The 53,913-nt window shown below is 71.6% G+C and carries 49 protein-coding genes; 24 read left to right on the top strand and 25 right to left on the bottom strand.

Annotated features, from left to right (window positions below):
* Positions 1-1,817, top strand: a 1,817-nt coding sequence (locus EYW49_RS23625) for an OmpA family protein (protein WP_265937405.1), incomplete at its 5' end; no start/stop codon positions are given.
* Between the two features lie 1,077 nt (positions 1,818-2,894).
* On the opposite strand, the gene EYW49_RS18005 is transcribed toward EYW49_RS23625, so the two are convergent.
* From EYW49_RS18005 to EYW49_RS17985, 5 genes are all read right to left on the bottom strand, one after another.
* Positions 2,895-3,797, bottom strand: coding sequence for a DMT family transporter (locus tag EYW49_RS18005; protein WP_131311017.1), 903 nt, complete (start codon positions 3,795-3,797; stop codon positions 2,895-2,897).
* Between the two features lie 129 nt (positions 3,798-3,926).
* A complete protein-coding gene (locus EYW49_RS18000; RefSeq protein WP_131311016.1) occupies positions 3,927-4,223 on the bottom strand; it encodes a DUF2218 domain-containing protein in 297 nt (98 codons plus the stop codon).
* A gap of 2 nt (positions 4,224-4,225) precedes the next feature.
* Positions 4,226-4,852: a PadR family transcriptional regulator gene (locus EYW49_RS17995; RefSeq protein WP_131311015.1), complete on the bottom strand. Its 627-nt coding sequence runs from the start codon at positions 4,850-4,852 to the stop codon at positions 4,226-4,228.
* 160 nt (positions 4,853-5,012) lie between these two features.
* A complete protein-coding gene (locus EYW49_RS17990; protein ID WP_131311014.1) occupies positions 5,013-5,867 on the bottom strand; it encodes a protein-methionine-sulfoxide reductase heme-binding subunit MsrQ in 855 nt (284 codons plus the stop codon).
* 103 nt (positions 5,868-5,970) lie between these two features.
* Positions 5,971-8,151, bottom strand: coding sequence for a dihydroxy-acid dehydratase domain-containing protein (locus EYW49_RS17985; RefSeq protein WP_131311013.1), 2,181 nt, complete (start codon positions 8,149-8,151; stop codon positions 5,971-5,973).
* Positions 8,152-8,839: 688 nt separating this feature from the next.
* Between EYW49_RS17985 and EYW49_RS17980 the strand changes: the two genes are divergently transcribed.
* Positions 8,840-9,460, top strand: coding sequence for a LysE family translocator (locus tag EYW49_RS17980; RefSeq protein WP_131311012.1), 621 nt, complete (start codon positions 8,840-8,842; stop codon positions 9,458-9,460).
* 77 nt (positions 9,461-9,537) lie between these two features.
* On the opposite strand, the gene EYW49_RS17975 is transcribed toward EYW49_RS17980, so the two are convergent.
* Together EYW49_RS17975 and EYW49_RS17970 are read right to left on the bottom strand one after the other, a co-directional pair.
* The gene (locus tag EYW49_RS17975) at positions 9,538-11,097 is read right to left on the bottom strand and encodes an undecaprenyl-phosphate glucose phosphotransferase (protein WP_131311011.1); all 1,560 of its coding nucleotides are present in this window, start codon (positions 11,095-11,097) and stop codon (positions 9,538-9,540) included.
* A 225-nt stretch (positions 11,098-11,322) separates the two neighbouring features.
* The gene (locus EYW49_RS17970; protein WP_131311010.1) at positions 11,323-11,880 is read right to left on the bottom strand and encodes a polysaccharide biosynthesis/export family protein; all 558 of its coding nucleotides are present in this window, start codon (positions 11,878-11,880) and stop codon (positions 11,323-11,325) included.
* Positions 11,881-12,040: 160 nt separating this feature from the next.
* On the opposite strand from EYW49_RS17970, the gene EYW49_RS17965 reads away from it, so the two are divergent.
* Complete coding sequence (locus EYW49_RS17965; RefSeq protein WP_131311009.1) at positions 12,041-14,206, top strand: GumC domain-containing protein; 2,166 nt, start codon at positions 12,041-12,043, stop codon at positions 14,204-14,206.
* Between the two features lie 30 nt (positions 14,207-14,236).
* Here the strand turns inward: EYW49_RS17965 and EYW49_RS17960 are convergent, their stop codons facing one another.
* On the bottom strand, positions 14,237-14,455 hold the full coding sequence (locus tag EYW49_RS17960; RefSeq protein WP_131311008.1) for a DUF2842 domain-containing protein: 219 nt from the start codon (positions 14,453-14,455) through the stop codon (positions 14,237-14,239).
* Positions 14,456-14,666: 211 nt separating this feature from the next.
* Here EYW49_RS17960 and EYW49_RS17955 point away from each other — a divergent pair, with 211 nt between their 5' ends.
* On the top strand, positions 14,667-15,707 hold the full coding sequence (locus tag EYW49_RS17955) for a COX15/CtaA family protein (RefSeq protein ID WP_228259668.1): 1,041 nt from the start codon (positions 14,667-14,669) through the stop codon (positions 15,705-15,707).
* A 24-nt stretch (positions 15,708-15,731) separates the two neighbouring features.
* Here the strand turns inward: EYW49_RS17955 and EYW49_RS17950 are convergent, their stop codons facing one another.
* Positions 15,732-17,012, bottom strand: a complete 1,281-nt coding sequence (locus EYW49_RS17950) for an O-acetylhomoserine aminocarboxypropyltransferase (RefSeq protein ID WP_131311006.1) — start codon at positions 17,010-17,012, stop codon at positions 15,732-15,734.
* Positions 17,013-17,459: 447 nt separating this feature from the next.
* On the opposite strand from EYW49_RS17950, the gene EYW49_RS17945 reads away from it, so the two are divergent.
* Positions 17,460-17,960 carry a DUF3828 domain-containing protein gene (locus EYW49_RS17945; protein ID WP_131311005.1) on the top strand — a complete coding sequence of 167 codons (501 nt, stop codon included), beginning with the start codon at positions 17,460-17,462 and terminating at the stop codon, positions 17,958-17,960.
* Positions 17,961-17,985: 25 nt separating this feature from the next.
* On the opposite strand, the gene EYW49_RS17940 is transcribed toward EYW49_RS17945, so the two are convergent.
* Together EYW49_RS17940 and EYW49_RS17935 are read right to left on the bottom strand one after the other, a co-directional pair.
* A complete protein-coding gene (locus tag EYW49_RS17940; RefSeq protein ID WP_131311004.1) occupies positions 17,986-18,411 on the bottom strand; it encodes a CoA-binding protein in 426 nt (141 codons plus the stop codon).
* Complete coding sequence (locus tag EYW49_RS17935) at positions 18,408-18,698, bottom strand: hypothetical protein (protein WP_131311003.1); 291 nt, start codon at positions 18,696-18,698, stop codon at positions 18,408-18,410. The genes EYW49_RS17940 and EYW49_RS17935 overlap by 4 nt, the downstream gene beginning before the upstream one ends.
* 139 nt (positions 18,699-18,837) lie before the next feature.
* Here EYW49_RS17935 and pncA point away from each other — a divergent pair, with 139 nt between their 5' ends.
* Positions 18,838-19,458 carry a bifunctional nicotinamidase/pyrazinamidase gene (gene pncA / locus EYW49_RS17930; protein ID WP_131311002.1) on the top strand — a complete coding sequence of 207 codons (621 nt, stop codon included), beginning with the start codon at positions 18,838-18,840 and terminating at the stop codon, positions 19,456-19,458.
* Between the two features lie 15 nt (positions 19,459-19,473).
* Here pncA and EYW49_RS17925 read toward each other — a convergent pair whose 3' ends face one another.
* Positions 19,474-20,514, bottom strand: coding sequence for a hypothetical protein (locus EYW49_RS17925; protein ID WP_131311001.1), 1,041 nt, complete (start codon positions 20,512-20,514; stop codon positions 19,474-19,476).
* A gap of 391 nt (positions 20,515-20,905) precedes the next feature.
* Between EYW49_RS17925 and EYW49_RS17920 the strand changes: the two genes are divergently transcribed.
* Both EYW49_RS17920 and EYW49_RS17915 read left to right on the top strand, forming a co-directional pair.
* Positions 20,906-21,475, top strand: a complete 570-nt coding sequence (locus EYW49_RS17920) for a nitroreductase family protein (protein ID WP_131311000.1) — start codon at positions 20,906-20,908, stop codon at positions 21,473-21,475.
* Positions 21,476-21,480: 5 nt separating this feature from the next.
* A complete protein-coding gene (locus EYW49_RS17915) occupies positions 21,481-22,092 on the top strand; it encodes a flavin reductase family protein (RefSeq protein WP_131310999.1) in 612 nt (203 codons plus the stop codon).
* A 13-nt stretch (positions 22,093-22,105) separates the two neighbouring features.
* On the opposite strand, the gene EYW49_RS17910 is transcribed toward EYW49_RS17915, so the two are convergent.
* Positions 22,106-22,972, bottom strand: a complete 867-nt coding sequence (locus tag EYW49_RS17910; protein WP_131310998.1) for an HpcH/HpaI aldolase/citrate lyase family protein — start codon at positions 22,970-22,972, stop codon at positions 22,106-22,108.
* A gap of 428 nt (positions 22,973-23,400) precedes the next feature.
* Here EYW49_RS17910 and EYW49_RS17905 point away from each other — a divergent pair, with 428 nt between their 5' ends.
* Both EYW49_RS17905 and EYW49_RS17900 read left to right on the top strand, forming a co-directional pair.
* Positions 23,401-24,849 carry a hypothetical protein gene (locus EYW49_RS17905; RefSeq protein ID WP_131310997.1) on the top strand — a complete coding sequence of 483 codons (1,449 nt, stop codon included), beginning with the start codon at positions 23,401-23,403 and terminating at the stop codon, positions 24,847-24,849.
* A gap of 218 nt (positions 24,850-25,067) precedes the next feature.
* Positions 25,068-26,555 carry a DUF2336 domain-containing protein gene (locus EYW49_RS17900; RefSeq protein WP_165498321.1) on the top strand — a complete coding sequence of 496 codons (1,488 nt, stop codon included), beginning with the start codon at positions 25,068-25,070 and terminating at the stop codon, positions 26,553-26,555.
* Positions 26,556-26,608: 53 nt separating this feature from the next.
* On the opposite strand, the gene EYW49_RS17895 is transcribed toward EYW49_RS17900, so the two are convergent.
* Entirely contained in the window at positions 26,609-27,169 is a 561-nt protein-coding gene (locus EYW49_RS17895) for an Hpt domain-containing protein (RefSeq protein WP_131310995.1), read from the bottom strand.
* Positions 27,170-27,325: 156 nt separating this feature from the next.
* Entirely contained in the window at positions 27,326-28,120 is a 795-nt protein-coding gene (locus tag EYW49_RS17890; protein ID WP_131310994.1) for an NAD kinase, read from the bottom strand.
* A gap of 139 nt (positions 28,121-28,259) precedes the next feature.
* Between EYW49_RS17890 and cutA the strand changes: the two genes are divergently transcribed.
* Complete coding sequence (gene cutA, locus EYW49_RS17885; protein WP_131310993.1) at positions 28,260-28,637, top strand: divalent-cation tolerance protein CutA; 378 nt, start codon at positions 28,260-28,262, stop codon at positions 28,635-28,637.
* Here the strand turns inward: cutA and EYW49_RS17880 are convergent.
* Positions 28,624-29,565 (bottom strand): cytochrome c, encoded by a 942-nt coding sequence (locus tag EYW49_RS17880; RefSeq protein ID WP_131310992.1) that lies wholly within the window; start codon positions 29,563-29,565, stop codon positions 28,624-28,626. The two genes, cutA and EYW49_RS17880, sit on opposite strands and share 14 nt — an antisense overlap.
* 83 nt (positions 29,566-29,648) lie before the next feature.
* On the bottom strand, positions 29,649-30,104 hold the full coding sequence (locus EYW49_RS17875; protein WP_131310991.1) for a c-type cytochrome: 456 nt from the start codon (positions 30,102-30,104) through the stop codon (positions 29,649-29,651).
* Between the two features lie 342 nt (positions 30,105-30,446).
* Between EYW49_RS17875 and EYW49_RS17870 the strand changes: the two genes are divergently transcribed.
* The 5 genes from EYW49_RS17870 to EYW49_RS17850 all read left to right on the top strand — a co-directional run bounded on the left by EYW49_RS17870 (position 30,447) and on the right by EYW49_RS17850 (position 36,200).
* Entirely contained in the window at positions 30,447-31,700 is a 1,254-nt protein-coding gene (locus EYW49_RS17870) for a sarcosine oxidase subunit beta family protein (RefSeq protein ID WP_131310990.1), read from the top strand.
* Positions 31,701-31,714: 14 nt separating this feature from the next.
* On the top strand, positions 31,715-32,023 hold the full coding sequence (locus EYW49_RS17865; protein ID WP_131310989.1) for a sarcosine oxidase subunit delta: 309 nt from the start codon (positions 31,715-31,717) through the stop codon (positions 32,021-32,023).
* On the top strand, positions 32,020-35,022 hold the full coding sequence (locus tag EYW49_RS17860) for a sarcosine oxidase subunit alpha family protein (protein ID WP_131310988.1): 3,003 nt from the start codon (positions 32,020-32,022) through the stop codon (positions 35,020-35,022). The genes EYW49_RS17865 and EYW49_RS17860 overlap by 4 nt, the downstream gene beginning before the upstream one ends.
* Entirely contained in the window at positions 35,015-35,605 is a 591-nt protein-coding gene (locus EYW49_RS17855; protein WP_131310987.1) for a sarcosine oxidase subunit gamma, read from the top strand. Before EYW49_RS17860 ends, EYW49_RS17855 begins: the two co-directional genes overlap by 8 nt.
* A 148-nt stretch (positions 35,606-35,753) precedes the next feature.
* On the top strand, positions 35,754-36,200 hold the full coding sequence (locus tag EYW49_RS17850; RefSeq protein ID WP_131310986.1) for a hypothetical protein: 447 nt from the start codon (positions 35,754-35,756) through the stop codon (positions 36,198-36,200).
* A gap of 18 nt (positions 36,201-36,218) precedes the next feature.
* Here EYW49_RS17850 and EYW49_RS17845 read toward each other — a convergent pair whose 3' ends face one another.
* From EYW49_RS17845 to EYW49_RS17835, 3 genes are all read right to left on the bottom strand, one after another.
* On the bottom strand, positions 36,219-38,654 hold the full coding sequence (locus tag EYW49_RS17845) for a putative bifunctional diguanylate cyclase/phosphodiesterase (protein ID WP_165498320.1): 2,436 nt from the start codon (positions 38,652-38,654) through the stop codon (positions 36,219-36,221).
* A gap of 161 nt (positions 38,655-38,815) precedes the next feature.
* A complete protein-coding gene (locus EYW49_RS17840) occupies positions 38,816-39,493 on the bottom strand; it encodes a response regulator transcription factor (protein WP_131310984.1) in 678 nt (225 codons plus the stop codon).
* Complete coding sequence (locus EYW49_RS17835; protein ID WP_206365504.1) at positions 39,490-41,481, bottom strand: two-component system sensor histidine kinase NtrB; 1,992 nt, start codon at positions 41,479-41,481, stop codon at positions 39,490-39,492. Before EYW49_RS17835 ends, EYW49_RS17840 begins: the two co-directional genes overlap by 4 nt.
* 105 nt (positions 41,482-41,586) lie before the next feature.
* On the opposite strand from EYW49_RS17835, the gene EYW49_RS17830 reads away from it, so the two are divergent.
* Entirely contained in the window at positions 41,587-42,615 is a 1,029-nt protein-coding gene (locus EYW49_RS17830; RefSeq protein WP_131310983.1) for a DctP family TRAP transporter solute-binding subunit, read from the top strand.
* Positions 42,616-42,628: 13 nt separating this feature from the next.
* Here the strand turns inward: EYW49_RS17830 and EYW49_RS17825 are convergent, their stop codons facing one another.
* A complete protein-coding gene (locus EYW49_RS17825; protein ID WP_131310982.1) occupies positions 42,629-45,256 on the bottom strand; it encodes a beta-glucosidase in 2,628 nt (875 codons plus the stop codon).
* 851 nt (positions 45,257-46,107) lie between these two features.
* Entirely contained in the window at positions 46,108-46,599 is a 492-nt protein-coding gene (locus tag EYW49_RS17820) for an Lrp/AsnC family transcriptional regulator (protein ID WP_228259667.1), read from the bottom strand.
* A gap of 135 nt (positions 46,600-46,734) precedes the next feature.
* Here EYW49_RS17820 and EYW49_RS17815 point away from each other — a divergent pair, with 135 nt between their 5' ends.
* Together EYW49_RS17815 and EYW49_RS17810 are read left to right on the top strand one after the other, a co-directional pair.
* Positions 46,735-47,454: an aspartate/glutamate racemase family protein gene (locus EYW49_RS17815; RefSeq protein ID WP_131310981.1), complete on the top strand. Its 720-nt coding sequence runs from the start codon at positions 46,735-46,737 to the stop codon at positions 47,452-47,454.
* A gap of 160 nt (positions 47,455-47,614) precedes the next feature.
* The gene (locus tag EYW49_RS17810) at positions 47,615-47,920 is read left to right on the top strand and encodes a hypothetical protein (RefSeq protein ID WP_131310980.1); all 306 of its coding nucleotides are present in this window, start codon (positions 47,615-47,617) and stop codon (positions 47,918-47,920) included.
* Positions 47,921-48,015: 95 nt separating this feature from the next.
* Here the strand turns inward: EYW49_RS17810 and EYW49_RS17805 are convergent, their stop codons facing one another.
* Together EYW49_RS17805 and EYW49_RS17800 are read right to left on the bottom strand one after the other, a co-directional pair.
* The gene (locus EYW49_RS17805) at positions 48,016-48,417 is read right to left on the bottom strand and encodes a pentapeptide repeat-containing protein (RefSeq protein WP_131311018.1); all 402 of its coding nucleotides are present in this window, start codon (positions 48,415-48,417) and stop codon (positions 48,016-48,018) included.
* A gap of 105 nt (positions 48,418-48,522) precedes the next feature.
* Entirely contained in the window at positions 48,523-49,335 is an 813-nt protein-coding gene (locus EYW49_RS17800) for a tetratricopeptide repeat protein (protein ID WP_131310979.1), read from the bottom strand.
* Between the two features lie 243 nt (positions 49,336-49,578).
* Between EYW49_RS17800 and EYW49_RS17795 the strand changes: the two genes are divergently transcribed.
* From EYW49_RS17795 to EYW49_RS17775, 5 genes are all read left to right on the top strand, one after another.
* Positions 49,579-50,658, top strand: a complete 1,080-nt coding sequence (locus tag EYW49_RS17795) for an OpgC family protein (protein WP_165498319.1) — start codon at positions 49,579-49,581, stop codon at positions 50,656-50,658.
* A complete protein-coding gene (locus tag EYW49_RS17790) occupies positions 50,655-51,470 on the top strand; it encodes an SGNH/GDSL hydrolase family protein (RefSeq protein WP_165498318.1) in 816 nt (271 codons plus the stop codon). The genes EYW49_RS17795 and EYW49_RS17790 overlap by 4 nt, the downstream gene beginning before the upstream one ends.
* 34 nt (positions 51,471-51,504) lie before the next feature.
* Positions 51,505-52,368, top strand: coding sequence for an SGNH/GDSL hydrolase family protein (locus EYW49_RS17785; RefSeq protein WP_131310976.1), 864 nt, complete (start codon positions 51,505-51,507; stop codon positions 52,366-52,368).
* A gap of 141 nt (positions 52,369-52,509) precedes the next feature.
* A complete protein-coding gene (locus tag EYW49_RS17780) occupies positions 52,510-52,830 on the top strand; it encodes a PAAR domain-containing protein (RefSeq protein WP_131310975.1) in 321 nt (106 codons plus the stop codon).
* Positions 52,831-52,836: 6 nt separating this feature from the next.
* A complete protein-coding gene (locus tag EYW49_RS17775; protein WP_131310974.1) occupies positions 52,837-53,709 on the top strand; it encodes a class I SAM-dependent methyltransferase in 873 nt (290 codons plus the stop codon).
* A gap of 31 nt (positions 53,710-53,740) precedes the next feature.
* Here EYW49_RS17775 and EYW49_RS17770 read toward each other — a convergent pair.
* On the bottom strand, positions 53,741-53,913 hold a 173-nt coding region (locus EYW49_RS17770; RefSeq protein ID WP_165498317.1), incomplete at its 5' end, for an ATP-binding protein.

Genomic DNA, 53,913 nt, shown 5'->3' with positions numbered 1-53,913 from the left:
CGCCCCCGCCGCCGGTCCGCGTCCAGCCCGTCGCTCCGCCGCCGGTCCGGGTCGCCCCGCCGGCGCCCGCCCAGCCGCACCCGGTGCTCCAGGCGCCGGTGCGGATCCAGCCGGCCCCCGCCGCGCCGGCTCAGGTGCGTCCCGCCACGCYGGTGCCCCCGGCGCCGGCCCGTCCGGTGGTACCGATCGCTCCGGCACCGGCCCATGTCGCCCCGCCGGTGGTCGCGCCGGTGACGCCCGCCCCGATTCGCCCGTCGGTCCCCGCCGCGGGTCCCGGTCAGGCCCACCCGCCCGCCGGCCTGTTCCCGCCGCGTCCGCCGGCCGGTCAGGTGCCGGGCCAGCCGCCCGTCGGCCAAGCGCCGGGCCAGCCGCGCCCCGGCGTGCCGGTGACCGCTCCGGCCACGCCGCCCGCGCCCGCCGTCGCCGCCCCTGTCGGGACTGCCCCGGTCGTGCCGTCCGCCCCCGGCGTCGCCGTGCCGGTCACGCCGCCCGCGCCGGCGGTGGCCACGCCGCAGCCCGCCCCCGGAACGCCGCCCGTCGGTGCCGGCGGCATTCGCCCCGGCGTTCCGGTCGCCCCCGGCGTCGGCCTGCCGGGCAGTCCCCAGCCGGTCATCGGTCAGCCCGGAACTCCCGGGCCGGTCCGCCCCGGTACGCCGCAGCCCGGCGGTCCCGGCACTCCGGTTCCGGGCGGCCCCGGCGCCACGGCCCCCGGCACCCCCGGCGGCCCGGTCGTCGGTCAGCCCGGCGTCGGCGGACCGGGTGGTCCCGGCATCGCCCGGCCGATCCCGCCCCAGCCCGGCGGCCCGACGCCGCCCGCGCCGGGACGTCCCGGCATCACGCCGCTCGGCGGGGCGGCGATCGGCGTCGGTGTCGGTCTGGTCGGCGGCTACCTGCTGTCGGGGGCCGGCGGCGGTCCCAAGCGCCTCGACGACGTCCACCAGCAGCGGCAGCGCATCGATGACGGCGGCGTCACCTACTACCGCGAACCCGGCCGCACCATCGTCCAGGACGAGGGCCGCAGCTTCGTGCGCCACGACGAGACCGAACGCTTCCGCGAGCTCGGCTACCCGGTACACACCGAGACCCGCGGCGATCAGATCGTCTCGACCTGGGTGCGTCCGGACGGGACCCGCATCATCACCATCACCGATCCCGACGGACGCCTGGTGCAGCGCATCCGCGAATATCCCGACGGCCGCCAGGTGGTGCTGATCGACAACGGCTTCCGGCCGCGTCCCCGCCATCCCCGCGAGGAGATCGTGATCCTGCCGCCGCCGGTGCTGGTCATGCCCCAGGACCGCTATGTGGTCGACGCCGATCGCGCCGACGAGACGCTGATCTACGACACCCTGATCGCACCGCCGGTGACCCGCGTCGAACGGCGTTACAGCCTCGACGAGGTGCGGGCGAGCCCCGACCTGCGCGCCCGCATGCGCAGCGTCGACCTCGACACCATCACCTTCGACACCGGCTCCTGGGAGGTCACCCCAGATCAGGCCCGTCGTCTGGCGGTGATCGCCGAAGCCATCCGCAAGGCGGTCGAGGCCAACCCCAGTGAGGTCTTCCTGATCGAAGGCCACACCGACACGGTCGGCTCCGACCTCGACAATCTGTCGCTGTCGGATCGCCGCGCCCAGGCGGTGGCCGAGGTCCTGACCCGCGACTATCAGGTCCCCTCCGAGAACCTGACCACCCAGGGCTACGGCGAGCAGTACCTCAAGGTGAAGGTCGACGGCCCGTCGCGGGAGAACCGCCGCGTCACCGTCCGCCGGATCACGCCGCTGATCAACGAGCCGACCCCGACCGCCCAGCCGTGATCGCCCGCTGTCCGACCCCGCGAGGGGGCCGGGCGGCGGCCTTCACCGGGGGCGCACGCCGCCGCAGTCTCTGCATGACCCGAGCCGCCCGTGGACCTCCGCGGGCGGCTTCGTCGTATCGGCGGGATCCGGTGGTGACGGGTTCGGCAGTGGTCGCCGGGCCGCGTTCGGGACACGGTATCTTCGTGTGGAATCGTTTCGTGAAGGACCGGAATCGGGATCTGAAGAAGCCGAATCGATACTTTAAGAGCGGATCGAAAAATGTTTCGGAACAGTAGCTTGAGCGAGGGGGCGGAATCGCTTTCCGCACGGCTGCGGACTCGGCTTCTCGCCGCGGCGGACTCGGATTCTCAACATGAAGTCCGCCCCTCGGCCGGGACGGCGACACGCCTTTCCGACCTGCGCGCCGGACGCGCACGCCGTGCGGCCGCTCGGCTTTCGGGGGCCGGGCCCAGCGGCGATCGTCTCCGTCCGCGCTATTCCGTCGCCTCGACGTGGGTCCTTTCGAACGCGTGCGAGGATTTCCGATGCGTCGAAGCGGGTGGCCGGACGCGTCCCACTCGAGCCGTCGTCCCCGGCGGCGCGGCACGCGCCGGGAAGGGGACCCAAGGACTTTTCGATGCGTCCAGAGGCCGATGGGCTCCCTTCCCTCGCTTCGCTCGCCGGGAGCGACGGTGGAGAGCGAGGGTCGGCGAAAGACGGGAGGGTTCTTCGAGGGGAGAGGACGCCGGGCGGCGGCCTGCGGAGCGAGCCGAACCGAAGCCGCGCCGATCTCGGCGATCGTTCGCCGCTGCGATCGCTGCTCGTCGCCGAGGACGACGGCCCGCGGTCGCCTGCATCCTGAATCGGAACATGAGGACGCCGCGCCGGCAGTCCCGCCTCGGACGTCCGGAATCGGAATCGGAATCTGAGGATGAGGCGCTTCGTCCGGACTCTCGATGTGAAGACGCGTCGCCGGGCGATCCCCGGGCGACTCTGCGGCACCCGCGGAGCGATCCGCCTGCCATCCGCGGCCCCGGCCTTTCGCGGGCGACGCTGCGGCACCCGTGGCGCGTTCCGCTCGCGTCCCGCGACCGCTCAGGCGGCGGGCGGCGCTTCGGCCGGGGCCGCCTCGGGCCGACTCGGCCACAGCTGCACCAGCACGACCGCCGCGAAGATCGCCACCATGCCGGCCCATTGGCCCGAGCCGAGGCTGTCGCCGAGCAGCAGCGCCCCGAAGGCCGCGGCGAAGGGCGCCTCGGCCGCGAAGATGATCGCCGCGTCGGAGGCCTGGGTATGGCGTTGGGCGATCGCCTGGATCGAGTAGCCGACGCAGCCCGAGAGCAGCCCGGCATAGGCGACCTCGGGCGCCGCGGTCACGATCGCGTCGAGGCTGATCGGATCCATCACCATGGCCCAGGCGCCGCAGGCGAGGACGATCGCCGCCGCCTGCACCGCGACCAGCATCAAGGGCCGCGGCACCGCGCGCATGGTCCGGCCGATCAGCACGATCTGGATCGACCAGGCGACCGCGCCGAGGGTCACCAAGAGGTCGCCGATGGTCCCGCCGCCGCCCAGCCCGCCCGACAGCAGCCAGGCGCCGAGGAGCCCCAGCGCCGCCGCCGGCCACACCGCCGCCCCCGGCTTCTCGTGGGTGAGCGCCAACGCCGCGAAGGGCGTGAACAGGATGTAGAGCGAGGTCAGGAAACCGGCGTTGGCGACCGAGGTGGTCAGCAGCGACACCTGCTGCAGGATGTTGCCGACCAGGAAGGCCAGCGCCACCAGGATCATCGCCCCCCAGCCGCGCCGCGAGATCGGCCGGCTCGCCCGCTGCGTCTCGCGCAGCACGAAGGGGGCCATCACCACCAGGGTGACGGCGAAGCGCAGCACCAGGAACCACATCGGCGACAGAACGCGCATCGCCGTCTGCTGCGGCACGAAGGCGCCGCCCCATACGGCGGCGGTGAGGAGCAGCAGGAGATTGGCGGTGAGGCGGGACATGACGGCTCCGGAGGCGACCACGAGCGGCGACCGTCGGGTCGCCGTGCGGCGTTCATAGGGCCTGGCGTCGCGCCTCGCCACCCTTTCGTCGGGCGGTCGTCCAACAGGCCGACCGTCGGCCGCGGGCGCTCACGTGGCGGCCCAGGCCACGGCGAGCGTCTCGCGGAAGGCGAAGCGCACGAGATGGCGCTCCACCACGTCCTGGAGGTCGGCGAGCCGGGCGGCGTCGTCGCTCGCCACCGCGAGGTCGAGCCGCTCGGCGGTCGCCGCGAGGGTCACGGGGCCGAGGGGAAAGTCGATCCGGCCGGCGGTCGGATCGAAGGTCGTCGGCAGCTTGTGGGCGAAGTGCTTGCACAGCTGCTGCAGGTAGCGCGAGGCGTCGGCGGTGGCGATCTGCGCCACCGCCCGGAACGAATTTTCGGTCATGGTCAGAGCGTCTCGATCCGGCGGGCGGTGTCGTCGAGCAGGGCGGCGAGTGCTGCGACCTCACCGTCGGCGAGCCGCCGCGACGACAGTTTCAGGCGCAGGGCGAGACGGAGATTTTCCACCGCCCGCACCAGCCGCGGATCGCGGTCGCCGGAGCGTTCCTCCTGGACGGCGCTCATCCGCGCCAGATTGTCGTCGGCCTCGGCGCGATTGGCGGCGAGCGCCGCCCGTCCCGCTTCGGTGATGGCATAGAGCTTCTTGTTGCCCTCGGCCGCCGCGACCTCGACGAGGCCGGTCTCCTCGAGCAGGGTCAGGGTCGGATAGACCACTCCGGCGCTCGGCGAATAGGCGCCGCCGACCTTCTCCTCGATGTCCTTGATGATCTCGTAGCCGTGGCGAGGCTTCTCGGCGAGCATCGCCAGAATGACCCAGCGCAGGCCGCCGTGGGTGAACATGCGCCCACCGCGACCGCCGCCGCGTCCGCCCCGCCCACCACCGAAGGGGCCGCCGCCGAAGGGCCCATGGCCGCCGAACGGTCCGTGCCGTCCGCCGAAGCCGAAGAACGCCCCGATGTCGTCGCCGTCCCGGGAGAAGCGCTCGCGGCAGGCATTTCTGATGTGTCCGAACATGTGTTTCGATCCTTTTTTGATATGTCGATATAACAGCTATATCGAAATCGCATCGAAACGCAAGCGTGATTTCGCGACCGGCGGAGGCCGGTGCGAAGTCGGGGGCAGCGCGAGGGGAAGGGGGCGGCGAAGCGCGAGGGGAGGGCGCGGCGCGCGCGGCCTATCGGACCCGCCGAGCGGGCATCTTGCGGCGGACCAGATGCGCGACGACCAGCGCCGTGGCGGCGATCGCCCCGGCGATCCACGACGGCGGGATGCGATAGGCGGCGTCGAAGTTCGAGGCCAAGAGCCCCGTCGGCGAACGTCCGGTCTTGAGCGTGAACCACACCGCTTCCATCGCGCCGCCGCCGATCGACGCGACCGCGGCCGCGACGATCGCCGCGACGATCGAGGTCGCGCTGCCGCGCTCCGCCGCCAGCCGGATCGCCAGCCCGGCGCAGGCGACGCCGGTGAGGATCGCCCCTTGGGCGAGATCGAGCTTGGACTGCAGGAACACATGGACCAGCGCCAGCAGCACGATCGGATGCACCAGCCCGTGCAGCCGCTTCCACGCCGCCCCGCCGAGACGTCGAATCGCTCCGTCGGTCGAGGTCACGCCGAGGGCGACCAGCCCGGCCAGCGCGACGAAGCCGATCGCCAGATAGGGCCGTATCAGGATTTCGGTGGCGATCCGCCCGGCATCCCAGCCGAGATCGGCCATGTACAGCGTGACGTGGAGAAGCGCCGCCACCAGGGTCGCCACGCCGATCATCCGCCGCACGCCGATCAGCTCGGATCGTCCCGAGACCTGGCGCAGCGGCGTCACCACGATGGTCAGGATCAGCAGCCGTACCGTCCAGTCGCCCGAGTCGTGGATCGCCTCGGTGATCGGCCGCGGCCCGAGATCGCCGGCGAGCGTGCGGGCGGCGAGCAGGGCCAGCGGCACCCACAGCAGGGCGAACACCGCGGCGCGCAGCCGCGAGACCCGTCCGGCGCGATCGAGCCACGGCAACCAGTCGTTCGAGATCCACCCCATGCCCGCCCCGTCTCCTCGCTGCCGCGTCACCCGCGTCCGACAGTTACGGTCCGGCGCGCCGCAGGGTTACCTCCGGGGCGATCACGACCTCGCGATCCGGCGGTCAGCCCTGCCAGGGCAGGATCGCCCGCCGATCGACGGCGAGGGGGACGACGCCTTTTTCGGCCGAGGTGGTGTCGTCGATCCACGAGCAGGCGGCGACCTGCCACTTGCGCCGCTCCATCCGCGCCTGCCGCTCGGCGACCAGGGTCGCACGCTCGGGCGTCGGCGCCGCGGCGAGCGGCTCCAACCGGCCGGCGAGGAAGGCCGCCGGGTCGAGGAGATCGATGCGGCGCTCGCTGAGTCGCACCCACAGGAGATCGCCGGTGACCAGCGCGCCGATGCCGCCGCCCTCAAAGGCCTCCGGCGTGACGTGGCCGACGCAGGCGCCCTTGGTGACGCCGGAATAGCGGCCGTCGGTCATCAGGATCGAGGTCCGCTCGAGGATGCCCTGGTGGCGCAGATAGGCCGAGGGGGCGAACATCTCCGGCATGCCGAAGGCCTTCGGACCCTGACCGGCGATGACGAAGGCGAAAGCCAGCGTCCCCTTGACCACCATCTCTTCGACGCTGTCGCCGACGTCGCCGCCGTTGACCGCGCGCAACCGGTCGGTCAAGGCCGCCGGCAGGATCATCGTCTCGGCGAGGGTCTTGACCAGATCGGTCGACTGCAGTTCGCGGTTGCAGTCGGTCTCGTTCTCGAAGTGGCGCACCAGGAACACCCGGCCGTCGAAGCGGCGGACCTGCTCGGTCGCCATGCCGGCGACCTTCAGCGTGCAGGACGAGAAGAAGTTGCCGCGCATCACGTCGGTGCCGGAGAGCGCCCGGATCGGCGTGGTGCGGATCACCGAGCGCTCCTGCGGCAGGTCCGGCGACACCGCGAAGGGCAGGGCGGCGATGCGCTCTCCCCAGGTCTTGCCGGTCACCGTCGGCGCGTCGAGGTTCATCGGCACGCCGAGATCGGCGAGCACCTTGACGATGCTCTCGAGGCCGGCGTTCTGCCCGGCCTTGGCCTGACAGGCGAGGGTATAGGTGTCGCGGCCCTCGGTCAGCGAGTGGGCGAAGATGTCGGGCACGGGATGGGCGTCGCGCACCTTCTCGTAATCGAACAGCGTCACGTCGAAGCCGGCATGGCGCATCACCGCCGGCATGTGCAGCATCAGGTTCGACGACGAGCCGGTGGCGTTGTGGACGCGGATGGCGTTGGCGTAATTGGCCTTGAGGATCTCGCAGACCGCGAATTCCGGCTTGTTGATCATCCGGAACAGCGTATCGACGCTGGCCTCGACGATCGACAGCTCCGGCTCGGCGATCAGCAGCTCGGCGCCGCGCGGCACGAAGCCGAGCGCCGAGACCAGGGTGCGCGAGGAATTGCCCGTGCCGTTGAAGGCGCAGATGCCGCCCTTCTCGTCGCAGGTCGCCGCGGCGAGTTCGTCGAGCAGACGATCGGCCTCGGGGCGATCGACGATGCCGCGACCGACCGCGCGGTTGAGTTGCCCGAGGAAGGCCTCGCCGGACGAGCACTGCAGGATGTAGCGGCTGTTCTCCTCGATGTCGGCGGCGAGCTGGGCGTCGCCGGCGGCGATCGCCTTGGCCTGGAGGTCGGCGAGCTTCGACCGCGTCGCCTTGGGGATGGTGCCACCCTTCAGCACATGCGCCGGCACGAACACCGCCCACACCGGCGCGGTGCCGCGCTCCGGCTCGCGCCGCGCCCGGTCGGCGGCCGCCAGCCCGGAGAGGATGCCGGTCGGGGTCTTGTCGCAGCCCGACATGACGTAAGCCGCGTGGTAGCTGTGGCCCTCGAAGTTGATGTTCACCGCCATCGCGGTGTGATTGCGCGAGGCGAGCGAATAGCTCTGGCCGATGTTCGACTGCGCCGTGCCGTCGCAGATCACCGGAATGCCGAAGGTGAAGGGCACGCCGCCGTTCTGCCAGACCCGGGCGGCGGCGCGTAGCGCATGCTCGTGGTCGGCGAGATGGGCGGGATGGTCGGGCGAGCCCTGGATGATCGCGATGCGCGGCCGATTGGTCGCCAGTCGCTCGACGATCGCCGCCAGCGAGAAGTCGCCGAGCCCGCCGAAGTCGGGATCGTCCACGAGCAACGCCTCGGCGCGGGCGAGCAGGGCTCGCACGGTGATCGGCTCGTTCGACAGCCCCTGAATGCAGCTGCGATAGGGATTGTACGCCTCCTCGACGAAGAGGTCGGCGAATTCCGGATTGATCGGGGCGTTGGTCGAGGCGGTCATGAGGGCGACTTTCGATCTCTGGATGTCCGAGCTCGGGCCAGCGCGGTCGGCGACGAGTCTCGGATCTTCGTTCATACGCCGGACATCGGGCCGCCGTCGACTTGGGGATCTGACCGGTACCGACGTCGGACGCGCCCGAGGTCGGGAACACCGCGGCGCCGACGAAGTCTCCGGGCGCCCCGCCGGCGCCCCGCCGGCGTCCGGTTGCGCAGTCCCGGCGCGAATGCTTCGTCGTCGCGTGCCGCAGTCGTCGCGGTCTCCAGAGACCCGGGCGTGGGGCCGTGGATGTGCAGACCGTGTTTCGCCCGGTCGGTGCACGGCGCCCGCGCGAACATCACCGCCCCGCCTCGGGTCTCGGCCTGGGGCGCGACGCGCCGGACGGCTCTGGACCGAACGGATGTCGATGATCTTGCCACGGCCACGCGGCATCATGGGACGTGCCACGGCTCGGGAGACGCAGAAGACACGGATCGAGGCGACGTCGATGATCGCATCCCCGTTCTTCGGCGTAAAGTCCTCGAGGCGCGCGCGCCCCGGATGCCGGCAGTGTCGACGAGGGCGTCGATCGTCCCGAGGGTCGCCGCGATCGCGGTGACCGCCCCCCTCGTCGCTCGCGTCGGTTCTGCGCGCGGCGCTCCTGGGTTAAGCTCTGCCGCGGCCGCACCTCGCCGCCGTTCGGAGACCCGTCATGACCTTCGCGCTCGTCCTCCTGTTCCTCCAGGCCGCCGGCATCGGCCTCGCCGTCGCCGCCCCGGTCGGGCCGATGAGCCTCTTGTGCATGCGCCGCACGCTGACCCAGGGCTGGCGCTGGGGTCTCGCCACCGGCATCGGCATCGCGTTGGGTGACGCGATCTATGCCGCGGTCGCCGCCCTCGGGCTCGCCGGCGTCTCGGCCTTCGTGCTGGCCTGGGAGCGCCCGCTCCATCTCGCCGCCGGCCTGTTCCTGATCTGGCTGGGTCTGAAGACTTTCTTCACCAAGGACGACGGCCGGGTCGCCGAAGTCGGCGCGGCACGCTCGCTCGGTGGCGTACTGATCGGCTCGGTCGCCCTGACCCTGACCAACCCGCCGACCATCGTGATGTTCGCCGCGGTGTTCACCGCGCTCGCGCCGACCGGCGGCTTCGATCCGTGGGTCGCGCTCGCCACCGTCGCCGGGGTGCTGAGCGGCTCGCTCCTGTGGTGGATCGGCGTCGTCGCCACCGTCTCCGGCCTGCGCCATGCGCTCGGCCGCCGCGTCCGCCTATGGATCGACCGCATCGCCGGCGTCGTCCTCGCTGTCCTCGGCGCCGATCAGATCCGCCGCGCCTGACCCGCCCGACGCGAAGCGGCGCCGCCCTCGTCATGAGGGGCGGCGCCGAGGGGGCGATCAGGCGACCGTGCGGTCGCTCAATAGGCGTTCTCGGTGTTGAGCAGGCGGAACGGGGTGAGCGCCAGGATCTTCAGATCGAACAGCACCGACCAGTTCTCGATGTAATAGATGTCGTACTCGACCCGCCGGCGGATCTTCTCCGGCGTGTCGACCTCGCCGCGCCAGCCGTTGATCTGCGCCCACCCGGTGACTCCCGGCTTGACCTTGTGGCGGGCGAAATAGCCGTCGACCACCACGTCCCACATCCGGTCTTCGGTCTGGGCGTTGACCGCATGCGGCCGCGGCCCGACCAGCGACAACTCGCCGACCAACACGTTGAACAACTGCGGCAGCTCGTCGATCGAGGTCTTGCGGATGAACCGGCCGACCTTGGTCACCCGCGGGTCGCCCTTGGTCACCAGCGTCTTGGCGTCGAAGTCGGTGCGATCGGTGTACATCGAGCGGAACTTCCACACCGAGATCACCTCGTTGTTGAAGCCGAACCGCTTCTGACGGAAGAACACCGGGCCGCGGCTGTCGAGCTTGACGGCGATCGCCGCGCAGATCATCAGCGGCGTCAGCGCGATCAGCGCCAAGCTGCCGATCACCAGATCGAAGGCGCGCTTGGACACCGCATCCCAGTCGGCGAGCGGCTTGTCGACCACGTCGAGGAACGGCAGCGCTCCCTCGTAGGAATAGTTGCGCGGCCGGAACCGCAGCTTGTCGGTATGCGCCGACAGGCGGATGTCGACCGGCAGCACCCACAATTGCCGCAACAGCTGCTGCACCCGCGCCATCGCCGACAGGGGCAGCGCCACGATCAACATGTCGAGCCGGGTGCGGCGGCCGAATTCGACCAGTTCGGAGATCGTCCCGAGCTTCGGATAGCCTTCGACCATCGACGGCGAGCGGTCGTCGGTGCGGTCGTCGAAGATGCCGCAGATGCGGATGTCGTTGCCCGGCTGGGCTTCGAGCGAGCGGATCAGGTCCTCGGCGAGCTTGCCGCCGCCGACGATCACCGCCCGGCGCTCCAGCCGGCCGTCGCGCGTCCACGAGGTCACCTGCCGGGTCAGCAGCGCCCGGCCGGCCGCGAACAGGCCGAGGCCGATCGCGAACCATCGCACCAGGGCGGTGCCGTCGCGCTGCAGGCCGACCTCCTGGCCGGACACCCAGGTCAGCGCCACCAGCGCCGCGAAGACCATCGCCCAGGCCGCGGCGATGCGCCCGAGCTGGTACGAATAGGATCGGAAGGCGGCGATCTGGTAGCCGTCGAAGGCCTGGACGAACAGCATCGTCGCGGCGGCGGCGAGCGGCGGCAGCACCGTGTGCGCCGTGGCCGAGAGCCCGTCGCCGCCGGCCAGCGTCGCCCAGCCGACCGCGGTCAACGCGCAGAATTCCAGCGTCCGCACCGAGCCGGTCAGGAGCCGGCGCGAGATCGGTCGGTCGGAGAACAGCGCCGCCACTTCGATCGCCTGTTGCGACAGCCTCGTATCGGCGCGCGGCGTCTGCGGCAGATCGCCGAAGCTCTCGTCGGTCTCGGTGAGATCGCCGAGGTCGACGCTCTGGCGGAAGAGGGTCTTGGGGTCGATCTGCTTCATCTTCGGCTCCCGATCTCGGATCCGCACGCGCGGCGTTCGCACGCCCGCACCGTCGCCACCGTCCGGGAAGGTCGGCGAGGTCCGGTCGATCGTCTGACGGGCCGAAGGATGACCGAGGAAGGTGAAGGTCGCGTTGAAAGAGAAAGCAGCTGAAATGCGAAATCGTGGTCGACGTCCGTCAAGGTTAACGGAGTCGAGACGACGCGCGTCGCGTCGCCTTCCGGATCAGAAGAAGCGCTCGCGCACGTAGATCGTGTCGCCCGGGCGGATCGGGTCGGTGCCCGGCACGCGCCCGACCATCAGCTCGCCGTTGATCTGGCGGGTGATGTCGACCGCGCTCTGATCGGCGCGGGCGGTGAAGCCGCCGGAGATCGCCACCGCGGTCTGGGCGGTCATGCCGGCGACATAGGGGTATTGGCCGGCGTTCTTGACCTCGCCCATGATGAAGAACGGCCGATACTGGTCGACGTCGACCGACACGTCGGGCTGGCGCAGGAAGCCGTTCTTGAGCTTGGCGGCGATCGCCGCGGCCAGTTCCGTGGCGGTCTTGCCCTTGGCCGGCACGCCGCCGATCAGCGGCATCGAGATGTTGCCGGAGGTGTCGACGAGATAGCTGTTGGTCAGGTTGGCCTGCTCGAACACGGTGACCCGCAGACGGTCGCCGGCGTCGTACCGATAGGGCTCGGTCAGGATCTCGTGGAAGGCCGGGGCGGGCGGCACATAATGCGTGCAGCCGGCCATCGCCGCCGCCAGCATCAGCACGCCCCACAGTCGCAACGACATGACCGAACCTCTCGCACTCACCTCGCAGCACATTGCGGCGATATGGTTAAGGGATGGTTGAACCGGGCCCGCGACGGCGGCGCGACGCGCGGGAAAGGCGCGGAATTAACCTCGCGCTTACCATGACGGCCCGATCATGCCGGCTCGGAGGAGCATCGGCATGGATACGGAACGGGACGGCGGCGTGACCATCGATCTCGGGGCGATGCTCCGGGCGCTGCGTCGTGCCGCCCGTCCGCTCGCCGCCGCCGCCGGCCTCGCGGCGCTCGCCGCCGTCGCGGCACTGTCGCCGGATGCCACCGGTCATGTCGCCGCCGCCCGCGTCAAGGTGGCCCTCGATACCGCCGCTTCGTCGCCGGCGCTGATCGGCGCCACCGTCGCCGAAGAGGCGAGCCGTCTCGCCTCGCCCGAACTCGCCCGCCGGGTCGTCGCCCGCCCGGGTCTCGCCCTCGACCGCGTCCTGGCGCCGGTCGGCCTCGATCCGCTCGGCCGTCTCGAGCGCCTGTGGCGTGGTGCGCCCGTCGCCGACGATCGCGCCGCCGCCCGTCTGGCGTCGAGGCTCACCGTCGTCGCCCACGCACCTTCGCCGATTCTCGACGTCGCCTGGACCGGCGCCGATGCCGAGATCGCCACGGCGGTGGTCGATGCGGTGGTCGACGAATACGTCAAGGACGCGAGCGCCCGCGCCGCCCGTCCCACGGTCGATCCGACCGCGGCGATCACCGAGACCCGCCGCCGCCTCGACGACGTCGAATCGCGCCGCGCCGTCGTCGTCGACGGCTCCGCGGACGCGCGCCGCGGCGTCGTCGACCTCGCCCAGCGGATCGAATCGCTGCGCGCCGAGCGCAACCGCATCGCCGCCCGCCTGCCGGTGCTGCAGCGCCTCGCGACCTCCGGCGCCGGCCTGTCGGTGGCCGTCGATCTCACCGGCTCGCCGCTGCTCGAGCGTCTGCGCGACCGCCGCGCCGCGGCCAAGGCGCGCGTCGCCGAACTCGGCGCGGTCTATCTCGGCGAACATCCGGTGCTGCGCGCCGCCAACGCCGAAGCCGCCGACGTCGAACGCCAGATCCGCAGCGATGCCGCCCGCCTGCGCGCCGCGGACGCCGCCGACCTCGCCACCGCCGACGCCCGCCTCCACGCCATGGAGGCCCATGCCGACGCCGCCGACGTCGATCCGATCGTCACCGGCTCGATCGGCGGCGATGCCGATCCCGGTCGCCTCGCCCGCGAGGCCGCCGATCTGCGCCGCCGGCTCGGCGATCTCATCGACCACGCCGCGTCGATCGACGTCGAATCGGTGCGCGCCCGGGCGCTCGGCGCCGCCGCGCCCCAGGCCGTCGCCGGGCCGCTCGACCGCGTCGGCTGGGCCCTGCGCGCCGCCGCCCTGGTCGCCTTCCTCGGCATCTTCTTCGTGGTCCTGCGGGCGGTGGTGGTCGGCGGCGTGCTGCGCGCCACCCCGCCTGCCGCCACCCCCGAGGTCGAAGCCGACCGCTTCGACCGCGTCGCCGCCGAACTCGCCCGGGTGTTCGAGCCGGCCCCCACGGTCGCCGCAACCCCCGTCGAGGCCGCCGCCCCGGCGGTTATCGCCGCCGAGATGCCGTCCGTCGGTGCCGGTGCCGACGCCGCCGCGTCCTTCGCCGCGGCCCTGGCCGGTACCACCGAGGATGGCGCCGCCGCCGCCGAAGAGTCGGTGTTGCCCTTTCTGCGCGGCGCCAGCGGGCCCGACGAGGAGCCGGTCGCCGAGCCGGTCCATCGTGTCTGGGCGCGCCTCGCCGAGCAGGTTCCCGCCCCGCGCCGCATCGTCGTGGTCTCCGCCGATGCCGCCGCCACCGCCCATCGCGCCGCGCTCGCGCTGCTGCGCGCCGGGGCGATCGCCGGCGAAACCGTCTGCGCCGTCGACCTCGCCGCCGCGGAAGTCGCCGCCACCCCGTTCGGCCGCGGCGCCGGTCTCGCCGATCTGCTCGACGGATCGGCGAGTTACGGTGACGTGATCGTCCGCGACCGGGTGTCGCGCGGCCATCTGATCGGCGCCGGCTCGCACCGCCTCGCCGCCGCCGCCCGCCGCGGCGCCGATCTCGCCCGCACCCTCGAGGCGCTGGAGCGGGTCTACGACCGTTTGATCCTCGATCTCGGCGTCGCCGACACCACGGACGCCGCCGCCGCGCTGATCGCCGGGGCCGACGTGGTGATTCTCGCCGACGGCGCCGCCTTGCCGCCCGCCGAACTGCGCCGCCTCGCCGCGGCGCTCACCGCCGGCGGTGCGCCGGAGGTGCTGGCCGTCACGGCGGTCGGCGTCGAGCGCCGCCCGGCCGGCCGCGCCGCCTGATCCGATCCTCCGGACGTCGCGTAGAACGGGTCAGCCGTGTGACGGCGGCGCCGATCGGTACATCCAGCGCACCAACAGGCCCGCCGGCGGCACCCAGGCGAGGCCGGCGATCAGGAAATACAGGAGCTGCACCCACGCCGGCTTGCTCGCCGCGACCACGTCGCCGATCGCCAGCGCGAAGAACACGTAGACGCTGAGGCCGATCACCAGGACGACCGAGCCGAGGAACCGGCGCAACGCGGAGGGCATGGTCGTGAAGTCCTCGGGTGGGGGCGGGGCGGCGACATGTCGCTCGCCCGACCTGACGGAACAAGGGGATCGCGCGGCCGGCGGCCATGGTCGGCCCCGACCGGGCGAGCTATATCTCGGAACCGGCTCTGGAGTGAAGACGGCGATGGCTACCCGATTGTCCGCTGACCCGACCGTCTCGGCGCCACCTCGGCCGAAATCGCGGGCGAAGGTGCGTCTCTGGCTGTTCGCGGTCGCCGGGCTGGTTTGGCTGATGGTGCTGGTCGGCGGCGTCACCCGCCTGACCGGCTCGGGCCTGTCGATCACCGAATGGGCGCCGATCCTCGGCGCGCTGCCGCCGCTCAACGACGCCGACTGGGCCGCCGCCTTCGCCAAATACCGCGAGATACCGCAGTATCGGCTGATGAACGCCGGCATGACGCTCGCCGACTTCCGCTTCATCTATGGCTGGGAATGGACCCACCGCCTGCTCGGGCGGCTGATCGGCGTGGCCTATGCCGTGCCGATGGTGGTGTTCCTCGCCACCGGGGCGATCCGCCGGGCGGAATTGCCGCGCTTCCTCGCGCTGCTGGTGCTCGGCGGTCTGCAAGGGGTGATCGGCTGGTGGATGGTCGCCTCGGGCCTCGTCGACCGGGTGTCGGTGGCGCCCCTCCGGCTCGCCGTGCACCTGACGCTCGCCGCGATGATCTTCGCGGCGCTGCTGTGGACCGCCCTGACACTCGCCGAGGCGGGGCGGCCGAGCCGCCCGATGTCGCGCCGCCGCCGGCTCGCCGCGGCGGTGGTGCTCGCCTGGGTGTTCGTCCAGATCTTCCTCGGCGCCCTGGTCGCCGGCAACGACGCCGGGCTCGTCTACAACACCTGGCCGATGATGGGCGAGCACTTCGTGCCGCCGGAGCTGATGGCTTACGATCCATGGTGGGTGAATCTCTTCGAGAACCACGCCACCGTCCAGTTCCTGCACCGGATGGGCGCCTATCTCTTGTTCGCGCTGGCGCTCGCCCAGTTCGTGTCGATCGTGGTCAGCGGCCGCACCGCCACCGCCCGGGTCAGCGCCTTCGCGCTCGGGTTCATGGCCGCCTTCCAGATCCTGGTCGGCATCGCCACCCTGCTGTTGCAGGTGCCGCTGTCGCTGGCCATCGTTCACCAGGGCGTGGCGATGCTGGTGCTGGTGGCGGCGGTGACCCATGCGGTCAGCGTCTTTTCCCCCGGCCGGGTGGTCGCCGGCCTGAGCCACGCCGCCGACCGGTTGTGACCGGCGACGGCGCGGGCTCTGGCGTCAGGGCGTCAGCGCCTGTTCCAGATCGGCGATCAGATCGGCGGCGTCCTCGATGCCGATCGACAGCCGCACCACGTCCGGCCCGGCGCCGGCGGCGATCTTCTGCGCGTCCGACAATTGGCGATGGGTGGTCGAGGCCGGGTGGATCACCAGGCTGCGGGTGTCGCCGATGTTGGCGAGGTGGGAGAACAGTGCCACCTTCGACACCAGCCGCACGCCCGCCTCGTAGCCGCCGGCGAGCCCGAAGGTGAACACCGCCCCGGCGCCCTTCGGCAGGTATTTCGCGGCCAGCGCATGGTGCGGATCGCCGGGGAGCCCCGCATAGTTGACCCACGCCACCTCCGGCCGGGCGGCGAGCCAGGTCGCGACCTCGAGGGCATTGGCGCAGTGCTTGGCCATGCGCAGCGGCAGGGTCTCGATGCCGGTCAGGATCTGGAAGGCGTTGAACGGCGAGATCGCCGGCCCGATGTCGCGAAGCCCCAGCACCCGCACGGCGATGGCGAAGGCGAAATTGCCGAAGGTCTGGCCGAGCACCATGTTCTGGTACTCCGGCCGCGGCGCCGACAGCATCGGATAGCGGTCGTCCTTCAGCCAGTCGAAGGTGCCGCCGTCGACGATCACCCCGCCCATCGAATTGCCGTGGCCGCCGAGGAACTTGGTCGCCGAGTGCACGACGATGTCGGCGCCATACTCGAAGGGCCGCCACAGGTAGGGCGTGGCCATGGTGTTGTCGACGATCAGCGGAATGCCGGCGCGGTGGGCGATCTCGGCGAGGGCGGCGATGTCGGTGACGAAGCCGCCGGGATTGGCCAGGCTCTCGACGAAGATCGCCTTGGTGGTCGCATCGATCGCCGCTTCCACCGCCGCGAGATCTTCCGTATCGGCCCAATGGACCTCCCAGCCGTAGTTCTTGAAGGCATGGTTGAACTGGTTGATCGAGCCGCCGTAGAGCCGCCGCGACGCCACGAAGGAATCGCCCGGGCGCAGCAGGGTGTGGAACACCAGATGCTGGGCGGCGTGGCCCGAGGCCACCGCCACCGCCGCGGTGCCGCCCTCCAGCGCCGCCACCCGTTCCTCGAGCACCGCCGTGGTCGGGTTGGTGATGCGCGTGTAGATGTTGCCGAAGGCCTGCAGCCCGAACAGCGCGGCGGCGTGATCGACGTCCTCGAACACGAAGGCGGTGGTCTGGTAGATCGGCGTCACCCGCGCGCCGGTGGTCGGATCGGGCTGGGCGCCCGCGTGGACCGCGAGGGTGGAGAATCCGGGCTTCGAATCGGTCATGGGGCACACTCCGTACCGCGGCCGCGGCCGCCGATGAAACACGATCGTTGTCGCGCGATCCGCGTGCGAGCGCAAACGCCGAAGCAGGAGCGAGCGATCGTCCAGCGCGACTCGGCGCCGAGCGACGGCAGCGATTCGCCGCGCCTCCCTTCTCCCCTCGCGGGAGAAGGTGCCCCGAAGGGGCGGATGAGGGGGGCGGCGGTTCGAGTTCGGCACTCCGCCGATGGAGAGGCTCAGCCCCTCATCCGGCCTTCGGCCACCTTCTCCCGCGAGGGGAGAAGGAAGAGGGCGCCGCAGCGGAACCCCGCGGCGGCGTCGTCGCGATCCCACGCCGCGTGTTCGCAGTCCTGCACCCGCCCGACCGACGCTGCACGGCCGCGAAAAATCCGCTAATGATCGTCACCATCGTCGAGACGTCGCCATCCGGACGTCGGAGGACTCGGACCCATGATCTCGCGCCGTCCCTTCCTCGCCGGCCTCGCCGTCGCACTTCTCGCACCCGTTGCGGCCCGCGCCGAGACCGGCGATCCCGCCGCCTTCGTGGCCGGCCTCTACGACCGGCTCGCGGCGTCGCGCCGGCGCAAGGAGCCCGACTTCTGGCGAGAGCCCGCCGGCCGCACCGGCGTCTTCGCCAAGGATCTGGTCGATCTGTGGAAGGCCGCCGAGGCCAAGGTCGAGGACGGCGACGTCGGACCGATCGATTTCGACCTGTTCTTCAACGCCCAGGACGGCCGGCCGGGCAAGCCGACCCTGGTGGTGGTCGATGTCGACTCAACCAAGGCCCATGTCCGCGCGACCTTGCCGGTGGCCAAGGGCAAGACCGCCGGCGCCGACGACACGCTGGTGTTCTCGCTCGTCCGCGAAGGCGGCGGCTGGCGCATCGACAATCTGCACGGTGCCGCCGGCGGCGATCCCTGGGACCTCCGCGGCCTCCTGTCCCTGCAGTGAGGGGCGGGCGGCGCCGCACCGCCCGTCAGGCGATCCCGAGCCGCGCCAACTCGATCTTCGGGCAGCGGTTCATCACCACCTTCAGCCCGGCGGCTTCCGCGCGGGCCGCCGCGGCGTCGTCGCGCACCCCGAGCTGCAGCCACACCACCTTGGCGCCGATGGCGATCGCCTCGTCGACCACCCCGCCGGCGGCGGCCGAATTGCGGAACACGTCGACCATGTCGACCGGATGGGGCAGATCGGCGAGACGCGCCACCACCGTCCGGCCGGCGATCTCGTCGCCGCCGAGCCCCGGGTTGATCGGCGTGACGTCGTAGCCGACCGCGAGCAGGCGGTTCAGCACGATGAAGGAATCGCGCTCGGGATTGGCGCTGGCCCCGACCAGGGCGATGGTCTTCACCGAGGTCAGGATGTCGCGGATATAGGCGTCGTCGTAATGGTCGTGATTCATCGGCGTGTCTCCTCGCGTCTCATGGAACGCTCGTCGCGGGCCGCCCGTTCCGCACGGCCCTGATCCCACAGATGGCGCAGCAGGCTCACCACCCCGATCATCGCGATCACCACCCCGCCGGCGAACAGCCAGGCCGGGCGCGCGGTCGTATCGACCACCCCGGTCAGGATCGCCGCGGCGATCAGGGCGATCGCCCCCGGCAGGAAGAACCGCCACAGCCGGCCGAACAGCGACCGCGGCACCAGCGGGCGGGGCGGAGGACGGCGCGGGTCGGGGAAGACGGGCATGGCGAGGGTCTCGGTCAGGGGCGACAGCGGGGCGTCATCGTCCGTTGTACACCGGATTCGGGTCTGCTACCCCAGGCGAGCGACCCATCACGGCCGCCGACCCGCGCGCCGGGCGGCCCGCCTCACTCGGGAGACGCCGATGCCCTCCACCACCGATTGTCTGATCGTCGTCGACGTCCAGAACGACTTCCTGCCCGGCGGCGCTCTGGCGGTGCCGGCCGGCGACGAGGTCGTCCCGGTCGTCAACGCGCTCGCGGCGCGCTTTTCCTCGGTCGTGCTGACCCAGGACTGGCACCCCGCCGATCATCGCTCCTTCGCCGCCGCCCATCCCGGCCGGGCGCCCTTCGACACCGTCGAACTGCCTTACGGTCCGCAGGTGCTGTGGCCCGTCCACTGCGTCCAGGCGAGCCCCGGCGCGGCGCTCGCCGCCGATCTCGCCGTGCCTCACGCCTTCGTGATCCTGCGCAAGGGCGCCAACCGCTTCGTCGACAGCTATTCGGCCTTCCGCGAGGCCGACGGCACCGACACCGGGCTCGCCGCGCTGCTCTCCGCCCGCGGCATCACCCGGGTCCATGTGTGTGGTCTCGCCACCGACTTCTGCGTCGCCTGGACGGCGCTCGACGCGCGCGCCGCGGGGTTCGAGACGGTGCTGGTCGACGACGCCTCGCGGGCGATCGATCTCGACGGGTCGCTGGCCGCCGCGCGCGCTCGGCTGGAGGCCGCCGGGGTGGTCACCCTCGACGCCGAGGAGATCGCCTGACCGTCGTCGCGGGGGTCAGTTCTTGCGGCCGTCGTCGGCGACCACTTCGATCTCGCGATCGAACCCGGCCTGGACGGTGAAGTTGCGGGTGAAGATGCGGTCCTGATTCTTGGCGACCAGGGCGTAATCGCCCTCCGCCAGGACGATCGTCGGGAAGGCGCCGACGCTCTCGGTGATGGTGTCGCCGGCCGGGGTCAGCACCAGCCAACTGGTGTTGGGCAGCGCCTCGCCGCCGACCTCGTTGACCAGCTTGAGGGTCAGCTGCGCCGCCTTGTGATAGACCGTCGCCTCGGTCAGCTTACCGGGATTGACGTGAATCTCGGCGCGCACCACCGCGTTGAGGTCGCCGTAGCGGCCGACCACCCGATAGGTGTCGGCATTGAGCCGGACGATCCGCCCGGGCTTGACCCCGAGCACCAGGGCCTGGCGCTCGCCGCGCTGGTCGGCGTCCTTGGCGTAGATGTCGAAGGTCAGTTTTTCCGCCGGCAGCGGCAGATCGCCGGCACCGAGCGCCCCCAGCTTGAGGCCGCCGGCGTTGAGGATCAGCGTCTCGCGCCGCGTCTTGTCGGCCGCCACCGTGACCCGGGTGGTCGCGCCGGCGCGGCCATAGGCGGCGTGCACCAGATAGGACCCGGGATCGAGGCGGAACTCGGCGTCGCCGCCCGAGGCGGTGACGATCAGCTGCATCTTGTCGTCGTTGGCGGTCGGGGTCTTCTCCTGGAAGATCCGCCACACCAGTCCCGACCGGATCGGCGCCCCGTCTTCGGTGACCAGCGCCGAGAGCTTCAGCGAGGCCTTGGCCACCACTTCGGCCGGGGCCGGCGGGGGCGGCTGCACCGCGGCGGCGGGCGCCGGCGGGGTGGGCGGCGGATTGGGCGCATAGGGGATCGGTCCGGCCGGATCGACGGGGGGGCGCAGCTGCAGCGGCTGGCCGGCGGCCTGCGCCCAGGCGCCGGTCGGCGGACAGGTCGCGGCGAACGCCCACAGGAGCGCCGTGGCGATGGCGGCCGGCCGGCGGGACCGGAAGAACGGAGCGGCGCTGGGAGCGGTGGTCACGTCGATGAAGCCTCGTGGCAAGGGCGGTCGCGGTCTCGCGCTGTCGACTCTCGCCCGACTTCGTTACGAACCCCATAGCCATGGCGAATTCAAGTCCGAAGCGCGGGCGGAGCGCTCGCGCCGGTCGCGCTCGGGCCTCCCCCGCGGGTCCCACCTTCTCCCTCCGCGGGAGAAGGTGCCGCGAAGCGGCGGATGAGGGGGCGCCGCGTAGCGGCGACACGCCGAAATCAGGCCTTCGGACGAAGAGGAGAGGTCCAGCCCCCTCGTCCGGCCTTCGGCCACCTTCTCCCGCCGGCGTTGACAAGCCCGCGGTTCGGCGGTTCCCTGACCGCCCCCCAAGGCGACCGCCGCACACCCTCCGGCTCGCCGATCGACCGAGGCCCCTTTGCCGATGCCCGATGCGCTCGCCCTGCTCGAGACCCGCCGTACCGTGTCCCACGTCCAGCTCGCCGAACCCGGCCCGAGCGACGCGGAGATCCGGCGGATCGTCACCGTCGCCGCCCGCGTGCCCGATCACGGCAAGCTCGCTCCCTGGCGCTTCGTGCTCTACCGCGGCGAGGCCCGGGCGGCCCTCGACGCCCGCCTCGCGCCGCTCTATGCCGCCCGCTTCCCCGACACCCCGGCGGCCAAGGCGGCGATCGAGACCACCCGCTTCTCGGCGGTGCCGCTGACCGTCGGGGTGATCTCCAAGCCGACGGCGCACTTCAAGGTGCCCGAATGGGAGCAGGTGCTGTCGGCCGGCGCCGCGACGCTCAATCTGATGCTCGCCGCCCATGCGCTCGGCTATTCGGCGCAGTGGCTGACCGGCTGGTGCTGCTACGACGACGAGGCCGCGGCGATCCTCGGCGCGCGACCTGGCGAGCGCTTCGCCGGTCTGGTGGCGATCGGCACGCCGACCGTCCCGCCGGTCGACCGTCCCCGCCCGTCGCTCGACGACATCCTCTCCGACTGGAGCGCGTGAGCCCGATGTTCTACGTCCCCGCCCAGGGCCACGGCCTGCCGCACGACCCGTTCAAGGCGATCTGCGCGCCCCGGCCGATCGGCTGGATCTCGACCCGCAGCGCCTCCGGCGCGGTCAATCTCGCGCCCTACAGCTTCTTCACCGCCGTCGCCGACACCCCGCCGATGGTGCTGTTCTCGTCGAACGGCTGGAAGGATTCGATCGCCGCCGCGACCGAGACCGGCGAGTTCGTGGTCAATCTCGCCACCTGGGATCTGCGCGAGGCGATGAACCGCTCCTCGGCGCCGCTGCCGCGCGGGGTCAGCGAATTCGCATTCGCCGGGCTGACCGAGGTCGCCTCGCAGGTGGTCGCCGCGCCGCGCGTCGCCGAAGCCGCCGCCGCGCTCGAGTGCCGGGTGGTCGAGCGGCTCAACCCGCGCACCCTCGCAGGGACGCCCTCCGACAACCACATGGTGATCGGTCAGGTGGTCGGCGTCCACCTCGCCGACTCCTGCATGGTCGACGGCCTGTTCGACATGACCCGCGCCCGCACCCTGGCGCGCTGCGGCTACCGCGACTACGTGGTGGTCGATCAGTTGTTCCAGATGAGCCGGCCGCCGGGCGCCGGCGGGCTCTGACGGCCCTCGGGCCTCAGCTGCGCCCGGCCCGCGCCAGGGTCGCCAGCGCCCGCATCAGCTGTGGCCGTTCCAGGCTGCGGCCGCGGAACGCCACCGCACCGGTGCCGCCGCTCGCCCGGAACGCCTCGACCACCGCCGCCGCTTCCGCCACCGCCGCCGGCGACGGCGTGAAGGCGGCGTTGATCGCCGCCACCTGACCGGGATGGACCGCCAGTTTGGCGGTGAAGCCGTCGCGCGCCGCCGCCGTGCAGTCGGCGACGAGGCCGTCGGCGGCGCCCGTCCAGGCGGCGTCGATCGCCACCACCTCGGCGGCGACCGCGCCGAGCAGCGTCGCGGTGCGGGCCTGACGGAAGGCGTCGTGGAGCGTGCCGTCGGGCGCCCGCGTCGCCGCGGCGCCGAGGTCGCGCGCCAAGGCCTCCGGATCCCACACCAGACCGGCCAAGCGATGGGAGGCGCCGCGATGGCTGCCGACCTGGAACACCCCGTGGGCGGTCTCGGCGACGCTGGCGACGATCCGCGTGCGCCCGTCGGGAATGCCGTGGATCGCCTCGGCGACGGCGATCTTGGCGTCGAGCCGGGTCACGTCGGGGCCACCGCCGGCCCGCGGCAGGACGATGCCCTCGGCCCCTGCGGCCACCGCCGCGTCGAGGTCGAGATCGGCGAAGCCGCTGGAAAAGCCGTTGATCCGCACGTAGAGCCGCGGCCGCGCCGGGTTCGAGGCCTGGGCGGCGAGGCAGGCGACCATCGCGCCCCGCGCCTCGGCCTTGGCCTCCGGCGCCACCAGATCGGCGAGATCGAGGATCGCCACGTCGGCGGCGGAGGCGAGGGCGGCGTCGAGCCCGGGCCGATCCGTGGCGGCGACGAGGAGGAGAGAGCGCATCGTCGGGTCCGTCCGTCACAGCGAGGGGAGGGGAGGGAGCGGCGGCCGCCGCCGAATCCCTCGGGCGACAGCAAGCCGAAACTTCATGTAGTCTTGACGACGGTCGGCCGTCATGCGGTTTTGCGCCGCTGCCGGCTCTGTCGGCCGCGAAACGGCGACCGAGCCGAAACAATTTACGACGACGGCTTGGTTTCGGCGCGAATCGTGGCACCCTCGGCAGACGGTGGGTCGCAGGTCGCGTCCGCCGGGTATCCGATCCCCGCGCGGAGGTCGGGTGGCGGCTCGGGGCGAGAATTTCGAGCGCCGCCGCGCCGTTCGACCGACGGTGAGGACGCGCCGGCGACGTCCGCGGACGGCGCCGCCGGGGGCTCGGTGGCCCAGCCGGGCCGCACGACGGCGACGGTGGACGGCGAGGAACGAGTCCGACGATGCAGATCGACGACAAGGGCACTGTCAATCGGCGGATCGCCGGCGCCTTCAAGGCCGCCGCCGACGCCACCGGCACGTCCTTCGGCTATCTGCTCGAGACCTCGGGCCGCGAATCCGATCACCGCACCGAGCTCGGCGCCTCGACCTCGACCGCCAAGGGCCTGTTCCAGTTCGTCGACCAGACTTGGCTCGACCTCGTCAAGCGTCAGGGCCCGTCGGTCGGCCTCGACCGGCTCGCCGACAAGATCACCGCCGACGGCAAGGGCGGCTGGACCGTCGCCGATCCCGCCGAGCGGTCGCGCATCCTGGCGCTCAAGACCGATCCCCTGGTCGCCTCGGTGATGGCCGGCAAGTTCACCCAGGAGAACGCCGCCAAGCTCGGCGACGCGCTCGGCCGCCCCCCCGCCGAGGGCGAGCTCTACGCCGCCCATGTGCTCGGCGCCGCCGGTGCGGTGAAGCTGATCCGCATGGCCTCCGCCGAGCCGACCACCACCGCGGCGATCGCCTTCCCCAAGGCCGCCGCCGCCAATCCGGCGCTGTTCTACGGCAAGGACGGGCGCCCGCGCACCGCCGCCGAACTGCTCGCCGGCCTGACCGGGCCGACCACCGCCGCCACCTCGGATACCGCCCGCCGCATCACCGAGGCCCATGCCGCACTCGCCGGCGGCCGCGCCGATCCCGGCACCGTCGCCCTGATGGTCAAGGCCCAGGCCGCGGCCACCGTCGCCGCCGAACCGCTCGGGGCCGCCGAGACCGCCACCGATCCCGCCATGGCGCTGCGCCACCTCAAGGCGACCATCGCCGACGGCACCTTGCCCGGCGCCCGCACCGGCTCGTCGCCGCTGCTCGGACCGCGGCTCGACGGCTGGCGCGCCAAGTCCTCCGCCGATGCCTTCACGCTGCTGCTGCGCTCCGATCCGGTCGAACGCGGTGACGATGCCGCCGCCGCGGTGGCGCTCGCCGAGACGCTGCCGACCGCGTCGCGGCCCGCCACGGCGACCCTGACCGCCGTCGCCCGCGCCTCGGCCGCGGCCCCGGCCGGCGGCATCCCCTATGTCGATCCCAACGCACCGCTGCACCTCGCCGCGCCGCCGCCGCTCGCCGTCGCCGATCCCGCACCGATCGCCCGGCCGAGCCGATTGATGACCCGGGTCGCCACCGGTGCGCCCGATCAGCCCTTGCCGATGGTCGATGCCGCCCGCGGCGCCACCGTCCCGACGCCGCGCCTGTTCACCGAGGCGACCGCCGCCGACGCCACTGCCACTGCCGCCGCCGCCGGTGCGGTCCGCGTCCGCACCACCACGATCAGCGCCGCCACCGCCCCGGCCGCGGCGATCGCCGCGCGCGGCGACCTCGCGACGGCGATCCCGGACGCCCCGGTCCGCCGCGCCCCGCGCCCGCTCGACCTCACCATCGGCAGCCGCCTGCGCGCCGATATCGGCCGCTGAGCTCGTCGCACGCCTCGCCCCCGCTCCCGAATCGCGCCTCTCCACCAACCCGCGCGGGCGAGTGATTAGCCACGCGCCGCCCGTCGTGCCGAACTGGGGCGCCGCGCGGTTTCATGGTGAACCGATCATTAATGTCTGCCTGTCAGCATCGTCGGACGAGGGAAAGCGCGGCCGATCGACCTCCGGCGCCGCGTCCCGCTCGATCGTCAGGGCGTCGCATGGTGTTGGACAGGTTCTTCCTCTGGATCGGCGAGGCCTCGGTGGAGGGGCGGATCGCCGCCGTCGCGCCGCTGGTGCGCGCCCACCGCGCCGGTGAGCTCGACGAGGCGACGCGCGAGACCGCCGAAGCCGCGTTGACCCTGGTCGCCCACGACGAGGAGGTCGTGGTCCGCCGCCGCCTCGCCGAGGTCCTGTGCGAGGCCCCGGGCGCGCCGCGTCATCTCCTGCAGAGCCTGCTCGACGATCACCCCGACGTCGCCGAGGTGGTCGCCGGCCGTTCGCCCGACCTGATCGACCCCGAATTGGTGGCGCTGGTCGCGACCTGCGACGAGCGCGTCCGCGCCGCCGTCGCCGATCGCCCCCGCGTCGGCCCGACGGTCGCCGTGGCGCTCGCCGCGGTGGTCGAGCGTCCGTCGGCGCTGCGCCTCCTCGCCAATCCCGGCGCCGACCTGCCGCCGCCCGCCCTGGAGAGCCTGGTCGAACGGTTCGGCGACTTCGCCGATCTGCGCGAGGCGCTGATGAGTCGCCCCGACGTGCCGATCGTTCTGCGTCACCGGGTGCTGGAAAAGCTCGCCGAAGCGATCGGCCGTCACGTCGTCGACCGGGCGCTCGGCGATTCGGCCCGCGTCGCCGAGGTCACCCGCGACGCCAAGGACCGCGCCACCGTGGCGCTCGCCGGCCGCGCCGACGGCGACGAGACCGCGGCGCTGGTCGAACACCTGCGGGCGAGCGGCCAACTGACCACCCGCCTGCTGCTGCGCGCCGCCTGCGTCGGCGATCTGCGCTTCGTGGAAGAGTCGTTCGCCGTGCTCGCCGGCCTGCCCGCCGCACGGGTCGCCGCGTTGCTCGCCGACGGCCGCCGCACCGGCCTGCGCGCCCTCCACACCCGCGCCGGCCTGCCCGAGCGCGCCTATCCGGTACTGGTCGCGGCGCTCGAGGTCCATCGCGACCTCGCCCGCGAGACCGGTGGCCTCGACGGTCGGCCCGGCGACGGCGCCCGCTTCGCCCGCCGCCTGGTCGAACGGGTGCTGACCCGCTACACCGCCTTCGAGCGGCGCGACGCCGACGATCTCCTGGTGCTGTTGCGCCGCTTCGCCGCCGATGCCGGCCGCGATCACATGCGCGCGGTGATGACCGCCCATCGCGACGCCGCCGAAGCCCGTCGCCTCGCCCCGCCGGCCGAGCCCGCGGTCGCGGCCCTGGCCCCGGCGACGGCGCAGCCGCAGCCCGAATCGCCGCCGGCCGCCGACCCGGTCGCGCCGATCGTCGCCGTGGCGGCGCCCGCGCCGGCTTTCGAAGAGGAAGCGATCGACGAGCCCTGGGGCCTGTTCAGCCACGTCCGCCCGGAAGACCTGCCGGCGCACTGGCTCGCCGCCGACGAAGACGTCGGCGAATCGGATCGGGTTCTGGCGTCGATGGAAGGGGATCTGCAGGCCGCCCTGCGCGCCGAACTCGGCGCCCGCCCGTCCGAGCGACGGGCGGCGTGAGGACACGAAAGGCCGATCGGGCGGCGTGAGCCGCCGCGGGGTCGGAATCGGCTTCAGGCCGCCGTGGCGATCTGTTCGAGATAGTCGTCGGTGACTTCGTCGAGCCGGTCGGCGAGCAGCCGCGCGGTGTCGCTCGAATCCTCGCGGGCGTTCTCGGAGATGATCGCCCGGACCGACTGGACGTGCTGGCGCACCAGTTCGCGCGGCATCCGCTCCGGCGCGGTGCCGTCGAGCAGGCGGCACAGGCTGGCCGCGATACGCCCGGCGATCGGATAGCCGAGCGTCGCCGCCTGACCCTTGATGTCGTGGGCGGCGCGATAGAAGTCGGAGCGCAATTCCGGATCGAATCCCGAGGCGTCGGCCTGGGTCCACAGGGCGGCGAGCCGCTGGGTCTCTTCGGTCATCCAGCCGTCGAAGCTCTCGGCCATGCGCTGCAGCGCGGCTTCCGCCGCGGCCACCGGATCGGGGTCGCCGGCCTTGCGGGCGGACGGCCGCGTCTTCTTGCGCAGGTCGTTGGGCGGTTGGATGAAGACCGTGGTCTCGTCGATCCCGAGTCCCGCGTCGGTCATGTCGGCTTCGGTGTCGTCGACGACGGGAGTGACGCGCTTGGCCATGAAACCCTCCGGATCCGGTTCGCCCCGGCCTCTCCTCGGCCCACGATCGTGGGCGGACCACGCTCGCGGATCCACTTGAACGCGATGGCATGATCGGGCGGTTTCTTTAAATTTCCGTTCCCGAGATCGCTCCGATTGGTCCGAACGGCCGGCGCCTCAGTACTGGAACTGCTCGGCGAGGATCCGTTCTTCCCAATTGTGCTCGGGATCGAACATCAGCAGGCTCTCCGCTTGGCGGTCCTGCGACACCGTGACTTCGAGCACGTCGCGGATCTCGGTGTGATCGGCGGCGACACCAACCGGCCGCTTGACGAAGTCGAGCACCTCGACGCGGATCTCGGCGCGGTCGGGCACCAGCGCCCCGCGCCAGCGCCGCGGCCGGAACGGGCTGATCGGGGTCAGCGCCAGGAGCGGCGCGTCGAGCGGGATGATCGGCCCGTGGGCGGAGAAGTTGTAGGCGGTCGATCCGGCCGGCGTGGCGACGATCAGTCCGTCGCAGACCATTTCCTCGAGACGTTCGACCCCGTCGATGACGATCTTCAGCTTGGCCGCCTGATAGGTCTGGCGCCACAGCGCCACTTCGTTGAAGGCGCGCGCCTCGTGGACCGTACCGTCGGCGCTGATCGCCGTCATCGACAGCGGTCGGATGCGGGTGACCTCCGCCTTGGCCAGCCGCTCCATCAGGCCTTCGACCCGATATTCGTTCATCAGGAAACCGACGGTGCCACGATGCATGCCGTAGACCGGCTTGCCGGAATCGAGGAAGCGCCGCAGCGCCGCCAGCATGAAGCCGTCGCCGCCCAGCGCGACGATCACGTCGGCCATGTCCGGCGGCGACGAGCCGTAGAGATGCGACAGGCGCCGCTTGGCCGCCTCGGCTTCTTCGCTCGCCGAGGCGATGAAGGCGACGTTCTCGATCTTGCGACGGGCGTGGCCCCGCGGTCCGGACATCGGCGATTTCCTCGTACGGGACATCTCTTCCCCGGCTCGTGGCCTGGGGTCTACGCTACGCGTCCCTGCTCCCCCTGATCCCATGCCGGGGCAGGGGCGGTCAACGCGGGGCGACCACGAAGGTGAGGGGAGAACGGACATGGCAGACCCCAACCCGCCGGAGGGCGACGGCCCGGTGATCGTCTGGTCGACCTTCCCCGATCTCGCCGCGGCGCGCGCCTGCGGTCGCGCGCTGGTCGAGCGCCGCCTCGCCGCCTGCGTGGTGATGTTGCCGGCGGTGCAGTCGATCTACCGCTGGCAGGGGGCGATCGAGGAGGCCGGCGAGGTCGCGCTGCTCGCCAAGACCCGCCGGACGCTCGCCGAAGCGGCGATGGCGGCGATCGCCGCCGATCACCCCTACGACCTGCCGGCGCTGTTGGTTCTGGAAGTGGCGGCGGCGAGCCGCGCCTACGGCGCCTGGATCTTCGCCGAGACCGCCCAGCCGGGGCCGGGCGTGGACCCGCTCACTTCACCGTGACCGGCCGCGGCTCGGGCGCGATCGCCGGCACCGCCTTGAGATAGAGGGCGATCGCCCGCCGGTCCTCGGGGGTCAGCCGGGCGGTGTTGTCGATCACCTCGACCATCGGTCCGCCGGCGGTGTCGCCGTCCGGCTTGAAGCCGGTCTCGAGATAGCCGGTGATGTCGGCGACCGACCAGGGCCCGAGCGCCTTGGGATGGGGCGTCAGGTCCGGCACGCGACCCGGGCCTTCCATCGCCGGGGCGCCGGCGAGCCAGCGGCTGCGCAAGGTGCCGCCGCCGGCGTCGCGCGGCGTGTGGCACTCGCCGCAATGGCCCGGCCCTTCGACCAGATAGCGGCCACGCAGCACCTCCGGCGTCGCGGCGGGAAGCGCCACCACCGGCCCCGGATTGAAATTGACCAGTTTCCACAGACCGATCCCCAGGCGGATCCCGAACGGGAAGCCGAGCTCGTGCGGCGGCACTTCGTTCTCCACCGCCGGCAGGGTCTTGAGGAAGGCCGCCAGATCATGGGCGTCGGCCAGCGACATCCGCCCGTAGGAGGCGTAGGGCATCGCCGGATACTGGTGGCTGCCGTCGCGCCCGACCCCGGCGGCGATCGCATCGACGATCTCGGCGACCGTCCAGGTGCCGATGCCGGTGCGCCGGTCCGGCGAGATGTTGGGGACGTGGAAGGTGCCGAACGGCGTCGCCAGACGACGGCCGCCGCCGAGCTTGAAGCGCTCCGGCCCTTCCGCCTTGGGCGCGGCATGGCACGAGGCGCAGCCGGCAGCGTCGAACAGATAGGCGCCGTTGGCGAGATCGGCCGAAAAGCCGGCGAGGCGCGACGGCTCGATCCGTTGGGGTCGGGTGATGACCAGACCACCGGCGGCCACGACCAGGCCCGCCCCGGCCAGTATCGTCAGGCGGATGAGCCAGGCGCTTCCCATGGTCGAATCTCCTGCCCCGCCGATAGCACGATTCCCCGCGGGTCGGGACGGCCTCCCGTCCGCCCCGACCCGCGGTCGACCGCTCAGTTCTTGGAGATGCGGTAGCTGTCGTGGCACCCCTTGCAGGTCTTGCCGATCTCGCCGACCGCCACCTTGAGCCCGGCGAGGTCGGTGGTGGCGGCCGGAGTCTGGGCCTTGGCGGTCTCCTGGAGCTTGGCGAGCGCCGCCTTGAAGCCGGCCGGATCCTCCCAGATCTTCGGCGCCGCCGCGGTGTCGCCGCCGGTCTCGGTGCCCTTCGGGAACAGATCGGTGAAGCCGGCGGTCTTGGTCACCAGAGCGTCGAGGGCCGCCCTGACCGCCGCGGCGTCGTAGGGGGTCTCGCCCTTGGCGGTCTTGACCAGGACGCCGCCGAAGGCCGCACCGTTGCCCTTCATCACCGCGCGGCGGGTCTCGATCGGATCCGCGGCGGACACGGCGCTCACCGCGACGGCGGCCAGGACGATGGACGTGGCGATGGTCTTGAGCAGCGTCGTCGACATGATGGAACTCCCTCTCCCGATGGACGGCACCCGAAGCGTGCGGCTCGTCGAGTCGCGCACGACGGGATCCGTATTTGCACGGAGACAATGGCCCAGGGTCCGGTCCCGACACGATTCAAACAAACGTGAGGGAAAAAATTCTTCTCGGCGCTCGATTTCGGCCACGGCGGCAGGGGTTTGCGCCCCGCGCGGGGCTGCTCGCGAGGGGGCTCCGCAAACGCGGCGCTGGGCCTCGCCGACACGCGTCGCCGGTCCCCTTTACAACGGCCGCCGCTGCGGCTCCCATGGCGGGGTCGGATCGCGCCGCGGCGCTTCCGGGCGTCTCTGTCGGAGTGTCTCGCCGTGCGCTTCTCCTTCCTGTCGCTCCTGCGCAACGCCTTCTCCGCCCATCGCGACTGGCCCGAGCAATGGCGCTCGCCCGAGCCCAAGCCGGCCTATGACGTGGTGATCGTCGGCGGCGGCGGTCACGGTCTGGCGGCGGCCTATTTCCTCGCCGCCGAATTCGGCATCCGCAACGTCGCGGTGGTCGAGCGCGGCTGGATCGGCGGCGGCAATTCCGGCCGCAACACCACGATCGTCCGCTCCAACTACCTGCTCGAGGACTCCGAGGCGCTCTACGACCACTCGCTGAAGATCTGGGAAAACCTGTCCCAGACCCTCAACTACAACGTCATGTTCAGCCCGCGCGGTATCCTGATGCTCGCCCACGGCCATCACGACGTCCAGAGCTTCACCCGCCACCTCCACGCCAACCGGCTGGCCGGCATCGATTCGGAATGGCTGAGCCCGGAAGAGGCCCGCGCCTTCTGCCCCGGCCTGAACATCTCCAAGGACATCCGCTACCCGATCGGCGGCGCCACGCTGCAGCGGCGCGGCGGCGTCGCCCGCCACGATGCGGTGGTGTGGGGCTTCGCCCGCGCGGCGTCCGCGCTCGGCGTCGACATCCTCCAGAACTGCGAAGTGACCGGCATCCGCCGCGGCCCCGACGGCGCGGTTACCGGCCTCGACACCACCCGTGGGGCGATCGCCACCCGCAAGATCGGCGTCTCGGCGGCCGGTCACACCTCGGTGGTGCTGGAGATGGCCGGCCTCGGCCGCCTGCCGCTGGAGAGCACGCCCTTGCAGGCGCTGGTCTCCGAACCGCTGAAGCCGCTGATCTCCTGCGTGGTGATGTCCAACACCATCCACGCCTACATCTCCCAGTCCGACAAGGGCGATCTGGTGATCGGCGCCGGCACCGACCAATACGTGTCCTATTCCCAGACCGGCGGCCTGCAGATCACCGCCCACACCCTCGACGCGATCTGCGAGCTGTTCCCGCATCTCCGCCGCGTCCGGATGATGCGCAACTGGGGCGGCATCGTCGACAACACCGTCGACCGGTCGCCGATCCTCGGGCCGACCCCGGTGCCCGGCCTGTTCGTCAACTGCGGCTGGGGCACCGGCGGCTTCAAGGCGACGCCCGGCGCCGGCCATCTGCTCGCCGCCACCATCGCCCGCGGCGAGGCCCATCCGATCGCCGCGCCCTTCGGGCTCGACCGCTTCGCCCGCGGTCGCCTGATCGACGAAGCCGCCGCCGCCGCCGTGGCGCATTGAGAGGGATCCCGCCCGTGCTGCTCGTCCCCTGTCCCTGGTGCGGCCCCCGCCCCGAACTCGAGTTCGTCGCCGCCGGCGAGGCCCATGTCGCCCGCCCGAGCCCCGACGCCGACCCCACGGCACTCGCCGAGGCGCTCTATTTCCGGGCCAACACCAAGGGCCTGATCGCCGAACGCTGGCGCCACCTGCACGGCTGCGGGCGCTTCTTCAACGCCGTGCGCCACACCGTCACCGACAAGTTCGTGATGTCCTATCGCCCAGGCGATCCGGCCCCCGATCTCGCCCGGCTCGCCGAGACCCTCGCCGCGGAGGCTGCCCTATGACCGGCCCCTTCCGGACCCCGACCGGCGGACGCATCGATCGCACCCGGCCGATCGCCTTCACCTTCGACGGCCGCCGCTACACCGGCTTCCAAGGCGACACCCTCGCCTCGGCGCTGCTCGCCGCCGGCGTCAAAGTGGTCGGCCGCTCGTTCAAGTACCATCGCCCGCGCGGCCTGGTCTCGGCCGGCTCCGACGAGCCCAACGCCCTGGTCACGGTGATCCGCGACGCCGGGCGCACCACGCCCAATCTCGTCGCCAACGAGGTCGAACTGCGGGAAGGCCTCGTCGCCGAGAGCCAGAACCGCTGGCCGTCGCTGGCCTTCGACGTCTCGGCGGTGAACGATCTCCTGTCGCCGATCTTCGTCTCCGGCTTCTACTACAAGACCTTCATGTGGCCGAAGAGCTTCTGGTCGAAGGTGTTCGAGCCGGTGATCCGCGCCGCCGCCGGTTTCGGCCGGGCGCCGACCGCCGCCGATCCCGACGGCTACGCCCAACGCTTCGTCCATTGCGACGTGCTGGTCGCCGGCGGCGGTCCGGCCGGCCTCGCCGCGGCGCTCGCGGCGGCCGAGAGCGGCGCCCGGGTGATCCTCTGCGACGAGGGCCCCGAATTCGGCGGCTCGCTGCTCGCCGAACCCGCCGCGACCATCGACAGCGCCCCGGCGGCGCAATGGATCGCCGCGACGCTGGCGACGCTCGCCGCCCACCCGCGGGTGACGCTGCTCACCCGCACCTGCGCCTTCGGATACTACCAGGACAATTTCGTCGCGTTGCTCGAACGCGTCACCGACCATCGCGCCGCGCCCGATCCGGCGCTGCCGCGCGAATGCCTGTGGCAGGTCCGCGCGGCTCAGGTGGTGATCGCCGCCGGCGCCCTCGAGCGGCCGCTGGTGTTCCCCGACAACGATCGCCCGGGGGTGATGCTCGCCGGGGCGGCGCGCGCCTGGGTCAACCGCTGGGGCGTCGCGGCTGGCGCGCGGGCAGTGGTCTATACGGCGAGCGATTCGGCCTATGCCGCCGCCCACGATCTCAGGAGCGCCGGCGTCGAGATCGTCCGCATCCTCGATCTTCGCCCCGACGGCGGTCCGGCCACCGCAGTCGCCCGCGCCGCCGGCCTGACCGTCGAGACCGGCGCCGGCATCGACCGGGTGCTCGGCTCGACCGCCGTCACCGGCGTGGTCACCGCCCGCCACCGCGCCGACGGCACGACTGCCGCGGGCGAGACCCTCGCCTGCGATCTGGTGCTGACCTCGGCCGGCTGGACGCCGTCGGTGCATCTCTTCTCCCAGTCGCGCGGCCGCCTGCGCTGGGACGCCGCGCGCGCCACCTTCCTGCCCGGCACGCCGCACGAGGCCGCCCGCTCGGCCGGCGCTTGCAACGGCACCGCGAGCCTCGCCGATTGCCTCGACGAGGGCTTCGCCGCCGGCGCGGCCGCCGCCCGCGACGCGGGACACGGCGCTGTCGCCGCGCGCCGCTTCGCCGCCACCGGCACGGCGATCGACATCGGCGGCTTCGCCGGCGAGGCGCCGCACGGAGGGAATCGCGACCGCACCCGCGCCTTCGTCGATCTCCAGCACGACGTCACCGCCAAGGACATTCGTCTGGCGGTGCGCGAGGGCTTCCGCTCGATCGAACACGTCAAGCGCTACACCACCACCGGCATGGCCACCGACCAGGGCAAGACCTCGAACATCAACGCGCTGGCGGTGGCCGCCGCGGCGACCGGCACGAGCCTGCCCGCGGTCGGCCTCACCACCTTCCGGCGGCCCTATACGCCGGTCTCCTTCGGCGCCTTCGCCGGCGCGAGCCGCGGCGATCTGTTCGATCCCGTCCGCCGCACCCCGGCCCATGCCCGCGCCACGGTCGCCGGCGCGGTGTTCGAAGACGTCGGCCAGTGGAAGCGCGCCCTGTGTCTCCCGGCGCCCGGCGAGAGCGAAGGCGCGGCGGTCGCCCGCGAAGTTCGCAGCGTGCGCGCCACGGTCGGGCTGTTCGACGCCTCGACGCTCGGCAAGATCGAAGTGGTCGGCCCGGATGCCGCGACCTTCCTCGACCGCTTCTACGTCAACGCGCTCGCGAAGCTGCCGGTCGGGCGCTGCCGCTACGTGGTGGCGACCCGCGACGACGGCTTCGTCTACGACGACGGCATCGTCGCCCGCCTCGCTCCCGACCGCTTCCACGTCACCACCACCACCGGCGGCGCGGCCCGCGTCCATGCCCTGATGGAGGACTTCCTCCAGACCGAATGGCCCGACCTCGACGTCTGGGCGACCTCGATCACCGAGCGCTGGGCGGTGATGGCGATCCAGGGGCCGCAGGCGCGCGCCGTGCTGGCGCCGCTGGTCGAAGGCCTCGATCTCGCGCCCGAAGCCTTCCCCCACATGAGCGTCGCGACCTGCACCGTCGCCGGGATCCCGGCGCGGCTGTTCCGGGTGTCGTTCACCGGCGAACTCGGCTTCGAGGTCAACGTGCCGGCCGATCATGGCGCCGCCCTGTGGGACCGCCTCGCCGCGCGGGTTGCGGGCCACGGCGGCACGCTCTACGGCACCGAGGCGATGCACGTGCTGCGCGCCGAGAAGGGCTATGTGGTGGTCGGCCAGGACACCGACGGCACGCTGACCCCCGACGACGTCGGCCTCGGCTGGGCGGTCGGGCGGGCCAAAGCGGACTTCGTCGGCAAGGCCGGTCTGGCGCGGCCCGATCTCGCCGGCCCGGGACGGCGCCAACTGGTCGGGCTGCGGGTCGAGGATCCCGAGGTGGTGCTGGTCGAAGGCGCCCAGATCACCGCCGATCCGGCGCCCCCCCCCGGCACCCATGCGCTCGGCCACGTCACCTCCGCCTATGCCTCGCCGAATCTCGGGCGCGGCATCGCGCTCGCCGTGGTCGAGGACGGCCGCAGCCGGATCGGCACGATCGTGCACGTGCCGATGCCCGGCGGATCGATCGCCGCCACCGTGGTCGCACCCGTGTTCTGGGACGAAGAAGGACGCCGCCTCCATGCCTGAGACCGGATCGCCCGTGCTTCTCCGCCGCGACGCCTTCGCCGATCTGCCGGCGCTGCCCGCAACCGCCGGCTTCGCCGCCCGACCGATCGCCGCCGAATCGGCCTTCGTGTTGCGCGCCCGCGGCGCCGCTGTGGCGGCGGCCTCCTCGGCCTTCGGTCTCGTCCTGCCGGAGCCGGTCGGCGCCACGGCCGAAGCGGCGGGCCGCGCCGCGCTGTGCCTCGGTCCCGACGAATGGTTGCTGATCGCGCCGCCGGAAGCCGCCGCCGAGATCGTCCCGGCCTTTGCCGCGCTCACCGCGCCGCTGTCGCTGGTCGAAATCGGCGATCGCGACGCCGCGCTCGAACTCACCGGACCCTTGGTCGCCGAAGCGCTCGCCGCCGAAATCCCGGTCGATCTCGACCTCGCGGCCTTTCCGGTCGGGCGCGCCACCCGCACGCTGTTCGGCAAGGCCGGAGTGATGCTGTGGCGGCGCGGGGCAGAGCGCTTCCGTCTGGCCTTCGGACGGTCCTTCGCGGGATACGTCACCGGCCGCCTCGCGGTGGCGGTGGGCCACGCCCAGGCGCGCGCCGACGACCGCGGCTGATGCCGGCGGCGGCCATTCGCGCGGATCCCACGCTCTTGCGCGACGCAGAGGAAGCGCGCAGACCACCGCCACGAGCGCGGGGACGGCGCCGATCGCGACCGGCCGGTCCGACTGCGCCGCCGCCGCATACCCCGTGGAGGACAGGCGCGTGAACGACATCGACCAATCCCCCCGAGCGCCCGTCGCACCGTCGGCAATCGCCGCACCTTCGGCCCTCGCCACGCGGGTCGCGCCCTACGCCGCCGCGCTGGTCGTCGCGGCCTTCGTCGGCGTGCTGGTGCTGCAACTCGGGGCCGGAACCGCCGCCGCGCTCGCCGCCGCCGCCGCCGCTGCCTTGTGGGGCGGGATCGGCTGGCCGCTGTGGGTGCGCGCCGGCGGGGTCACCTCGCCGGGCCGGGCCGCGGCCTTCGGGGTCGTCGCGGTGGCGGCGGGCGCGGTCGGCGCCGGACTGGCGAGTGGGGGGCTGGCGCGACTCGCCGAAGGGGGCGACGCGGTCGTCACGCTGCTGTTCGCGGTGGGCATGGTGACGCCGATGGTGATCGCCGCCGCGGTCGGCCTCGCGGTGCTGACTCGCCGCTTCGATCCGCCGCGCTAGAGCCGGGTCCGATCGGGCTCAGGCGACGGCGTCGCGGTGCTCGAGCTCGTGGGGCTCGATGTCGACGAAGTCGAGGTCGATCGGCTCGACCAGTTCGCCGCAGCCCGGCTCGCAGGCCACGTCGCGCCGCAGCATGTCGTGGATCGCGTCGACGTCGACGGCGGCCGAGATCACGTAGCCCTGGATCTCGTCGCAGCCGAGCCGCTGTAGCTCGGCCATCTGGAAATGGGTCTCGACACCTTCGGCGACCGTCGACATGCCGAGCGCCGCGGTGAGGTCGAGGATCGCCTTGACGATCGCCCGGCTCTGGGCGTTGGTGTCGATGTCGTCGATGAAGCGCTTGTCGATCTTGACCTTGTCGAAGGGGAACTTGCGCAGGTAGTTGAGGCTCGAATAGCCAGTGCCGAAGTCGTCGAGCGCCACCCGGATGCCCAGCACGCGCAGGTCGCGCAGCATCGTCAGGGTGTGTTCGCCGGCGTCGAGCAAGGTCGATTCGGTGATCTCGACCTGCAGCCGGTTGGGCGGCAGGCCGCTGTCGTCGAGCGCCTTGACCACCGTGGCGAGCAGCCGGCGATTGCGGAACTGCACCGCCGACAGGTTGACCGAGATCTTGAGATGGCGCGGCCAGCTCGCCGCCTCGCGGGTCGCGGTCCTGAGTACCCATTCGCCGATCGGCACGATCAGCTTGCATTCCTCGGCGATCGGCACGAATTCGGCCGGCGAGACGTGGCCGAATTCCGGCGAATGCCAGCGCAGCAGGGTCTCGAAGCCGGTGATCTGACCGTTCTGGGTGGCGATGATCGGCTGATAGACGAGATAGAGCTGCTCGGTGCCCATCGCCGCGCGCAGGCCCTGCTCCAACTGCCGCCGGCGCCGGGCGCGGGCGTCCATGCCCGGCTCGTAGAAGCGGAAGATGCCGCGGCCTTCGGCCTTGGCGCGGTAGAGCGCGAGGTCGGCGGCCTTCATCAGCTCGTGCGGCGTGCGCCCGTCCTCCGGACCGATGGCGATGCCGATCGAGGTGCCGATCGCGAAATCGGCGCCGTCGAGGGTGAAGGGCGTGTCGAAGGTCGCCAGGATCTCTTCGGCGACCTGGGTCGCGTGATCGGGGCGGTCGTCGGCGGGGGCGAGAATCGCGAATTCGTCGCCGCCGATGCGCGCCACCACCATGCCCGGGCCGGAACACGCCTTCAGGCGTTCGCCGACCTGGGTCAGCAGCGCGTCACCGACCGGGTGGCCCATGGTGTCGTTGACCGACTTGAACTGGTCGAGGTCGAGATAGAACAGCGTCGCCCGCCCGGCGCCTTCCGGGTCGGCGACCGCCCGCTCCAGTTCGAAGGAGAACTTCAGGCGGTTGGCCAGCCCGGTGACCGTGTCGGTCTCGGCGAGGAAGGTGGCGCGGGCCTCGGCCGCCAGCCGTTCGGTGACGTCGGAGCCGACCCCCTGATAGCCGCAGAACACGCCGCTGGCGCGGAACACCGGCCGTCCGGTGAGGCTCCACGAGCGCATCTGGTCGCCGATCTCCAGCCGCACGATCAGGTCGCGGAAGGTGTCGTACCACTCCATCGCGTCGAGCAGGTGGCGGCCGCCACCTTCCGGGTCGCCGGCCACCAGGGCGCGGATCGGCAGGCCCTCGAGCTCGCCGGCCGCCCGACCGGAGACTTCGGTGAGGCGTGCGGAGGGTTCGACCAACAGGCCTTCGCCGTCGGTCTCCCACAGCCAGTCGCCGCCGTGCTCCTGGAAATCGCGCAGCAACAGAGCGATGACGTCGTTCTTTTCGGTGAGTTCGGCGCGGTTGCGGGCGTTTTCGATGAAGCGGGTGGCCAGCGCCGAGACGTTGCGGGTCAGATAGACGCCGAACAACACCCACATCGCCACCATCACCAGATGGGCGGGCCAACCGAACTGGGTCTCGGCGATCAACATGGTGGTGATCAGCGAGGCGATGATGATCCACACGTAGAGGATCGAGGCGCGCGGCACAGTCGACAGGCTGAAGGCGCCGCCGGCCGCCATGCCGGTGGCCAGGACCTCGATCATCAGCCGATGCTGGCCGTCGGCGCCGGGCACCACGACGATCGGCATCAGCCCCCACAGGATGGCGAGCGCCACGGCATGGAGCGTCATGCGATCGATCGCCCGCGCCGAGGCGGTCGGCCGTGTCCGGCCGCGGGTCTTCACCCAGTTGCGCAGCGCCAGACCGACGAACAGCAGCACCGCCGCCGCCCAACTCGCCAGGAAGCTCCAGGCGATCTGACCGCGGAAGACCTGGACGACGATGGCGAGGTTGACGATGTTGGCGGCGGAACTCATCGGCACGAGGTCGACGATCGCCGCGATCTGATCGCCGCGGATGTGCCGGGCGGTCTCTTCGTCGATCGGGCGATCGTCGATCGCCGCGATGCCGAAGATGCGCCCGATCCGCCGTACGATCGACCCGTGCGTTCTGTCACCCACCGTGTTCGTCCGAAACCGCCCCCACATGCCGAGAACCCTACGCCGTCATTCGCGAACACCGATTTAACGGCGACCCCCGGGTTTCGGGCGATCGCATCATTATCTGGTCGCAGGCCTGTGAATCTCGGGGTTTTCGCGCGGGACGCGGGGCCGGCGGGGTTTCAGTCGGCGAAGGGGTCGCCGGCCTCCGGCGCCCCGCCGCGGCGTTCGTCGCGCCGGACCTCGGCGAGCCGGCCGGCCAGTTCCACCGCCGAGCGCACCGCGAACTTCTCGAGGATCCGCGCCCGGTGCAGTTCGACGGTGCGCAGGGCGATGCCGATCTCGTCGGCGATCTGCTTGTTGAGCGATCCGCCGAGCATCAGCTCCATCACCTCGCGTTCGCGCGGCGACAGGCTGTCGAGGCGGGCGTGCAGGTCGCGGGCCTGGAGGTGGTCGGCGTGGCGGCGCGTCTCGAGATCGAGCGCGGCGCGCACCCGGGCCGTGAGCTCGGCCGGATCGAACGGCTTTTCCATGAAGTCGAAGGCGCCGTGCTTCAGCGAGCGCACCGCCAGCGGCACGTCGCCGTGGCCGGTCAGGACGATCACCGGCAGCAGCGAGCCGGCGGCGGCGAGGCGGGCCAACACGTCGAGCCCGGACAATCCGCCCATCCGCACGTCGAGCACCACGCAGCCGCGCATCGCCGCGCTCCAGGCGGCGAGGAAGTCTTCGCCGGAGGCCCAGACGGTCACCAGCAGCCCGCAGGAGGTCAGCAGCCAGGCGAGGGAATCGCGGATCGCCGGATCGTCGTCGACGACGTGGACGGCGATGTCGCCGGTGCCCGGATCGGTCGTGCCGTTCATGCCGTCGCCTCGCGGATCTTGAGCGGCAAGGTCACCGCGAAGATCGTACCGCCCCCCGGCCGCGCCGTGAAGTCCAGCCGACCCTGGTGCAGTTCCACGATGGTACGGCAGATGTTGAGCCCCATCCCCATGCCCTCGGGCTTGGTCGTGAAGAACGGTGTGAACAGCCGATCGGCGGTGGTCGGGTCGACGCCGCTGCCGCGGTCGGCGATCGACACCACCACGTGGCCGTCGTCGGCCTGCGCGGCGATGCCGAGGCGGCGATCGCCGGCCGGTGTCGCCGCCATCGCCTCGATGCCGTTGCGCATCAGATTGAGCAGCACCTGTTCCATCAGGATCCGGTCGGCCTCGACCGTCAGGTTCGGCGGCAGGGCGGCGATCTCGATCTCGACCCCGGCCTTGCGTGCATCGGGGGTGACGAAGGCGGCGAGGTCGCCGATCAGTTCGGCGACGTCGAGGGGGGCGAACCGCGGCTCGCGCTTGCGCACGAAGTCGTGGACGCGGCGGATGATGCCGCCGGCCCGGCGCGCCTGCGCCTCGACCTTCTCCAGCGCGGTGATCATCTCGCCGCCCGACCGCCCGTCGCGCAGCAGGTTGAGGCAGCCCGCGGCATAGGAGGCGATCGCCGCCAGCGGCTGGTTCAATTCGTGCGACAGGGTCGAGGCCATCTCGCCCATGGTGATCAGGCGGGCGGTGTGGGTCAGTTTCTCGGTCTGCAGGCGGTCGAGCTCCTCGGCGCGTTTGCGCGCCGTGACGTCGATGATCGAGCCCATCCAGCCGCGGTGGACGCCGTCGGCGTCGACGAGGCGCGCCTCGTAGACCAGTACGTCGAAGATGCTGCCGTCGGCGCGGCGGAAGCGGGTCTCGAAACTCGACGGGCCCAGCGTGCCGTCGGTCAGCGCCTTGTGGCGGGCGAGCGTCTCGTCGACCAGATCGGGCAACCAATAGGGCATCGGCGGCGGATGGCCGACCAGTTCCTCGGCGCGAAACCCGACCATCCGGCAGAACGCCGGATTGACGTAGATGATCCGCCCGTCGAGATCGCGCGCCCGCATGCCGACGGTCAGGCTCTCCTCCATCGCCCGGCGCAGCGCCTCGGCCTCCTCGAGGCTCTGTTCGGCGTCGAGGCGGCGGCGGTAGTGACGCATCAGCGCGACCAGCGAGCCGACCGCCACCGCCGCCAGACCGAGGATCGCCGCCACCAGACTGTTGCGGGCGAGGTTGGTGCCGCGGTGATGGGCGGCCAGCACCAGCACCACGTCGGGCAGCGGCGGGTCGAAGCTCAGCTCGTGGCGCAGCGCCACCGGCCCGGGATCGAGCGACGATTTGGCGGCGAGCTCGACGCCGTCGCGGGCGGTCAGCGCCACCCGGCTGTTCTGTGTGATCCACCACGGCACGTGGGCGGTGACCAGCCGATCGAGGCGGACGTGGGTGACCAGCGTGCCGACCCGGGTGGCGCGCGCCTGCACCGGGGTCACCAGATCGACCACGTAGCCGGTCCCCGGGACGGCGTGGGCCAAGCCGAAGCCGCGCATCCGCAGCTCCGGCGCCACGGCCGGCGCGGCGGCGGGATCGGCCGGCGGCACGCTCAGCTCGACCCGGCCCTCGGCATCGAACCAGTCGACCCCGGCGACTTCCTGGTGGGTGGCGATCAGCGTCCGCAGCCGCGCCGCCACCCCCTCCACCGCGACCGGCCCCGCGGCGAGATCGAGGGCCAGCCGTTCGACCGAATCCCGCGCCGCCTCGATCTGGAAGCGCAGCGCCTGCTCGACCCACAGCGCATCGCGAATCAGCGCGTCGCGCGCCTCCTCCCGTTCGCTGCGGTCGGCGAACCACACCAGCGACCCGAGCAGGGCGACGATCGCCAGGATTGCCGCCAGCGGCATCGCCTCGACGATGCGGGCGACCCGGCGGACCGGACGGCGCCGCGCGAACCGCGACCGCGCGGGCGGGGCATCGGCGGGCGGCGAGGGAGCGGCGTCGGTCACGGCGGGATCCGTCTCGGGCGAGGGTGCGGCGGCGACCGCGTCGTGGCAGGATAGCGCAACCGCTCGCCTCCGCAGAGCGAATTGCCCGAGGGGAGAGGGGCGCCGATGGTCCTGCAAGCCCGCATCGCCGGACCGTCCCGCCGCGGGGGGCTCGCCGCCCTGGTCGTCGCGATCGTCGCGGTCGCGTTCGCCGCGGCGCCGGCCGCCGCCGATCCGATCGTCCTGCGCTTCTCCCATGTCGTCGCCCCCGACACGCCCAAGGGCAAGGGCGCGGAGAAGTTCAAGGAACTGGCCGAAGCCGCGACCGGCGGCCGGGTGCGCATCGAGATCCATCCCAACAGCGAGCTCTACAAGGACAAGGAGGAACTCGAGGCGCTGCAGCTCGGCGCCGTCGAGATGCTGGCGCCGTCGCTGGCCAAGTTCGCCCCCCTCGGTCTGCCGGAGTTCGAGATCTTCGACCTGCCCTTTGCCTTCCCCTCGCCCAAGGCCCTCGACCGCGTCACCGAAGGCCCGATCGGCCGCACCCTGCTCGCCCGCCTGAAGGACCGCGGCATCGTCGGCCTGGCCTTCTGGGACAACGGCTTCAAGCTGATGAGCGCCGACCGGCCCCTGCGCCGGCCCGAGGATTTCCGCGGCTTGCGCATGCGCATCCAGGCGTCGCGGGTGCTCGAGGCGCAGATGCGGGCGCTCGGCGCGGTGCCCCAGGCGATCGACTTCGCCGACGCCCGGCGGGCGCTGGAGACCGGCCTCGTCGACGGCACCGAGAACACCCCGTCGAACATGGCGACCCAAAAGATGGACGAGGTCCAGCGCTATGCCACCCTCTCCGATCACGGCTATCTGGGCTATGCGGTGATCGTCAATCAGAAGGTCTGGGAGGCCCTGCCGGCCGATCTGCGTGCCGCGCTCGAGCGGGCGATGCGCGAGGCGACGGTCTATGCCGACGGCATCGCCCGTGCCGAGAACGAGGCGGCGCTGGCCGCGATGATCGCCGCCGGCCACACCACTTTCCTGCGCCTGACGCCGGAGGAGCGCGCCGCCTGGGTCGCCGCCCTGGAGCCGGTGCGCGCCGAGATGGCGAGCCGCCTCGGGCCGGCGCTGATCGCCGAGTTGCGCCGCGCCGCCGCCGAGTGACGCCCCAGTGGGCTCACGGGCGCGGCGTCGCCATCGCGGTCAGCCGCACGTCGCGCGACGAGGCGGCGAATTCCACGACCCTCGTCCCCGGCACCAGCCGCCAGCCGTGCTCGCGCTCCGACCACGCCTCGAAGCGTCGCCGCTCCAAGGGAATCGTCAGCCGCGTCTCGCCGCCCGGCGGCAACTCGACCCGGGCGAAGCCGGCGAGCGCCCGCGGCGGCATCGGCAGACCCTCGGGCAGGGTCTCGGGGCGAGCGAGATAGACTTGGACGACGTCGGCGGCGGTGCGCGTGCCGACGTTGCGGACCGTCACCGACGCTTCGAAACCGTCGCCCACTGCGCTCACCGCCGCATCGCTCCAGGCGAAGCGGCCGTAGCCGAGCCCGTGGCCGAAGGGGAACAGCGGCGCCTCGCCGCGTTCGTCGTACCAGCGGTAGCCGACGAACACGCCCTCGTCATAGGCGATCACCTCGTCGAGGCCGCGATAGCGCTGCGGCTCCCCCGTCGCCAGCGTCTGGTCGTCGCGGACCGGGAAGGTCAGCGGCAGGCGGCCGGAGGGCGAGGCGCGGCCGGCCAGCAGATCGGCGAGCGCCCATCCGCCCTCCTGGCCGGGATACCAGCCGAGCAGCACTGCCTTGACCCGGGAGAGCCACGGCATGGTCACCGGCCGGCCGGTCGCCAGCACCACCGCGGTGCGCGGATTGACCGCGGCGATCGCCGCGATCAGCGCGTCCTGGTCGCGCGGCAGGGCCAGCGTGTCGCGGTCAGGCGGCAATCCGTCCTCGTGGGCGAACACCACCACCGTCGCCGCGCTGCGCGCCGCCTCGACCGCCTCGCGCAGCGCCTTCTCGCGGGCCTGCGGCGTCACCCAGGCGAAGCGCAGTTCGAGCGGCGTGTCGGCCTGGGCGCTCGCCGTGAGGCGGATCTGGTAGTGGTGGCCGGCCGCCAGCCGCACCCGCAGCGGCACCACGTCGAGCCCGTCGGCGGTGGTCACCACGCTCGACCAGGGATGGGCGACGCCGCCGTTGGCGCCGATCCGCGCCGAACTCACCGTCCGATCGGCGAACTGCAATTGCGCCCGGCCGCCCGAGGTCTCGACCATCAGGTCGTAGACGCCGCTGGTCGGCACCGTCAGCAGCCCCGCCCAGGTCCAGTCGCCGCCGGCCGGCAGCGCCGCGGCGCCGGTGAAGTCGAGCACCGAATCGACGTCGGCCTCGCCGTCGGGGTCATGGGAGGCCATGCGCACCAGTCCCCGCTCGACGCTCGGGCTCGCCGAGCGGGCGGCCAGCGCCGCGGCGTCGTCGGGCGTGTCGCTCCAGGTCAGGGCTTCGGCGGGAATGGTCTCGCCCTCGAGATCGATGCCGACGCGATGATCGATCCGCACCGTCGGCCCCAGCGTCGCCCGCAGCGCGTCGAGCGGCGAGACCTCGCGGTCGCGGAAGCCGTAGGCGCGCTCGACCCCGGCCCCGGCCGCGAGCTTCGCCGCGGTGGCGCCGACCAACAGCACGCCGCCGCGGGCCCCGGAGGCGCCGAGCGGCAGCAGCTCGTCGTCGTTCTTCAGGAGCACCGCGCCGCGGGTCGCGACCTCGCGCGCCACCGCCGCGCTGCGGTCGCGATCGAGGACGGGGCGCGGCGGCACCACCGCCCGTCCGCGCCACGGCGACGCCCCGGCGAGCAGGCCGAATCGCCGCATCGTCACCAGCACTCGGGTCACCGCTCGGTCGAGCCGCTCCATCGCCGCCGGATCGCGGGCGCCTCGTGCCGCCAGCTTGCCGTACCAGGTCGGCGCGGTGGTGCCGGGCATCTCGACGTCGAGCCCGGCGCCGAAGGCCTGGGCCCGCGCCGCGTCCCAATCGGAGGTGACGAAACCGTCGAAGCCCCAGCGGTCGCGCAGGAAGGTGGTGAGCAGGTCGCGTTGGGCGCAGGAGAACGGGCCGTTGACCCGGTTGTAGGCACACATCACCGAGGCGACGCCGGCCTCGCGCACCGCCGCCTCGAACGGCGGCAGATGGATCTCGGCCAGCGCCCGCTCGGAGATGCGGAAGTCGGCGACGTCCTGGCCGTGGAACTGGTCGTTGGCGGCGAGGTGCTTGACCATCGCCATCGCCCCTTCCGCCTGGATGCCGCGGATCTCGGCGGCGCCGATCCGCGCGGTCAACAGCGGATCCTCGCCGAACTCGTCCTTGACCCGGTGGAACACCGGCAGTCGGGCGATGTTGACGTGCGGCCCCAGCACCACGTCCATGCCCAGTGCCCGCGCCTCGCGCCCGAGCACGCGGCCGTAGCGTTCGGCGAGGCCGGGATCGAAACTGGCGGCGAGCGCCTCGGGCGAGGGCAGGGCGGTGGCGTCGGCCCGCGCCTCGATGCCGGCCGGCCCGTCGGCGGTTCGGAGCGGCGGAATGCCGTGCCGCGGCACCCCGGCGATGTAACCGGCCCCGCCGAGCCCCAGCGGATCGACGGCGCCGCGCACCATCGCCAGCTTCTCCTCGAGGCTCATCGCCGCCACCAGGGCGCCGACGTCGACCTCCGCGGCGCGGAGGGGCGCCGCGCCGGCGAGCACGCCGAGCAGCAGCGCGATCGCGCCGGCGAGACCGCGCCGACGGGCGCGCGCGGGGAGGGGAGCGAGGACGATACGGGTCATGGACACTCGATCGATCGGCCGCCCCGGCACGCCGACGACGCACGCGGGGGACCCGGGGAGATGAGGACGGCGGACCGGAGACTCGTCTCTAGCCTCACGCCCCGCGCCGGTCAAACCGCGGTCGGGGCGCGCGCGTCGAGCGCCGGCATGCGGCGCACGGCATGACATGGGCCGCGACACGCCGCACCGCGCCCTCTTCCTTCTCCCCTCGCGGGAGAAGGTGGCCGAAGGCCGGATGAGGGGGCGGCCACGGACGCTGGACTCGCGGTCGAGCTCGTACCCCCCTGTCCGACCTTCGAGGGTCGAAGGTCGGTCCCACACCGTCCTCTCCCCCCTCGAGGGGGAGAGACAGAGAGGGGGGGCTGAGCTGTGACTCGCTTCCGCTCTCGAGACCCGATGGCTCCGCCGCGCCCCCTCTCCCTGTCCCTCCCCCTCGAGGGGGGAGGGGACGACATCACGGCCGGTTTTGCTTGGCGGCGGCGACGGCACGGACAGCCCCTTCCCCTTCTCCCCTCGCGGGACCTTTGCACAATCTGTCCCAGGGTCTTCGATCCGCTCGAACGGATACCCGAGAGGGTGCACACCCACCGCCGTCATCCCCGGCGGCGCGGCACGCGCCGGGAAGGGGATCCATAATATTTTCAGTAACTTACCGAAGTTCTAGGCTCCCTTCCCTCGCTGCGCTCCCTTCCCTCGCTGCGCTCGCCGGGAGCGACGGTAGAGCTCGATCTCCAGCGAAAAGAATCGGGAAATTGCGCAAAGGTCCCCTCGCGGGAGAAGGGTAGCCTGCGGCGAGTCCCTGCCCCCCGAACCCGCGATCCGCGCGCAACCGCCTCCAGGCCCGCCCCCCCTCACAGATACGTCACCGGCACCGCGGTGGTGAACTTCATCTCCTCCATGCCGATGAACGAGGTGATGTCGGTGAAGTCGAGCCGCGAGATCAACTGCTTGTAGACCGCGTCGTAATGGTCGACGTCGGGCACCACCAGGCGCAGCAGGTAGTCCATCTCGCCGGTCAGGCGGTAGGCCTCGACGATCTCGGGAATGTCGGCGATCGCCCGGCGGAAGCTCTCCAGCCAGTCCATCGAATGGCGCGACGTGCGGATGCCGACGAACACCGTGGTCGGCACGTTGGCGCGGCGGCGATCGACCAGCACCACCCGCTTGGCGATCAGACCGGAGTCCTCCATCGCCTTGATCCGCCGCCAACAGGCCGACACCGACAGATGTACCGCCTCGGCGAGACGGCCGATCGGCACCGAGGCGTCGGCCTGCAGCGCCGTCAGGATCTTTCGGTCGCGTTCATCGGTCTCGGCGCGCTGCATTTCGAAGCCCTTTCTCATCGGCGCGCGGATTTTCAAATATTTTTCCAAGATACGCAAATCAACCGCGTCGGCGCGCGCCGCGCCGCCCCACCAGGCCGACATTTTCGATCCCGCCCGCGTTAGGGTCTCTTCGAACCTGGGCGGAGGACGGACATGAGCGAGATCATCGGACTGATCGGCGGAATGAGCTGGGAGAGCACCGCGACCTATTACAAGGCGATCAACGAGATCGTCCGGGCCCGGCGCGGCGGTCTCGCCTCGGCCGAGATCCTGCTGCATTCGGTCGATTTCGAGAGCATCGTCGCCCTGCAGAAGGCCGGCGACTGGGACGGCGCCGCCGATCGCCTCGCCGACATCGGCCGCCGCCTGGCCGGCGCCGGCGCCGGCTGCGTGCTGATCTGCACCAACACCATGCATCTGGTCGCCGACCGGGTCGCCGCCGCCCTCGACGTGCCGCTGATCCACATCGTCGACGTCACCGGCGCCGCGCTGGTCGCCGCCGGCCGCCGCCGGCCGCTGCTGCTCGCCACCCGCTACACCATGGAGCACGGCTTCTATCTCGACCGCCTGAAGGCCCGCTTCCCCCTCGACCCGATCGTCCCCGACGCCGCCGACCGCGGCCGGATCCACGACGTGATCTTCGACGAACTGTGCTGCGGGACGGTGCGCGCGGCGTCGCGCGCCGCCTATGTCGAGATCATCGAGAAGGGCCGCGCCGCCGGCGCCGATTCGGTGATCCTCGGCTGTACCGAGATCGGCCTGCTGATCGGCCAGGAGCATTCCGCCCTGCCGATCTACGACAGCACCCTGCTCCATGCCGCCGCCGCGGTGGCCTTCGCCGAGGGCGACGCGGGGCTGGCTTCGGCCGCCTGAGGGGCGCGAACGCACGCGGAGCTAAAAATCGAGGGTCGGCACGGGAACGTCGCCGGCCCTCATCTGTTGTCGACCTGCGCGAGATCAAGGCGGCCGGCCGTTCCATCGACCACACAGGGAGACGGCTGCCGCATCGGCGCCCGATGGGGGAGACGACCGAATGACCCAGAACCTCGAAGCCAGTTATGCGGAATTCGCCGGGCTGATCCGGACGGTGTCCGCCGGCGAACTGCGGATCGACGTGGCGGAGTGGAACCGCTCCGCGGTCCGTCTGCTCGCGCAGCGCTGCAAGCAGCTCGCCGTCCTCCATGCCAAGTCCGTCCGTCTGGCCTTCGGCTACGCCGCCGCCAAGCGGCTCGGCGCGCCGGATCAGATGACCGTCCTCGGCCCGGTGTTCGAAGGCGTGGAATCGTCGGTGGCCTCCGGCGACGCCGATGCCGAGGCGCTGATCGTCCGCTTCCGCTGACGGCGAGGGGGAGGTCCGGAACGCGGGGCCGCGCGGAGATCCGAGCGCGTTTCGCCTGGGCCGCGTAACGGCTCAGCGCGCCACGCCGCCCGGGCTCACTCGCCGCAGGCGGTGTAGACGCCCTCGAACCGGAATTTCGACCGATCGAAGCCGTCGGGGAACCGGGTCGCGCAGTCGATCGTCACGCCGTCGAGCTTGGCTCCTGCGAACGACGACGAGCGCAGATCGACGCCCCTGAAATCGCTGTCGCGAAGGTCGGAGCGATCGAACCGGACGTGGTCGAAGCGGGTGGTGCGGAAGTCGTCCGAGACCGGAATCCCGGAAAAATCGACGTCGCGCAGCCGAACGTTGGTCAGGTTGAGCGTAAGCCGACGCGATTTTTCGAACTTTACGCCGGCGAGTTCCGAATCCTCGAACCGCAGACCGGAGGGGGCGCCGCCGGAGAACACCGTGTCGCGGATCGCCACGTCGCGAAACAGCGTGTCCTCGAAATACACGCCCGAGAAGCGATTGCCGGTGAAGACCGCGTGTTCGATCGTGACCGCTTTGAAATTGACGGCGTCCCACGTCGTCTTCTCGAAGACGCCGTCGGTCAGGTCGAGCTACGAAAGCGTCAGATCGAGGAATTCGGTTTCCCGGAAGTCCTTCTTGCTCAGGGAAAGCGCATCCCGCGCGCCCGGGGATGACGCGCTTCCGGCCGAAACTCTGCGCGACAGACCTTTGGCATGAGCGAAGAGAATGGCGTTCTTTCCATCCATCGGCGCCGGCATGGTCGCTCTTTCGAGCATCTCGATCGCCTCGCGGATGCGGTCGGCCGCCAAGTAGGCGTCGCCCAGTGCTCTCATCGCCCAAGGATCGGCGGGATCCATCGCAAGCAATCGCTGGAATGTCTGAATCGCTTCCCCGCGGAAGCCGTAGCGGCGATAGAACTGGCCGAGTTCGGTCAGCGCTGCGGCATCGCCATCTTTCGCGGCCTCCTCGCGTCGCGATCGCTCTTCGTGGATGATGTCGAGCAGCGCCTGCGTCGGATGGTAGGAACATCCGGGCGTCAGCCGATAGGTGCCGGGTTTCGGAACGGGAACCAGGAAGAACTCCGTTTCCTTCGGTTTGCCATGCGTGCAATCGGCGGCCGGGTCCTCCGACAACGTGAACTCCACCTGGATCACCGTACCGACCGGGGCGCCCTTCCAGCTCTCTTCGATCCGATACTCGGCATGCCCGACCGATCGCCCGTCGACCTTTGGAAGCTTCGGCGGCCGCACCCAGCGACCTTTGGCGACCAAATCCACCTCGCGGAAATTCGAGAGAACGGCACGCTCCCGATCGAGCGGAATGGCACAGTCGCATGCCGACGCCGCGACGTCGCCGGCCAGCAGCAGCGCCAGGGCGGCGAGGGCCTTCGCAAGTCCCGTCATGGTCGTCTCCGAAACCCGGATGTCGATCGGCGAGCCCCACGATAGGCCGCGCCGCCGATCGCGTCACCACCTCCGCGTGCGACCTTTCCGCCGCGCCGCCCGGCGACGCCGCGCCGCCCCCGCCGCCTGTACGCCTTCGGCGCCGGACGGTCGCTGGGTCGAACGCAGTTGCGTTATCGCCCCTGGTCAGTCCCGTGGATCGGCGTATCTTCAGAAGCAGCTTCGAACCGAGGGCGACGACACGTGCCGAGGGATGCCAATGCCGTCGACTTCTGGCGCGGCTTTGCGCTGATCGAGATCTTCGTCAACCACGTTCCGGGGAATTTCTACGAACAGTTCACCCACAAGGCCCTGTCACTGTCCGACTCCGCCGAATTGTTCGTGTTCCTCGCCGGCTGGTCGTTGAAGTTCGTGGTCGGCCCGCCCGACGCCCCGGCCCCGGCCGTGCGCCTCGTCGGTCGCTTGGTGCTGCGCGCCTACCAGCTCTTCTCGGCGCATGTGGTGATCGTCATGCTGGCCGTGGCGATGCTCGCCGCCGCCGCGCGCCTGCTCGATAATCCGCTGATCCTCGAATGGTTCAACGCCGCGGCGGTGTTCTATGAGCCGGTCGAGACCCACATCGGTCTGGTTCTGCTCACCCACCAGCTCGGGTACTTCGACATACTTCCTCTCTACGTCGTTCTCCTGTTGTTGTCGCCCCTGATCGCGCTATTGGATCGCTTCAATCAAACGGTTCTGTTGACGGTATCTTTCTTAATATATATCGTGTCTTTGATAACCGAGGCGACGTTCACCACTTGGCCGACCCAGGGCGAATGGTTCTTCAATCCGATGTGCTGGCAATTCGATTTCGTCCTCGGGTTTCTCTTCGCCCGGCCGACCGGCGCCGGGGGCTGGGCGCGTCGCAATCTCGGCTGGGTGCGGATCGTCGCGATCCCGATCCTCGCCGCCGCCGCCTGGGCGCGTTGGTACGGCTTCGAACTCGACCCGACGCTGGCGCCCGAGCCACACCTCCTGTTCGTCGACGCCAAGAGCTTTCTGAGCCCGATCCGGGTGATGCAGTTCCTGCTGTTGGTCGCCGCCTTCTCGGCGGTCTATCCGACCATCGCCCGCTTCGTGCCGCCGCTGGTCTCGGTGCTGTCGCTGCTCGGGCGCAATTCCCTGCTGGTGTTCTGCCTCGGCTCGCTGCTCAGCCTCGCGCTGCAGATCGGCCGCTTCGCGGTGCGCGGCGGCATCGCCTTCGACACCGCCGCGGTCGCCGGCGGCCTGCTGCTGCTCTATGCGGTGGCGGCCGGCCACGAATGGCTGGAGACGTCGCGATGAGGGCCGGGCGGCGGTGGCGGACGGCGATCGCCCTGGCCCTGGCCGCGGGTCTCCTCACCGCGCCGCTGCGGGCCGAACCGCCGGTCGAGACGGTCGGCACGCCGGTGCCGCCCGAATGTCTGGCGCCGGGGGTCGAGGCGAGTTCGACGGTGCCCTTGCCCTTCGTCGCGGCGGCGCTCAAGTCGCGCAACCGCATCGTCGTGCTGGCGATCGGCGGATCGGCGATCGGCGGCCGCCCCTATGGCTCGCGCGACTATGCCAGCGTGGTCGAAGCCTTCCTCGAACGCTCCTTCAAGGGCCTCGACGTGCAGATCGTCCAGCGCGGCGTCTCCGGCGAACTGGGCCGCGACGTCGCCGCCCGGATCCGCCTGGAGGTAGCCCGCTCGCGCCCCGACGTGGTGTTCTGGCAGGTCGGGACCGCCGACGCGCTGGCCGGCGTCGATCCCGAGGAGCTCGCCGCGACGGTCCGCGACACCATCCGCTGGCTGCGCGACCACGAGGTCGACACCGTGCTGATCGGCCTGCAATATGTCCGGGTCCTGCGCGAGGATCCGCAGTATCAGGCGACCCGTGAGGCGCTGGCCGAGGTGGCCAAGGCCGAAGGCGTCCTGCGCATCCGCCGGTACGAAGTCGTCGAGACGATCAATCGTCTGCAGAAACCGCAGGAAGTGCCGGCGTCCGATGCCGAGCTGACGGCGGCCGGCTACAACTGCATGGCCGAATATCTGGCCCGCGCCGTCGGCAGCGGCCTGTTCGGACGCAAGGAATCCGAGCCGCCGCCGCTCCCTCCCAAGGCGCCGCCGCCCCCCTGACGGATAGACCGACCCATTCGACGAAGGACGAGACATGGGCTTGCCGACCTTGCCGAGATCTCCGCGTCCCGCCGCCGCCCGTCCGCGGCCCGGCCTGCGCTCCGCCTTGCGCGCTGCTGCGATCGCCGGCGCCGTGGCCCTGACCGCGGCGCCGGCCGCCCGTGCCGAAGGGCCTGTCTCGACCCCCGCCGCCCGCGCCGAAATCTCGACGGCGGCGCCGGCTTGTCGGGTGCGGCCCGACCAGGTCCGCCTCAGTGAGCCGCTGCCGCGGGTCGCCGAGCGGCTCGTGCGCGGCGAACCCCTCAAGATCGTCGCCTTCGGCTCGTCCTCGACCTTCGGCCTCGGCGCCACCGACCCGTCCCGCACCTATCCGAGCCGTCTCCAGGCGGAACTGCAGACGCTCTATCCGAAGTCGGCGATCACCGTCGTCAACAAAGGCGTCAACGGCAACGAGACCCGCGACGAGATGCTGCGCTTCGATCGCGACGTGATGGCCGAGAAGCCCGATCTGGTGATCTGGCAGGTCGGCACCAACACCCTGCTCAATCGCCACGACATGTGGCCGGTGTTCCTCGACGTGCGCGAAGGCGTGCGCCGGGTGCGCACCGTCGGCGGCGAAGTCGTCCTGATGAACCCGCAATATTCGCCGCGCGTCCTCGAACGCCCGGATTATTCGGCGATGATCGACCTCGTCGCGGTGGCCGGCAACGAGCTCCGGGTCGGCCTGTTCGACCGATTCGCGCTGATGAAGAGCTGGGCCGAAGTCGAGCACATGCCGTTTTCGACCTTCGTCACCGCCGACGGCCTGCACATGAACGACTGGGCCTATGGCTGCATCGCCCATGGCCTCGCCGTGGCGATAGCCGGATCGACCACCCGCACCATGGCCAGCCACTGAGGCCGCGCCGGGTTTCCCCCGTCGCACGGTGCACGGCGCGCCGCCGTCGTGAGCTCCGCACAACTGCGGATAAAATGGAATTACTCAAAACATTTCAATGAGGAAGCGTATGACGGAAGCACGGCGTCGCAGGAGGTTGCCATGCCGCTTCAGTCGCGCCTGGGGGACAAGGCGTTCAACCCCGCGGATGCTCATGGCTGTCCGGCGTGCCCCCATCCGGTGATCGGCCCGGCGATCGCCGGGTCCCCGAACGTCTACGTCAACGAGCGGCCGGCCCTGCGCGTCTCCGATCCGGGGATGCACGCCGCCTGCTGCGGCCCCAACACCTGGAAGGTCGCCGCCGGCAGCTCCACCGTGCTCATCAACGGCCTCCCGGCGGCGCGCGTCGGCGACATGACCGCCCATTGCGGCGGCATGGGCACGCTGGTCGAGGGCAGTCCGACCGTGATCGTCGGAGGCTGACCGCCCGTGCCCGCCGCCTGGCCGTCGTCGCTGCCGCTGATCTGCCCGCGTTGCCGGGGCCGAATCGACGGCGTCGCGGCCTCGGCCCGGCTCGAGCCGCACCCCATCGGCTTCGTCTGCCCGGCCTGCGGGACCGGTCATCCGGTGATCGACGGCGTGGCGCTGGTCCTGCCCGACCTGTCGAGCTGGATGCGCGAGGAGCACCCGGCGGTGCTGTGCCGCGCCGATCTTCCGCCCGATCTGCTCGCGCGGATCGTCGACGACGCCGGCGGTGTGCTCGCCCGCGACCGCGCCCTGCTCTCGGCCTATGGCGACGGCGGCGACGACGCCGTCCGGGCCTGGGCGCGGCCGCGCCTGCCGGGTCCGGGCGCGGCGATCCTCGACCTCGGCTGCGGTGTCGGCTGGACCGATCGGCCGGACATCGTCGGCCTCGATCTGAACTTCGCGCTGCTGCGCCGTCACGCCGGGCCGGCGGTGCTGGCGGATGCCCTCGATCCGCCGTTCGCCGCCGAGTCTTTCGACGCGGTGCTGATGCTCGATCTCGTCGATTCCTGCCGCCTGCCGCTGGGGGCGTTGGCCCAGGCCACTGCGCTGCTGCGGCCCGGCGGCACGCTGCTCCTGACCTGCGCCTTCGCCTGGCGCGACGACATCACGCCGCGCGCAGACCGCCTCGGCGAGGACGATCTCGACCGGGTCCTGGCCGGGGGCGGCCCCGATTCGTGGCTGCGCTACGCGGTGATCGACGAGGACGAGTTCGACTGGACGCTGCAGAGCGGGCCGCGCCAGCGCTGCGTCTATCGCGTCCGGGCGATCTCCGCCCGCCGGCTCGGCCCGGTGGATGTTGATTTCCGCGGAGAACTGACCCAGGCTTTCCACTGAGAACTGACCCGCCTTGATGATGGTCGGTTGGTCAGTTGGCGGTCAAGTTCCTCGTCTTCTCCCTGGTTGGTTTGGCCGTTTTCGCCGAACTGTTCTTGAAGCGGAAGCTGTCGTTCCCTGTCTCCAGGATGTGGCAGTGGTGGGTGAGCCGGTCGAGCAACGCGGTCGTCATCTTGGCATCGCCGAAGACGGTCGCCCATTCAC

It is taken from the genome of Siculibacillus lacustris, assembly GCF_004328075.1.
GTDB classification, from domain to species: domain Bacteria; phylum Pseudomonadota; class Alphaproteobacteria; order Rhizobiales; family Ancalomicrobiaceae; genus Siculibacillus; species Siculibacillus lacustris.
The sequence above is the reverse complement of the archived record's forward strand: the minus strand, read 5'-3'. Positions and strand labels throughout refer to the sequence as shown.

Excerpts from the sequence above, each read along its gene's own strand:
- EYW49_RS18005 (WP_131311017.1), bottom strand. The coding sequence starts at position 3,797 with ATGTCCCGCCTCACCGCCAATCTCCTGCTGCTCCTCACCGCCGCCGTA.
- EYW49_RS18000 (WP_131311016.1), bottom strand. The coding sequence starts at position 4,223 with ATGACCGAAAATTCGTTCCGGGCGGTGGCGCAGATCGCCACCGCCGAC.
- EYW49_RS17995 (WP_131311015.1), bottom strand. The coding sequence starts at position 4,852 with ATGTTCGGACACATCAGAAATGCCTGCCGCGAGCGCTTCTCCCGGGAC.
- EYW49_RS17990 (WP_131311014.1), bottom strand. The coding sequence starts at position 5,867 with ATGGGGTGGATCTCGAACGACTGGTTGCCGTGGCTCGATCGCGCCGGA.
- EYW49_RS17985 (WP_131311013.1), bottom strand. The coding sequence starts at position 8,151 with ATGACCGCCTCGACCAACGCCCCGATCAATCCGGAATTCGCCGACCTC.
- EYW49_RS17980 (WP_131311012.1), top strand. The coding sequence starts at position 8,840 with ATGACCTTCGCGCTCGTCCTCCTGTTCCTCCAGGCCGCCGGCATCGGC.
- EYW49_RS17975 (WP_131311011.1), bottom strand. The coding sequence starts at position 11,097 with ATGAAGCAGATCGACCCCAAGACCCTCTTCCGCCAGAGCGTCGACCTC.
- EYW49_RS17970 (WP_131311010.1), bottom strand. The coding sequence starts at position 11,880 with ATGTCGTTGCGACTGTGGGGCGTGCTGATGCTGGCGGCGGCGATGGCC.
- EYW49_RS17965 (WP_131311009.1), top strand. The coding sequence starts at position 12,041 with ATGGATACGGAACGGGACGGCGGCGTGACCATCGATCTCGGGGCGATG.
- EYW49_RS17960 (WP_131311008.1), bottom strand. The coding sequence starts at position 14,455 with ATGCCCTCCGCGTTGCGCCGGTTCCTCGGCTCGGTCGTCCTGGTGATC.
- EYW49_RS17950 (WP_131311006.1), bottom strand. The coding sequence starts at position 17,012 with ATGACCGATTCGAAGCCCGGATTCTCCACCCTCGCGGTCCACGCGGGC.
- EYW49_RS17945 (WP_131311005.1), top strand. The coding sequence starts at position 17,460 with ATGATCTCGCGCCGTCCCTTCCTCGCCGGCCTCGCCGTCGCACTTCTC.
- EYW49_RS17940 (WP_131311004.1), bottom strand. The coding sequence starts at position 18,411 with ATGAATCACGACCATTACGACGACGCCTATATCCGCGACATCCTGACC.
- EYW49_RS17935 (WP_131311003.1), bottom strand. The coding sequence starts at position 18,698 with ATGCCCGTCTTCCCCGACCCGCGCCGTCCTCCGCCCCGCCCGCTGGTG.
- pncA (WP_131311002.1), top strand. The coding sequence starts at position 18,838 with ATGCCCTCCACCACCGATTGTCTGATCGTCGTCGACGTCCAGAACGAC.
- EYW49_RS17920 (WP_131311000.1), top strand. The coding sequence starts at position 20,906 with ATGCCCGATGCGCTCGCCCTGCTCGAGACCCGCCGTACCGTGTCCCAC.
- EYW49_RS17915 (WP_131310999.1), top strand. The coding sequence starts at position 21,481 with ATGTTCTACGTCCCCGCCCAGGGCCACGGCCTGCCGCACGACCCGTTC.
- EYW49_RS17910 (WP_131310998.1), bottom strand. The coding sequence starts at position 22,972 with ATGCGCTCTCTCCTCCTCGTCGCCGCCACGGATCGGCCCGGGCTCGAC.
- EYW49_RS17905 (WP_131310997.1), top strand. The coding sequence starts at position 23,401 with ATGCAGATCGACGACAAGGGCACTGTCAATCGGCGGATCGCCGGCGCC.
- EYW49_RS17900 (WP_165498321.1), top strand. The coding sequence starts at position 25,068 with ATGGTGTTGGACAGGTTCTTCCTCTGGATCGGCGAGGCCTCGGTGGAG.
- EYW49_RS17895 (WP_131310995.1), bottom strand. The coding sequence starts at position 27,169 with ATGGCCAAGCGCGTCACTCCCGTCGTCGACGACACCGAAGCCGACATG.
- EYW49_RS17890 (WP_131310994.1), bottom strand. The coding sequence starts at position 28,120 with ATGTCCGGACCGCGGGGCCACGCCCGTCGCAAGATCGAGAACGTCGCC.
- cutA (WP_131310993.1), top strand. The coding sequence starts at position 28,260 with ATGGCAGACCCCAACCCGCCGGAGGGCGACGGCCCGGTGATCGTCTGG.
- EYW49_RS17880 (WP_131310992.1), bottom strand. The coding sequence starts at position 29,565 with ATGGGAAGCGCCTGGCTCATCCGCCTGACGATACTGGCCGGGGCGGGC.
- EYW49_RS17875 (WP_131310991.1), bottom strand. The coding sequence starts at position 30,104 with ATGTCGACGACGCTGCTCAAGACCATCGCCACGTCCATCGTCCTGGCC.
- EYW49_RS17860 (WP_131310988.1), top strand. The coding sequence starts at position 32,020 with ATGACCGGCCCCTTCCGGACCCCGACCGGCGGACGCATCGATCGCACC.
- EYW49_RS17855 (WP_131310987.1), top strand. The coding sequence starts at position 35,015 with ATGCCTGAGACCGGATCGCCCGTGCTTCTCCGCCGCGACGCCTTCGCC.
- EYW49_RS17840 (WP_131310984.1), bottom strand. The coding sequence starts at position 39,493 with ATGAACGGCACGACCGATCCGGGCACCGGCGACATCGCCGTCCACGTC.
- EYW49_RS17830 (WP_131310983.1), top strand. The coding sequence starts at position 41,587 with ATGGTCCTGCAAGCCCGCATCGCCGGACCGTCCCGCCGCGGGGGGCTC.
- EYW49_RS17825 (WP_131310982.1), bottom strand. The coding sequence starts at position 45,256 with ATGACCCGTATCGTCCTCGCTCCCCTCCCCGCGCGCGCCCGTCGGCGC.
- EYW49_RS17820 (WP_228259667.1), bottom strand. The coding sequence starts at position 46,599 with ATGAGAAAGGGCTTCGAAATGCAGCGCGCCGAGACCGATGAACGCGAC.
- EYW49_RS17815 (WP_131310981.1), top strand. The coding sequence starts at position 46,735 with ATGAGCGAGATCATCGGACTGATCGGCGGAATGAGCTGGGAGAGCACC.
- EYW49_RS17810 (WP_131310980.1), top strand. The coding sequence starts at position 47,615 with ATGACCCAGAACCTCGAAGCCAGTTATGCGGAATTCGCCGGGCTGATC.
- EYW49_RS17800 (WP_131310979.1), bottom strand. The coding sequence starts at position 49,335 with ATGACGGGACTTGCGAAGGCCCTCGCCGCCCTGGCGCTGCTGCTGGCC.
- EYW49_RS17790 (WP_165498318.1), top strand. The coding sequence starts at position 50,655 with ATGAGGGCCGGGCGGCGGTGGCGGACGGCGATCGCCCTGGCCCTGGCC.
- EYW49_RS17785 (WP_131310976.1), top strand. The coding sequence starts at position 51,505 with ATGGGCTTGCCGACCTTGCCGAGATCTCCGCGTCCCGCCGCCGCCCGT.
- EYW49_RS17780 (WP_131310975.1), top strand. The coding sequence starts at position 52,510 with ATGCCGCTTCAGTCGCGCCTGGGGGACAAGGCGTTCAACCCCGCGGAT.